Here is a 57,311-nt window from a genome sequence, read left to right on the forward strand (position 1 = left end):
GAGTTACTTAAAGTGATGTAGCATATGTTATTCTGTAATAACTTGCATACAAGGCTTTCCTACGCAGTAGGAAAGCCTTTTCTTATTTTTGAAATTTAATTTTATAAGGGGGATTTTATTATGTCACAACAAGTTACAATGTCATTTTCAGTAGTACCACAAGCGAAAACGAAAGATGTATATTCTGTTGTCGATAAAGCAATTGAAGTTGTGCAACAATCGGGAGTTCGTTATGAAGTAGGGGCAATGGAAACAACTTTGGAAGGAGAATTAGATGTACTTCTTGATGTCGTTAAACGTGCGCAACAAGCTTGCGTCGACGCTGGAGCAGAAGAAGTGATTACTTCTATTAAAATCCATTATCGTCCAAGCACTGGTGTAACGATAGATGAAAAGGTTTGGAAGTACCGTGATGAATATGCAAAACCAGAAGCAATCTAAACTTATTACAACTATTTGGCTTATCCTTCTCATTGCGATATGGGAAGGATCTGTTTCATTATTTAAAATCGAACCGTGGATTTTACCAAAGCCTTCTGCCATTGTTCAAGAATTAATTGGGATGAAAGATTTACTATTACCAAATACGATGCAAACACTGCAGGAAGTTATAATTGGACTATTCTTTGCAATTTTATTGGGGACGAGCATCGCAATTATTATGGACGTTATACCGTTATTTCGTATTTTAATAAATCCATTGCTCGTTATTTCGCAAACAATTCCAATTGTTGTACTTGCACCGCTATTTATTATTTGGTTTGGATATGGGATGTTACCGAAAGTAATGGTCGTAATACTCGTTTGTTTCTTCCCAATTGCGCTTAGTATTTTAGAAGGTTTTCAAACAGTAGATAAAAACATGCTGAAACTGTTACAAACAATGAAGGCGACAAAATGGCAAGTTTACCAGAAAGTAAAATTTCCAGCAGTGCTTCCATACTTTTTCTCAGGTTTAAAAATTGCAGTTACATATAGCGTAATGGGGGCAATTATCGGAGAATGGCTCGGTGCAAGTGAAGGATTAGGCGTTATGCTTACGAGGGCTACAAAATCCTTTTTGACTGCCCGAGTATTTGGTGTTGCAGCAATCATCGTTATAGTGACATTATTCCTGTATTTTATCGTAGAGTTTATGGCAAGAATAACAGCACCATGGATATATAGAAAGGACGGCAGAAAATGAAAAAAGGTTTGAAAGTTATGTTAGCTGCCTTAGTAGCGGTAGGTGTGGCTGGATGTAATCCGGCGAAGAAAGAAGAAAGTGCAAGTAAAGATCAAAAAGTAAAAGTAGTATTAGATTGGTTTCCAAATACGAATCATACTGGCTTGTATGTAGCGCAAACGAAAGATTATTACAAAAAGCAAGGATTAGATGTAGAAATTATTCAACCAGGTGACAATGTAACAGCAGAGCAAATGATAGCATCAGGAAAAGCAGACTTCGCAATAAGCGCACAAGAAAATGTAACGTTAGCTCGTGTAGAAGGAATTCCTGTTGTATCTGTAGGAGCGATTATTCAGCATAACACTTCAGCGTTTGCATCGCTTAAGAAAGACAATATGACGTCCCCGAAAGATTTTGAAGGTAAACGTTACGGCGGCTGGGGAGGACCAGCAGAAGAAGCGACATTAAAGACGATTATGGATAAACATCAAGCTGATTTTAATAAAGTTGAAAAAATCATCTTAGGACAAACCGATTTCTTTAAATCAATTGGCCGTGATGCAGACTTTGAATGGATTTATTACGGATGGGATGGTATTGAAGCGAAGCGTCAAGGAAAAGAGTTAAATACGATTATGGTGAAGGACTTAGATCCAGCGCTTGATTTCTATAGTCCTGTTATTATTACGAGTGAAAAACATACGAAGCAAGATAAAGACTTTGTGAAAAAGTTTATGAGTGCAACGACAGAAGGTTATAATTTTGCAATTAAGGAACCGAAAGAGGCTGCTGATATTTTAATTAAAGCTGTTCCAGATGTGAATAAAGATTTAGTTCAAGAAAGCCAAAAATGGTTAAGTACGAAGTATCAAGATGATGCTAAAGCATGGGGAGTACAGAAGGAAGAAATTTGGACGAATTACATGAATTTCTTATATGACAACAAAGTTATTAAAAAGAAAATCGATGTAAAAGATGCTTTTACAAATGAATTCCTTCCAAGTGAAAAATGAGCGGATTACAAATAAAAAATATAGTGAAATCTTTCGACGGAAAGAATGTATTAGAGAATATTAGTGCCTCTATACAAGAGGGAGAGTTTGTTTCCTTTGTAGGACCGAGTGGTTGCGGGAAAAGCACATTATTAAACATGATTGCAAATGTTGAAAAACCAACAAGCGGGAACGTAACGTATAAAGATAAGCAAGTACAAGAGCAAGATGTTGTTAGTTATATGCCACAACAAGATTTATTACTACCGTGGCGATCAGCTTTGCAAAATATCGTTCTTCCGTTAGAAATTGAAGGAAAGCCGAAAAAGCAAAGGCTGACAGAAGGAATGGAAGCATTAAAGCAGTTCGAACTAGATGAATATGCAGACCATTATCCAGATGAATTGTCTGGTGGTATGCGTCAAAGAATTAGTTTTCTGCGCACATATTTATGTGAAAAGCCAATTATGCTGCTTGATGAGCCTTTTGGAAAGTTAGATGCATTTACAAAAATGGAAGTACATAGCTGGCTTTTAAACTCTTGGCATCAAGAGAAGCAAACAATCATTATGGTTACACATGACTTAGATGAGGCAATCTTGCTTTCAGATCGCGTATTTATTTTATCTCAAAGACCAGCGTCAATAGTTGGTGAGGTACAAGTGAAATTACCTAGACCGAGAACGATGGATATGTTAACATCACTCGAATTAAAAAAGGATAAAGAAGAGATTTTAAGTGTGTTAGCTCCTTATATGAAAAAATAGAAAAAGCTGATGTTTTAATTTTAGACGAACGGACTAATCATTTGGATGTAGAAACTAAGATGGCTTTACAGGAAGCGTTACAACAATACAAAGGAACGGTTTTAATTGTCTCACATGAACCTTCTTTCTATGAATCGTGGATAACAAAAGTATGAAATATAGAAGAATGGAATACTCAACAATATGAATAAAGAAAAGGCATTAGCTTTTATGAGCTAATGCCTTTTCTTTGTGATTAACATGATTTTCGAGAACTCTTACATGAGAATTGTATGAAGAAGCACTCTTATGGTGCGCTTATAAGCGTGCTTTTTCTTTTGTTATATTTATAATAATACGAAAGCCTTTCCCTAACAGGTGACTATCTTTCTTTATATATATAGATAGTTCAAAGTGGAATGAAAATAATTCCTATATGTAAAGAATAATATGGATATTATAGGAAGACAATAGAAATTAAAGGAAATTCATGTAAAATTCAAATGAACTTCATATAAACTTCATATTATAAAATGAATGTATAAACTTAATATAATTATAATAAGTTATTATTATAATTTGATTTTCCGTAAAATTAAAAGTTTGAATTTAGGAGGTATTACTCAAACCTAAATTCAAACTTTAGTGAAGTAATTAATGGATATTACGTCTAGTTTTCGCTAATGACGGCATTTAAAAGTTCGGCAGGATTACCTGTTCCTGCACCGCCAATTGTAATAGACCCACCAGGAGGAATTTCACCATTCCATCCTGCGTTCGTAATTACATAATGATTATTTGTTTTACTACTAATTTTAGAATCCCAAACTTGTGTTAAATTGCCGCTATAATCAAATTCTAATTTCCAATTTTTAATAGGAGTCGTTCCATTATTTTTAATTATAATCGAGAAGTTATAACCACTGCCCCAATTCGAAGTGACTGAAAATGTAGCAGTACCATTTCCATCAGGAGGTGTTGTATTAGCTTCATCTGTTTTGACAGTAAAAGCGGTAGGTTGTGATTTATTTCCAGCAGCATCTTTGGCAATTACTGAAAATGTGTATTCCGTATTAGGTTTTAAGTTTTTAATTGTAATGCTATTTGTTGTTGTACTCCATTTCTCTTCTCCAGCAGTAATTTCATATTCCGTAACTCCTACGTTATCAGTAGATGCAGTCCAGTTTAATTGAACTGAGTTTGAATTTTTATTCGTAACTACAATGTTTTTAACATTCGTTGGTGGCTCAGTATCTTTTTGACTAATAGGTCCACCAAGTAATTCTTTTACTAGCGTATCAAGTAATTTTGGACCACTACAACTATATTTTGGACTTGTGCGGCAATCTCCGCTTAGTTCCCAAAACATTGCTCCACTTAAACCTTTCGTCTTTATATAGTCTGTTTTGTATTTCATAGATTCATTGTCATCGTAGCTAATAAATGTGCCTGTAGTTGCATTATATAAATAAGGTACTTTAGCTGTGTCATTCCAGTAGCGTACAAAACCATTTTTATTAACGTAATTGGCTGCTAAATCACCGTAATCATACACACCCGTGTCACCGGTAGAATAATCATCCCAAGTACCTTTAGAAGCAAGTTTCCCATCACTACCTGGTTTGCAAGGTTGATATTGTCCGTTATTTTCTTTGCCACAACTTTTCCAGCCACGTCCGTAAAAGGGTACGCCTAATACTAGTTTATCGACTGGAACACCTTCATTTGTATAAACATTTATAGCACCATCTACGTAAAAATTCGTATTTGCTGCTGGGTCATTTGGATCCTTATATAGAGCTGCATTATGATTAGAAGTAGCTTCCCATCCGCCGTGGAAATCATATGTCATAATATTAATCCAATCGAGTATTTGAGAAATTCTCTTTAGCTCTGTATGATCAGCGTAGCGTTGGCTTGCGCCTGAAGCGATTGTTAGTAAATATTGTTTGCCATCTTCAGCACCTGCTTTATTCAAAGCATTTCGGACGTCTTGAAGAAGGAGAGTGAAATTTTGCTTATCTTCAGGACGGTAACTACCACCAGGAATCGTTTCAACGCCCGGATATTCCCAGTCTAAATCTACGCCATCAAACCCATATGCGCGAAGAAAAGCTACTGTAGAGTCAGCAAATACTTTTCTTGTTTTTTCATCAGCGGCCATATCAGAAAAGCGGTTAGACCAAGTCCAGCCACCAACGGAAATAATTGTTTTTAAGTGAGGATATTTAGCTTTTAATCGTTTTAGTTCACCGAAATTTCCGCAACGGGCATATTTATCGCAATCTTCCCAAGTTGTCCCTGAGCCAGGATACGATTTGGTAACATCAGCCCATGGTTCCCCGAGTACGAGAGTACCATTAGGAACCTCTTTATTTTGCAATGGTACACCAGATTCTTTACAGTTCCACGTTTGTTTATTTGGATTATCAGGATGAGTAGAAGGGTTTCCATGTTTTCCATTCCAACAAATATCCGCGAAAGCATAGTTAAGGTGAGTAAGTTTTGATGCATCAATGTCAGCAACTTGATAATTACGTCCGTAAACGCCCCACGAAGGAAAGTACCCAACAATTTTTTGACTTTGCTTTGGTGAATCTGCTAATGCGAGATTTGGAGTAATAAAATTTGTGAGAAAAAGAGGTAAGAAAAGTAGTAGGGATAGTAATAGCAGTGTGAATTTTTGAGACCTCATAGCCATTTCTCCTTTCAAAATAAAAGATATATTTAAAGGCATACGCCAATAAATCAAAATGAATCTAGACGTGTGAAACGTCTAGATAAAATGATCAGACATCACGAAGTCTATACAAGGGAGCTGGGGGTGATTAAATCGTAACAAATGTAAGATTTAGTGTAAACGCTTTATTAAGTTGAAAAAGACTTTCTCAATACAAAAAGGCTTGAATACAAACTATATATGAAAACGAAAAATCGGTATGGGAGGAAAAAGCTCATTATAAATAAATTTGAGAAAAAATTGTATGGAGCCAATTATTAAAGACGTAGAAAGATAAGGAAATATCATGTAAAATAATAGTAAAAATATGTAAAGGAGGGAATAGTGTGGATGTGTTTTTGAACATTGCTGAAGAGAAAATTCGACAAGCAATACGGAATGGTGATCTTGATTATATTCCGGGAAAAGGAAAACCACTACAATTAGAAGATCTTTCAATGGTACCTCCAGAACTTAGAATGAGTTATAAAATTTTAAAAAATGCGGGAATGATTCCACCAGAAATGGAACTACAAAAAGATATATTAAAAATAGAAGATCTAATTGCTTGCTGTTATGATGAAGAAGAGAGAAAGAAATTACGAGAAGAGTTAACAGCAAAAACTCTGCGTTTTCAGCAGGTAATGGAAAAGAGAAAGATTAAAGATAGTTCAGCTTTTCGTATGTATCAAGACAAAGTATTTCGTAAATTACGTTAAGAGGGATAAGATGAATACATTTAAAACGATAGAAGAATTAGCGACCTATATCGAAGAACAACAATTGGTACTTCTGTTTATTAAAACGGAAAATTGTGGTGTTTGTGATGTTATGCTAAGAAAAGTAAATTGCGTATTAGAGAATTATGATTACGTAGAGAAAATAGAGATATTACTACAAGACATGCAAGAGATTGCGGGGCGATATGGAGTATTTACAGGGCCAACAATTTTATTATTTCATAATGGAAAAGAAATTCTTCGTGAATCACGCTTCATTTCACTTGAAAATCTAGAGAGAACCATTCAATTATTCGAGGAATAAGGGAGGCTTTTAAATGGAATTTATTATTGTCATACTATTATTTGTTGTAGTTGGAACAATCGTAACAGCAGTTCGATCGAACAAAAAGAAGGTAAATCTTACAAAACAAAATAACATTCATAATTCATCTAACAGCTCATCACCATTATTTTTCTTTGCTGGATCTGATAATGATAGCTCGCATGATGGCGGCTCACATGATTGTGGAGGATCTTTTGGGGGAGATAGCGGAGGAAGCTGCGGTGGCGGTGGTGATTGATAAAAATGCGCCTTATATTAGGCGTATTTCTTTTTAAACAAACGTTTGATTAGTCGGCTTACATATGCATAAACACAGTTAAACAAACGTTTGTTTAATATTTTTAACATACTAAGGGGAATGGAAATGAAAAGGGAACCGAAAGTGAAAAATAAGGGGAAAGTAGTGTTATTTTTATTAGCTGCGGGAGGCGTATTTCTTGTTAAATTAGCATTTAAATTTGGAACCATACATATGATTCGAACTTGGTTTGAAAGTACGTTTTCTTAAATAAGGAATATAGCCTCTTGCGATAGAGGTTTTTGATTTGTTATTATTAGACTGAACGGTCGGTTTAAAGAGGTGTGAATATGAGAAGAAGTGCAGAAGAGATAAAGAAAGAAATTGCATATAAAGCAGAAAGTCTATTTTCACAGAAGGGCTACGCAGCTACATCTATGGAAGAGATTTGTGAAATTACAGAGCGAAGTAAAGGAAGTATTTATTATCACTTTAAAAGTAAAGAAGAATTATTTTTATTTGTAGTGAAACAGCATACGTATGATTGGATTGAAAAATGGAATGAAAAAGAGAAGTTGTATAGCACTAGTACTGAAAAACTATATGGTCTCGCGGAATATCATGTAGAGGACATACAGCAACCAATTTCAAATGCAATAGAGGAATTCTCTATGAGCCAAGTTGTAAGTAAAGAGATTCTGGATGAACTGTTAGCTTTAACTAGAGAATCATATGTTATGTTTGAGAAATTAATTGAAGTAGGTATACAGTCTGGAGAGTTCCGTGAAGATAATACTCGTGATCTTATGTATATTGTAAACGGATTATTATCAGGACTTGGAGTGCTTTACTACGAATTAGATTATAAAGAGCTGAAACGTATTTATAAAAAGGCAATAGATGTATTGTTAAAAGGAATGGCAGCTGAATAATAGGTCAGTTGCTTTTCTTACAAAATAAATTAGACCGAACGGTCGGTTTGTGAAAGGGGAATGAAAATGAACGCTTTATTTAAAAACCGAGCATTTATGCTCGTTATGGCGTCTGATATTTTACAACAATTTGCAATTTGGATCAGAAATATGGCTCTTTTGTATTTTATAATGGAGCGAACGAATAATGATCCAGTTTCTGTTTCGTTGTTATCAGTTATGGAATATGCACCTATTTTTATTTTCTCGTTTATCGGTGGTGCGCTAGCTGATCGTTGGAATCCGAAAAGAACAATGGTCGCTGGAGATGTATTAAGTGTACTGTCTATTATAGGAATTGTTTTGTTGTTAAAGCTGGATTATTGGCAGGCTATATTTTTTGCAACACTCATTTCCGCGATTGTAGGTCAGTTTTCTCAGCCCTCATCTTCGCGTATATTTAAGCGCTATGTAAAAGAAGGAGAGGTAGCAAATGCGATTGCATTTAACCAAACATTACAGTCATTATTTCTGATTTTTGGACCAGTGGTAGGATCGCTTGTGTATACACAACTTGGTTTATTTACATCACTATATAGCTTAATCATTTTATTTTTGTTATCTGCTATCGCCCTTTCATTCTTACCAAAATGGGTTGAAAAAGAGCAGGTGGCGAGAGACTCATTAAAAAATGATATAAAAGAAGGTTGGAAGTATGTTCTTCATACGAAAAATTTACGTATGATTACGATCACTTTTACAATTATGGGTTTGGCTGTTGGATTAACGAATCCATTAGAAGTATTCCTTGTAATTGAACGTTTAGGTATGGAAAAAGAAGCTGTTCAATATTTAGCGGCAGCTGACGGAATAGGTATGTTACTCGGTGGTATTGTTGCTGCAGTTTTCGCTTCAAAAGTGAATCCGAAAAAGATGTTTGTATTCGGTATGGGTATATTAGCGATTTCATTTTTAGTAGAAGGGCTATCTACATCATTTTGGATTACTAGTTTCATGAGATTTGGAACAGGTATTTGTTTAGCTTGTGTTAATATTGTTGTCGGTACGCTTATGATTCAACTTGTACCAGAAAATATGGTTGGAAGAGTAAATGGAACGATTTTACCACTGTTTATGGGGGCAATGCTAATTGGAACTTCATTAGCTGGAGGATTAAAGGAACTAACTTCACTAGTTACTGTGTTTTGTATAGCAATGGCACTTATTTTATTAGCGATAGGGCCAGTTCTACGCATGCAAATAAAAAAAGACGATGTTGCTAATAAAGAGGCACTAACAAATTCGTTAGTTTCGAAATAACTATTGTAAGGGAGCAAAATTGCTCTCTTTTTCTTTGAGGAACTTTTGACAACTATATGAGCCAATTATATACTGATGTTGTAAAAATAATTTTACAGGTTAGGAGCAATGGTGTGAAAAATCAAATCTATGAATTACGCACTGAAAATAATATTTCACAAGGCGCATTAGCTGATAAATGTAAGGTTTCTAGACAAACGATAAATGCAATTGAGAATAATAAATATGATCCAAGCTTAGCGTTAGCGTTCCGTTTAGCTGAAGTATTAGGAACAACTGTTGATAAATTATTTTTGTACAAGCAGTAGAGTCGTTCATTATAAGGCGCACCTTTAAAAATAAAAAAGATCCTCTTCTTATGAGAAGAGGATCTTTTCTTATAGCGTTTTAGTCTTTGGACTAGGTGGTGTAACGGATGTATTATTTTCTGGAACTCTAGTTAGTAAGAATCCTCCGATAATAAATAGAACAATAATACTAAGAACACCAGCGTTTGTTTTTCCTGTTAATTGCGTTGTAACACCGACTAATACCGGACCCATAATTGCGGCAAACTTTCCAAATATATTATAAAATCCGAAGAATTCATTAGCAGATTCTTTTGGTACTAGTTTTGCAAAGTATGAACGACTTAGTGCTTGAATACCACCTTGAGATGTAGCAACTAACATTGCTAAAATCCAAAAATCAAGTGTTGTTTTTAAGAAATAAGCATATGTGCAAATAATGACATAAATAATGATACCGACATATAGCATTTTTTTACCAGTAAATGTTTCAGATAGTTTTCCGTATAGTAACGCAAATGGACAAGCGACAATTTGTGTTACAAATAATATGATTAATAGATTCGTTGCACTAATACCGAGATCGGTTCCGTAAGCGGTAGACATAGTAATAATTGTATCGACTCCGTCAATATAGAAAAAGTAAGCGATTAGAAACATAAATACAGTTTTATATTCTTTAATATTTTTAAAAGTATCAGCAAGACGTTTGAAGCTCATTCTAATAGGTCTTGGATGACGCTCAATATAGTGTGTTTGCTCTACGTTTTTTAGCATTGGAATTGTAAATAACCCCCACCAAAGAGCTGTTATTGCAAAGGAAATTTGACTAGCAATGCCGACCGATAAGGGAATAGTTCCTTTTTGAGAAAGAATAATAAGAGCGATACAACCGATAAAAGGAATTGTACTCCCGATATAACCTAATGCAAATCCTCTTGTAGAAATTCGGTCCATTCTATCTTCAGAAGTGACGTCTACTAAAAATGCATCATAGAAAATGTTTGCTCCAGCAAAGCCGATTAAGGCGAGCATATAGCACCCTAGCAATAAGTACCACTGAGAGGTTGGAACAATTGCTAACATACTTGTAAATACGATACCAAGTCCAAAGAAGAATGTGAAAAATCGTTTTTTAAATCCTTTATAATCAGCAACTGTGCCGAGAATAGGGGCAAGTATAGAAATTAAAAGTGTTGCGAATGAGTTTGCATATCCCCAATATGCTGTTGAAGTTGCCCCAGATAGTCCAGCTTCTTTTGCAGCTGCTTTAAAGTAAATTGGAAATAATGCAGTTGTAATGACGAGCGAGTATACAGAGTTCGCCCAATCGTATAATATCCAGCTTTTTTCTTGTCTGGACATTTTTTTCATATAATGTTCCCCCTTAAATTTGTTTTACTAACAGTGTACAAAAATAAAAATTATAAAAAGAGAAACAGTGATGAATTTTACATAACTTTTACATATATACACAGTTCTTTACAATTGGAGTAAATCCTCTACAATTGCTCCGTCTGTTTCACCTAAGTGTAAACCTAGTAGTCTAGCGATAGTTGGACCTTCATCAATAAGTCTCATATATGGGATTGTCACACCACTTTTTATGCCTTTTCCGGCAGCGATAAAAATTGTTTCATAGTTAGGTTTTGTTGGAGAGTATCCATGCGTACCAAATGTATATTTTTTACTAGGCGTAACATCTTTTTCGGTAATTTCTTTTATGAAATCTCCTGTATAGTTTTCAGTGAAATAATACCCTTCTCGTGCTTCTAACATGAATAAACAATTACCGTCTGCACCGCAGTCTTTCGCAGCTTCATCATGAAGTATAAATTCAATTCCGTTTTGTTTATTTTGAAGTAGGTCTTCAAGGAGTAGTTGTACCTCCCGAATTGTATCCGTATCATTTTTGTCCTTTACATATACATAGGCAGAGCCGTCGCAACTTTGGCAATAGGCTTTCCAGTCTACTAATTTTCCTTTTTTATTAAGAGATATAAGTCCTCTTTGATGGAATAGCACATTTAATTGGATGGATTTGTTTTCACTTAAAGCGCTATGATCACCAAGGGCAATAATTGTACTTTCTTCGTATAGGTCACTTTCTTTTAGTGCTTGAATAATTTTCCCTAGACGTTCGTCATGTCTCTGGATAGCAGCTATTGTTTCGTTAGATTCAAAGCCGTGATAGTGTCTTTGGGTGTCTAGATCGGTGAAATGTACAAACATGACATTAGGCTTTTTCGTCTGGATTGTATGCACAGCAGAGGCGAGGACGAAATCATCCAGCTCTGGTTGTGATAAACCATTTCTTATATGGCCGAAACGACGATTTAAATCTAATTGGTATAGTGGGCTACCGCTAAATAAGGAAACTAACACTTGATTTTGCCAAGGTCTATTGGGGAAAATTTCTGGTAAATTGTAATCGATGTTCGCTCTTCCAGTAACAGGCCATAGAAGGGCGGCTGTCGTTAAATTTGCTTTGCGCGCTTCATCATACAATGTTGTTCCTTTTATTGATTTTCGGTACCAATGCCAATCAGGTGATTCACGCCCTGGTTGAAGTAACGTATTGCTAACAACACCGTGCTTGTTAGGATAATTACCGGTTACGATTGTTGAGTGGCTTGGATATGTTACAGAAGGATAAATTGGTTCTACTTTTTCGACAACCGTGCCCTTTTTTATTAGAGATTGGAAATGAGGTAGTTTTTGTAGTATAGGAAAATCTAAAGCTGATAAACAGTCGAATGATAAAATAATGACATGGTTTGTTAATGCTTTATCCATAAAGTTCCCTCCTGATTATATAAAACCTATTCTTATATATTACTATTAATACCTAGTAATAAAAATATATTTTTAGGTGAAAATTTATTATTTATTTTCAGAAAAATTAAACATATAATTAAGTATAAGGGAATCTATGGAAGGAGGAAACACTATGGATTGGTTAGATGGATTTGGTATCTTTTACATCATTGGTGGAATCACGATTATCCTTGTATTTGCTATTTCATATTTACTAAAGAAACGGTTTCCAGACAAACAGTTCGATATTATATTTGCACTTAGTTTAATACTTCTTTGCTTAGCGTCCTTTCCCGTTACAATGATGGTTATTGGTGGGTGGGAAGGAATGGGATATGGATTTATTGGTTTCTTCGTCCTACTTGGTACACTTATCGGTATGATTGCACATCAACTTGTGAAAATTACGCGGAAAAGCTACGTATAAAACTGCAAAAAATGAAAAGAATATATAATAATAAGAAAATTAGCTATTGTTTTAAAAAAGAATTTGTATTATGATAATCAACAAATTTATTTCGTTATAACGATGAAAAAGGACTAGTACATGTTCAACCTTTTTAGCAGAGAGAGAATCCGCCAGGCTGAAAGATTCTTAAAAAGGCAATATGGAACCTGCCTTTGAGTTCTGCATATGCAGCGGGAATTTCCCGTTATCAAAAAGAGAGCATGCGCAATTTTTGTGCATGAATCAGGGTGGTAACGCCGGCAAAGCTCGGTCCCTATTTAGGGACGCGGGCTTTTTTGTATTTTCTAGAAGGAGGAAGACTGACTATGGCAAAAGAACAAGTGCAAGCCATTACGAAGATGGAAGAGGACTTTGCGCAGTGGTATACCGATATTGTAAAAAAAGCCGAACTTGTTGATTATTCAAGTGTAAAAGGGTGCATGATTTTACGTCCGTATGGTTATGCCTTATGGGAGAATATGCAGAAGGTGATGGATGAGAAGTTAAAAGAAACTGGCCATGAAAATGTATATATGCCAATGTTTATCCCAGAGAGTTTATTGCAAAAAGAGAAGGATCATGTTGAAGGATTTGCTCCTGAAGTAGCATGGGTCACGCATGGTGGAGATGAAAAGTTAGCGGAAAGACTTTGTGTACGTCCTACATCTGAAACTTTATTCTGTGAGCATTTTTCAAAAATTGTGCAATCCTATAATGATTTGCCAAAGTTATATAATCAGTGGTGTTCAGTAGTTCGTTGGGAGAAGACAACTAGGCCGTTCCTTCGTACGACTGAATTTTTATGGCAAGAGGGTCATACAATCCATGAAACGGCAGAAGAATCGCAGGCTGAAACATTAAATATTTTAAACTTATATGCTTCTTTCTGTGAGGATTATTTAGCAATACCAGTTATTAAAGGACAAAAAACAGAAAAAGAGAAGTTTGCTGGAGCAAAGGCAACTTATACAATTGAAAGTTTAATGCATGATGGAAAAGCACTTCAAACAGGAACCTCTCATAACTTTGGGACGAATTTCTCAGAAGCATTTGATATTAAGTTTTTAGATCGTAACGGTAAGTGGCAATATGTGCACCAAACATCTTGGGGTGTATCAACAAGAATGATAGGCGGGCTAATAATGGTTCATAGTGATAATAATGGACTTGTAATGCCACCAAAAGTCGCTCCAGTGCAAGTTGTTATTGTACCGATTGCTCAGCATAAAGAAGGAGTTTTAGCAAAAGCAATAGAGTTACAAGCACATATTCAAAAGGTTGCACGAGTAAAAATAGATGCTAGTAATAAAACACCAGGCTGGAAATTTAATGAGTATGAAATGAAGGGGATTCCAATTCGATTAGAAGTTGGCCCTAAAGATATTGAAAAGAATCAAGTTGTACTTGTAAGAAGAGATACGAAGGAAAAAGAGTTTGTACCAATGGATCAATTAGAAGAACGTATTCCAGCATTACTTGAAGAAATTCATATTGCTTTATTTAATAAAGCAAAAGCATTTCGCGATGAGAATACGTATGTTGCGACAAATTTCGAAGAGATGAAAAAAATAGCTGACGAAAAGCAAGGATTTATTAAAGCGATGTGGTGCGGGGAATTAGCTTGTGAAGAGAAACTAAAAGAAGAAGTTGGAGTATCTTCTCGCTGTATGCCTTTTGAGCAAGAGCATTTAGCTGAAGAATGTATTTGTTGTGGTAAAGAAGCTAAACAAATGGTGTATTGGGGAAAAGCGTATTAATACTTTTTCTGATAGGTGATAAAAAGGACTTTGGGCTGCATAATAAAGTGCAATCCAAAGTCCTTTTTAGTTTTATACAGTATTTCATGTATTCTTTAGATGGAAGTATGTTGCTCTTATTTTACGTTTTTACGACGAATAAACAGTAACATACCAATTAGGAATGTTGAAAGACCCATTAAAATAGATGCAGGATAATGTGTTGCTGTATTCGGTAATTTATCACCTTGTTTTTTCGTATTATCTTTTACGTTCCCCCCTTGAGAACTGCTATCACCTTTAACGCGATTGCTACCTTGAGAGCCATTCCCACCGTGTGAGCCACTGCCACCAGAACCGTTACCACCAGAGCCGTTGCTACCAGAACCGTTACCGCCAGAACCGCTGCCACCAGAACCGCTGCCACCAGAGCCGTTGCTACCAGAACCGTTACCGCCAGAACCACTGCCACCGGAACCGCTGCCACCAGAGTCATTGCCACCAGAACCGTTACCGCTAGAACCGTTACCGCCGGAACCATTGCCACCAGAGCCACTGCCACCAGAACCGTTACCGCCGGAACCATTGCCACCAGAGCCACTGCCACCAGAACCGTTACCGCCGGAACCATTGCCGTCAGAGCCACTGCCATCAGAACCGTTACCGCCGGAACCATTGTCACCAGAACCACTGCCGTCAGAGCTGCTACCACCAGAACCATTACCGCCGGAACCATTGCCGTCAGAGCTGCTACCACCAGAACCATTACCGCCGGAACCATTGCCGTCAGAGCCACTGTTACCAGAACCACTATCGTCCTGAGAACCGTTATTTCCTGGAGGTTTATTATTATCCTTTGAGTTTCCTTCTGCAAAATGATCGCTATTTTGTACAATAGCGTTTGTTAATGGTTGGAAGTTTTCAGTTGCAGCATTACCGATATTTAAACCGCTAAAAAAAGATAAAGAGAGTGTTGATGCTAAAATGAAGATTTTCGTCATGGTTTTCCTCCTAAGAAATTAATATTCCATCAATACATCCCTTTGTAATATTTCTTAGGAAAAAGAGTTTTATGCAAAAAAAACTATATATAGAAAAAGGTGGTGTATTTGTCAAAGCAGAAAAGAGTTAATGTAGATTTTCTACAAATAATAGAGGTGGAGAATTTACATTCATAACGGTAGAGGAAGTGGCAGTGGATGAAAGAGTATATAGCGTTTGATATTGGCGGTACGCAAATTAAGTATGGTATTGTTTCAGAAATAGGGAGAGTATTAAAGCGTAAAACAGTTGCAACAGAAATTCATTTAGGCGGAGAACAAATTATTCAAAAACTTATATATGTATCCCAAAAAATAATGAATGAACATACTATTGCAGGAATTGGTATTAGCACTACGGGAATTGTTGATATTAATAAAGGAATTGTGACGGGAGGTGCGGATCATATTCCGGGATATAGTACGATTCCTATTATTGATAGATTGCAAGAGATATTAAAAGTTCCAGTATCGATTGACAATGATGTGAATTGTGCAGCGTTTGGAGAAAAGTGGAATGGTAGTGGAAGAGAGAAAGATAACTTTATTATGCTCACCATTGGAACAGGGATTGGGGGAGCAATTTTTATAGATGGAGAATTGTACCGAGGACATTCATTTAGTGCTGGTGAATGGGGGAATATGCTAATAGAAGGAAAAACGTTTGAAGAGGTTGCTTCGATTTCAGGATTAATTCGGCTTGTAAGAAAATATAAAGGCAAAGGCGAGTGGAATGGGAAAAGAATTTTCGAGTTGTATGATAAAGGAGATAGAGAAGTTGCTCAAGCAGTTGGGATTTTTTTTAAACATTTGGCAATCGGAATTAGTAATCTTGCTTATATTTTTAATCCAGAAACGATTATTATTGGTGGAGGAATTACCGATAGAGGAAATGAGTTTTTAAAAGAAGTAAAAGAAGAGATCAGTAAATACTTAAATCAAGAGATTTATAATAATTGTGAGATTGAACTTGCGCAAAACGGTAATTGTGCAGGAATGATTGGTGCTATTTACCACTTCTTACATCATCATAAGTAAATTATATGAATGTTTTCATATAACTGAGAATTTATCCTTTTTATCGCTAGGTAAATAATGCTACAATATAAGAGAAGAATACAATATTTTCCGATTTGGAAAATGCTTTGTAGAAAGGGAGAAACTTCATGCCTATTATTTTAGAAAAAGGTCAAAAGATCGATTTAACGAAAGGACAACCAAAAGTAGCAAAACTACAGGTTGGCTTAGGCTGGGATCCAATTGGGCAATCAGGTGGATTTCTGTCTTCATTATTTGGAAGTAAACCAAATGTAGATTGTGATGCATCTGTTGTTATGTTAGAAGGAGATCGTTTTTTAAACAAAAATGATTTAGTTTACTTCGGAAATAAACTTTCTACTTGTGGTAGTATTATTCATTCAGGAGATAATTTAACAGGTGAAGGCGCTGGTGATGACGAAACAATTTTCGTAGAATTACATAAAGTTCCGAGCCGTATTAATCGTTTAGTATTCGTTGTAAATATTTATGACTGTGTAAATCGTCGTCAAGATTTCGGGATGATTCGTAATGCATATATTCGTATTCAAAACCCGCAAACTGGTGAAGAATTAGCACGCTATAATTTATCGGATAATTATGCTGGCAAAACAACTCTAATTGCAGGTGAAATGTATCGTCACGGAAGTGAATGGAAGTTTTCAGCAGTTGGAGAAGGCACGCAAGATAAAAACTTAAGTGAGATTGTATCACGTTATCAATAAAATAACCGAGGAGGAATTGTATATGGCGTCAATTTCATTGAAAAAGGGACAAAAGGTAGACTTAACAAAAACGAATCCAGGTCTTTCGAAAGTTCTTGTAGGACTTGGTTGGGACACGAATCGTTATGATGGACAAAACGATTTCGATTTAGATGTTAGTATTTTCTTAGTAGGTGCTAACGGTAAAGTTTCAGGTGCAGAGGATTTCGTCTTCTATAATAATCCAAAAGGTGCGAATGGTGCTGTAGAGCATTTAGGAGATAACCGCACTGGTGAAGGTGAAGGCGATGACGAAGCGATTAAAGTAGATTTGAAAAATGTTCCTGCTCACATCGAACGTATTTGTTTCACAATTACAATTTATGATGGAGAAGGCCGTAGCCAAAACTTCGGACAAGTTTCTAATTCTTTCGTACGTATTTTAGATGAAGAAAAGAATGCAGAATTAATTCGTTACGATTTAGGAGAAGATTTCTCTATTGAAACAGCCGTAGTAGTAGGTGAATTATATCGTCATGCAGGTGACTGGAAATTCAATGCAATCGGAAGTGGATTCCAAGGTGGATTAGCGTCTCTATGTAATAACTTTGGTTTAGATGTAGAGTAATAGATTTGATTTATATATCCATTGGTGAAATGTATGTTTACTGATGGATATATTTTTAAAGATAAACATATAGAGGTGAATATAGATGGTTATTCAATTACAAAAAGGCCAGAAAATCGATTTAGGTAAGACAAGCCCTGGTTTAACAAAAGCAGTAATTGGTCTTGGATGGGATATTAAATCTTATGACGGTGGAGCTGATTTCGATTTAGATGCATCTGCCTTTTTATTAGATGCAAACGGAAAATGTACGAAGGAAACTGATTTTATCTTCTATAATAATTTACAGTCTCCTTGTGGATCTGTTTTACATACAGGAGATAACCGTACAGGTGAAGGTGAAGGTGACGATGAGCAACTTGTTGTGGACTTGAAGAAAGTTCCAGCAGATGTGCACAGAATTGCTATTACAGTTACGATTTATGATGCAGAAGGCCGTAGTCAAAACTTTGGGCAAGTAGGAAATGCGTTTGTTCGTTTAGCGAATGAAGAAACGAGTGAAGAAGTTCTTCGTTTTGACTTAGGGGAAGATTTCTCCATCGAAACAGCAGTTGTCTTTTGTGAATTATACCGTCATAATGGACAGTGGAAGTTTAATGCAGTAGGAAGTGGATTCCAAGGTGGTTTAGGTGCGCTTGTAAGAGCGTATGGCTTGGATGCATAGAAAGGAAACGATATTCGTTTCCTTTTTTTGACCTTTCTATAAATCTAGCAAAGAATAGGGGATAAAGGTAAGATGAGTATTTTGCAAGGAATCCTTGATACGTATGCTCAGTTTTTTGACTTGGACATGTGGATTAAAGTGTTGCAAGATCCAGTATCTTGGGGATTAATTGGTACACTTGTTGTACTTGAAGGGTTGTTATCTGCTGATAACGCACTTGTGTTAGCAGTAATGGTAAAACACCTTCCTGAAGAGAAACGTAAAAAAGCATTATTCTATGGACTTATTGGAGCTTATATATTCCGCTTTATTGCAATTGGAATTGGAATGTTCTTAATTAAATTATGGTGGGTAAAACTTCTTGGTGCACTTTACCTTGCTTGGTTATCAGTAAAATACTTTATTGATAAGCGTAAAGGTGCAGGTGAAGAAGAGGAAGCTCATGGTATGAACCAAAACAGTATTTTCTTCAGAATGTTCGGTGTCTTCTGGGGAACAGTTGCAATGGTCGAATTAATGGATATCGCATTCTCTGTAGATAGTGTACTTGCTGCATTTGGTGTATCTAATGAAGTTTGGATTTTATTATTAGGCGGAATGCTAGGTATTTTAATGATGCGTGGTATTGCCGGTGTATTCTTGAAATTGTTAGAGCGTATTCCAGAGCTTGAAACGACAGCATACATTTTAATCTTAATTATTGCATCGAAAATGTTACTGTCTTTAATCGAGATTGAGATTAGTCATACACTATTCTTTATTATTTTAGTTGTAGCATTTGGAGCAACATTTATAATTCACTACATGAAGAATTCTGGACAAGCTAAAGAAGAAGTTGCAGCTACTAAAGAAGACAATAAATAATTGAAATGGGTTTGCTCGTTTTGTGAGCGCCCATTTTTTATAACCAAAAATAGTTTATAATAGAAGAAGGACTTAGAAAAAACGTAAATGTTTTTGGAGGTGAACTGTTGTGTTTTCACGTTTTACACTTCAACCATATGCATTAAAAGATGAATCAGATTTAAAGCAATTTGAAACGCTTTTAGAAAAACGTCCACAATATGAACTGACAGAGAATGAGATGAAATTTAGTTATATAGCATGTCGAATCCTTGGCGTTCCTAATGATGTAGATGAATATTTTAATGAACTGTTTGATTATAGTGAAGCGAAAGGAATCGAAGTTTTACACGAACAAAATTTAAACAAAGTGATTGATTCGGAAAAGCTTCGTCATATTCAAGAAGTGTTCGGATTACATCAAGAAGCACCAAATGGTCTGACAGTAAATAGGTTAGTTGCACACTTATCTGGGAAACAACTTTTACCGAAAGTAGACAATCCTGATTTACAGCATTACATACATACGACGTTTATTTCACTATTGAAATTATATGAGAAACAACATAATCAGTCGTTAAAGACAGAAGGCTTCCGTCGTTTCTTAATCGACATAATTAAACTAAGCGAAAATTATGTAGCGAAGTGGTTCTCTACGATTAATTATAAGAAACAAATGCCGCGTATCGTTTGGTATGGTGATGCACAGGAAAGCCGTATATATTTCTTATACTTTCTTATTATGCTCGGTTGTGATGTGCTTTATTATCATCCAGAAGGAAAAGATGGATTTGAGAATGTCGATGAAGAGGGAAGGACCTTTATTGTGTCTCATCCAGGCCGTATTTCTCTTGAACCATTTCCAGATCGCCGCCGCGAGCGTGTGGCAACAGTAGCGTATCAAGCTTCAAAAGAAATTGAGCAAGTACTTCACCATGATAATTCACTGCTGTACAAGCCGTGGCAATTCCGTTCCTATACGCCTGTAGCTCGTACACTAAAAACAACATATGATGAACTCTTTTTAATTACGAAAGAAAAGGCGTTTGTACGCCCGACATTCTTTGTTGAAAATAAACACATTTATATCCCTTCTTTATTTGCGAAAATATCAGGTGTTTCAAAGAATGATAAAGAGTATTTTCAACGATTAAAGGCTGTTACATCATTTGATAACAGTTTACTAATTAATACATTCCCATTTACGAAAGAGCAAAAAGCAAACTTCCAATATCATTATCGAGATGCATTGGACCGAGCTGGGAAATTACATCCGGATCTAATTATGAATAGCCATTGGTGGCCGCATAAGCGTTTACCGGAAGGTTTACAACATGGGATTGCAGAAGCGATTATCCATACGTGTGAAAGTGAAATGTGCAAACCAATTGCGAAAGAGACGAAACAAGATGTAGCGCTATATGTTTTCGCGCAACTTTCTCAAATACCACCGAATATTTTAGAACAGCTTGAGAAATTTGATTATTCACAAGATGTACCGAAAATTGTTATATTTAATAATGAGAAGAGTGGAGAGTTAACTCGTTCTGATGCTGTTTTATTACTATTTTTAAATCAAATTGGAGTAGATGTATTCCATTTCAATCCAACGGGAAGAAACGATATTGAACCGTATATTGAAGCGGGGGCATTTGATTCCCATTGGCTTGAAGAGGTTAATTTCGATCTTGAGTTTCATGGTTCATCAGCTTATAAAAATTTATCACAAACAATAAAAGGACTATTTCGTCCATTTTTATAAGGAAAGGGAGAATACTATATGAATAACCCAGTCGTACTAGATCCGAAAACAGAATTAAATGAGCAAACAGCACAAGATGTTCGCTTACAACTTAGACAAGATGCGGATGTACAACGTATTTATAATGCGGTAGATATTAAAGATCAATTAGAATTAATTGAACTTGGAAAAGAACCTTCTATGGAAATTTCACGTTTTGCTGATCAAATTTTACATACAATGTCATTATCAAAGATAGAAGATTCTGGTGAATTATTAAAACAGCTTGGTAAAATTATGGACAGATTTGATAGCAAAGACTTTGCGGAAGAGAAAAGTGGTTTCTTCTCACGTATGTTCAAAAAAGCGGATAAAATGATAGAACAAATTTTTAGCAAGTATCAAACGATGGGCCGTGAAATTGATAAAGTATATGTGGAAATTACGAAGTACCAAGATGAGATGAAAAAATCAATTGGTACGTTAGATGGCTTGTATGAGCAAAACTTAAAATATTATTTAGACTTAGAGAAGTACGTAGTAGCAGGAGAAATGCTATTAGAGCGTTTAAATACAGAATTAGTTCCGATGTATGAAGAGCGTGTGCGTAATAATGATCAATTAGCAGGTATTGAATTAGAGTCGCTTAAAAACTCTGTTGAAATTTTAGAGCAACGTATTGATGATTTAGAAAAAGCGCGTATGGTTGCGCTACTTACAGCACCACAAATTCGTATGATTCAACGTGGTAATAATAAATTAATTGGTAAAATCAATACAGCATTTATTACAACGATTCCTATCTTTAAAAATGGTATCATTCAAGCGGTAAATGCGAAGCGTCAAAAGCTTGTTGCAGATTCTATGGCTGAACTGGATCGCCGTACAAATGAATTACTTAAGAAAAATGCACAAAATATCGCAACGCAAAGTGTAGAAGTAGCGAGATTATCAGGTTCTTCTAGTATTAAGATGGAAACACTTGAGGAAACTTGGAACATTATTTCAAGAGGTATGCAAGAAACACAACAAATTGAAGAGCAAAACAAACGTGAGCGTGAAGAAAGCCGCAAACGTATGGCTACATTAACTGAGAACATTAAAAAAGAATTACAAGGGTAAATGAAAAGGCAATGAGGAAGAGTCCTCATTGCCTTTTAGTTTCTCTTCACTAATTTAACAATCTCATTCACAACAAGTGGAATGATACTTAATAAGAGAACAAATCCCCAATCTCGCATCGTTAATGCATGTACACCGAATATACTTGCAAGGGGCGGGATGGAGATGATACAAACTTGCATAAGAACACCGATAAGAAGGGAGAAGACTAAATATTTATTTGTAAAGATCCCAATTGAAAAAATTGATTTCGTTCTTGAACGCAAGTTAAATGAATGAACGAGCTGAGAAAAACTAAGAACGACAAATGCCATCGTTTGAGCGTGTAATAGAGCATCGTCATCAATTCGCTCTGGGAAAAGAGGGAATAAATTTGTATCTCCAGTATAGAATTTTGCTCCGGCGATAAAAGCTATTAGCGTTAAAAGTCCAATGATAACTCCATTGAAAATCAGGAAAGGAACGCTGCCACTAAATAAGCTTTCTTTCGCATGTCGTGGTTTTTCCTTCATCACATCTGGATCTTCAGGATCAACCCCAAGTGATAATGCAGGCAGTGTATCTGTAATTAAATTCACCCACAAAATATGAATAGGTCGTAGTGGTGTTGCCCAGCCGAGTAAAATCGCTAAAAATAAAGCGATAATTTCTCCGAAGTTACAAGAGAGTAGGAAGAGAATTGATTTTTTTATGTTACGATAAATATTTCTACCTTCTTCAACGGCTTTCACAATAGATGAGAAATTATCATCTGTTAACACGACATCTGCTGCCCCTTTTGCAACGTCTGTTCCTGTAATGCCCATCGCTACGCCAACATCAGCTTGCTTTAAAGATGGTGCATCATTGACACCATCACCAGTCATAGAAACGATATTTCCTTTCGCGCGTAATGCCTTTACAATTTTCACTTTATGCTCTGGAGAGACTCTAGCGAATACATTTAAATGATTAATTTTGCTAGCTAGTTCTGTATCAGAAATGTTATCTAATTCAGTTCCAATCATAATTTCCGATATTTCTTCAGCAATGCCAAGTTCTTTGGCAATTGCAAAGGCGGTATCTTTATGGTCACCAGTAATCATAACTGTGCGAATACCGGCTTTTTTACATTCTTTAATTGAATCTTTCACTTCAGTTCGTGGTGGATCAATCATACCGACAAGACCAATAAAGATAAGATTTTCTTCAAGATGATTTATATCCATATCGTTTGAATTGTATTGTTTAAATGCGAATGAAAGTACTCTTAAAGCTTCTTGAGACATTGCTCCGGCAGCTTCTAATATTTGATTTTTATCAGAATCAGTTAAAATCTCGATTTTGCCGTTTTTAAAAATATGGGTACATCGAGGTAAGAGCTTATCGATAGCGCCTTTCGTCATGCTATAGTAGCTTTCATCGTATGTATGTACGGTTGACATCATTTTACGATCTGAATCGAAAGGTACTTCGTTAACACGTTCATGTATTTTTTCTAAATAATCTTTTTGCATGTTAAAAGTGGTTCCAGCAACGAGAAGTGCAATTTCAGTCGGGTCTCCCGTTTGTGATTCGTTATTATAAGACGCATCATTACATAGCACCATATTTTCTAACAATAGACGTTGCGCATCATTATTTACATTTAAACTTTCTAAGCGATCGTATGTGTTATCACTATAAAAGTGAGTAACGGTCATTTTATTTTGCGTTAACGTACCTGTTTTATCTGAACAAATAATTGTGACAGAACCGAGGGCTTCAACAGCTGGTAGTTTGCGAATGATAACGTTTTGTTTAATCATACGTTGCACACCAATTGCAAGAACGATGGAAACGATAGCTGGCAAGCCTTCTGGAATAGCTGCAACGGCTAAACTAATAGCAGTCATAAACATTTCTAACGTATCCCGGCCTTGTAAAAAACCGATGAGGAACATAATGATACAAATAGCTACAGCGACAAAGCCTAAATATTTTCCGACTTGTGCTAAGCTTTTTTGAAGTGGTGTCATATCATCGTCTGCTTCATGTAAAAGGGTAGCAATCTTACCAATTTGTGAGTTCATTCCAGTTTCAACAGCAACACCGACGCCTCTTCCGTATGTTACAAGAGTAGACATAAAGGCCATGTTTTTTTGATCGCCGAGTGGTACTTGTTCATCACTTTGCATGGAAGGGTGGTAGATTGCATCTTTATCAACAGGGACAGATTCACCAGTTAGAGCAGATTCTTCAACTTTTAAATTTGCGGTTTCAATAAGGCGTAAATCGCAGGGGATATATCGTCCGGCATCGAGCATAACGATATCCCCTGGAACGACGTGTTCAGATGGAATTTCTTTTAGTTCACCATGTCTCTTGACGATAGCTTTAGGTGTTGCCATCTTTTTTAGTGCCTCTAAAGCTTGTTCTGCTTTAGATTCTTGGACAACACCGATAACAGCATTTAAAACTACAACAAGCGCGATAATACTGGCATCCGCCCATTCACCTACAAAGGCAGAAATAAGGGCAGCAATAATAAGGACATATACGAGGACGTCATTAATTTGGGCGAAAATACGCTGCCATAAAGTGCGTTTTTGTTTTGTAGCTAATTCATTAGAACCGTATTGCTTTAAACGTTCACTTACAATTTCATCTGTTAAACCGTGTTGTTCGTTTGTTTCTAGGTCAATTAATGTTTGATCTTTCGTCTTACTGTACCAATTGCTCATAAGTAAGCACCTCCAGTAAAAACAGTTAGCAATGGTAGTGTTGCTATTATTTGTGAGTAGTATGTATGGAGAAAAAATCTAAGATGAGGTTCTACTTCTATTGTACAATATTTTACAGTTGGTTGAGGGAAAGAGATGAGTTGTCATGAATTTGTTGGAAATAAAAAAGAGCCTCATATAAGAGAGGCTTTTTTACTTTTTAATTAATGTACCTAATTCTTCTGTAATAGCTTGCATTTCACTAATGCTGAATGTTTCACGTTTCATAACATGATCATAAATGTCACGTAAATCTTCGTACATTTCTTCGTTAAAACTAGCAGCTCTCATCGCTCCAGCATTAACCATACGTAATTTTTCTTTAATAGCTTCGACCATATATTCAACGTTTTCTTCTGACTTTACGGATAAATCCACCGAAGTGTCCCCCTTTAAAATAACATAAGGCTATCTTAACATTTTTTATCATTTTCGTTAATGAATCTTTTCAATCCCATTAAATTAGTAGGGATTTCCTTTATATTTAATAATTGGTTGTTTATACTATAAGTATATATTAAGAAATGCACCAAGAAGGGAAGAAACAAAAGTATGGTTCAAGTATTGTTTGTTTGTCTTGGGAACATTTGCCGTTCTCCGATGGCAGAAGCGATTTTTCGAAATCTTGTCGTAAAAGAGGGACTTGAAGAGAAAATTGTCATTGATTCTGCAGGAACTGGAGATTGGCATGTTGGCCATCCGCCACATAAAGGAACACAAAAAATTTTAAAAGAAAATGCAGTCACTTTTGAAGGAATTAAAGCAAGGCAAGTAGAAAAAGAAGACTTAACAAAGTTTGATTATATTATTGCCATGGACAACAAGAATATAGCAGATTTAAAAAGTTTAGGTAAAACTGGAGGCTATATTGGTAGGCTGTCCGACTTTGTTCCAGACGGTGGCTGGACAGACGTTCCTGACCCTTACTATACAGGGAATTTCCAAGAAGTATATGACCTTGTAACAGAAGGGTGTGCAAAGCTATTAGCTTTCATTCGAAATGAACAAGGAATATGAGGAAGCTTAGAAAGAAATACTTTCTAACATAAGAAATGAAAGGGTGAAGGAATATGGCAAAGAAAAATAATATTGCTCGAAACATTGCGATTGGTGTAGCGGCAGGTGTAGCTGTATCCATGTTAAAGAAAGAAAACCGTGAAAAAGTAAAAAATACAGCAGAAAAAGCAAAAACAAAGATGATTGAAATTGGTGAAAATGCAAAGATCAAAGAAAAAGTGCAAACTGTTACAGATAAAGGACGCGAACTTGCTGATTTCAATGTGGTAAAAGCGAAAGTAGCAGAAATTAAAAAATTAACACCATCTGTTGTAGAGACGTTAAAAGAAACGAAAGAAATTTTTAGTAAGAAAAAAGTTGAGCCAGAAGAAAAGCCAGAAACGATTGAAATTCAAGCTGTATCTCCAAAGGTAGATGAGCTGAAAGCAGAAGAAGAGCCAGTAGTTGCTGAAGATGGTGGTATGAAAGAAGCGCGTGAATTATTTATGAAAGACTCAAATGCAGTGGAAAAAAAAACTGAAGCGTACATTGAGTTAAAGCAAGATAAAGAAGAGAAGAAAAGCGTTTAAACATATATGAGAAAAATTTTAGAAAAGGTGAGAAGAAATCGTACTTATTCGTTTGGTAAAGATTTATATGACCGGACGATGCGCGATGATGTAGCGGGCTTGGCAGCACAGCTCGCTTATTTCTTCTTGCTTGCAATTTTTCCTGGGCTCGTTTTCTTAATTACGCTTCTTGGATTTATTCCCATTCAAACAGAGGATGTGCTTAGTTTATTAGAGGTTTATGTACCAGATGATGCAATGAACTTAATTGAGGTAAATGTAGATAAAGTTGTAAACCAGCAAAATGGTGGTTTATTATCATTTGGTTTATTATCCATGTTATGGTTTGCCTCAAATGGTGTTAATGCGGTTATGAATGCTTTTAACCGCGCTTATGACGTGAAGGAAACACGTTCTTTTATTACAACAAGAGCGTTATCAATTGTGTTTACATTAGCTATTATTTTTATGATTGTCTTTGCGTTAATTGTTCCGGTATTCGGACAAGTTATTGGAGCAGCGGTGTTTAAAGCACTCGGTTTATCAGATAGTTTTTCTTTCGTGTGGAGCATTACACGATTAGTAGCGAGTTTCTTCGTGCTATTTGCTTTGTTTAGCTTCTTATATACATTTGCCCCAGATCGAAAGTTAAAAAGAAGAGAAGTTATTTCAGGGGCGTTATTTGCTACTGTAGGATGGATTGTGGTATCGTACTCATTTGCTTATTATGTAGATAAGTTTGCGAATTACGCCAATACATATGGTGGTCTCGGTGGTATCATTATTTTAATGTTATGGTTTTACTTAACTGGATGGGTAATTTTACTTGGCGGTGAAATTAATGGTTTACTCCACCATTATAGAACCGGTGACAATAATTCCCGTAATGAATAATGAGCTCTTGTTCCATAATAAAAAGGAACAGGGGGGATATTTCATGAGTAATAATAAAAAGAACCATAACAATAAAAGTAATAATAAACAAAAGAGCAGTTCGCATCCAAAGCATAAAACGAGTAGCAGTGCGAACGGTCATAATAGCTATCATTAAAAAAAACGGGTCCTCTATGAGGGACCCGTTTTATTTGCTGCCTTTTAATAATCGTAAGCCATTCAAAATGACAAGAATCGTACTTCCTTCATGGCCAATAACACCGAATGGAAGAGCTAAAAATTGCAAGAAGTTTGAACAAATTAGCATGGCAATAACGGCTAGCGAAAAGATTACGTTTTGCTTCACAATACGGTTCATTCGTTTTGATAAACGAATTGCTTGGGAAAGACGAGATAGTTCGTTCTTCATCAGTACAACATCCGCAGTTTCTAAAGCTACATCTGTTCCTTCTCCCATTGCGACACCAATGCTAGCAGTAGCTAGTGCAGGTGCATCATTTATACCGTCTCCGACCATTGCTACTGTACCGTATTTTTCTTTTAACTTTTTAATCGTTTCAACTTTTGTTTCTGGTAAACATGATGCGTAATATTCCTTTATATTACTTTCAGAGGCAATTGCTTTTGCCGTTTCTTCATTATCTCCAGTAATCATAATTGCTTCGACACCAATGCTTTGTAATTCACGAATAGCAGCTATTGTTTCTTGGCGAAGCGTATCTTTTAAAGCGATAAGTCCAAGAATGCCTCCCTCATCACTAATATAAACGACAGTTTTACCTTCCTTTTCAAGTGAGGCAGAAATACCATTATGAAATGTTTTTGTTTCTTCACCGATAAAATCAGCTTTACCTATTTTATAAGCAGTGTTTTCCAATATTCCTTTTAGCCCAAAACCAGTTACATCTTCAACCTTTTCAGGTTTTTTTAATGTAATGTCGTACGCATGTTGTGCATATTTAACAATAGATTCAGCCAAAGGATGTGTAGAGTGACTTTCAATGGATGCTGTAATAGAAAGTACTTCTTTTTCTGTCATATTTTCTCGAACATATACATCTGTTACGGTAGGTTTTCCTTCTGTTAATGTTCCTGTTTTATCAAAGGCGATTGCTTTTACTGAAGCGAGGCGTTCTAAATGTATGCCACCTTTAAAGAGAATTCCATTTCTTGCTCCGTTAGAAATTGCAGATAACGTTGCTGGTGTAATGGCAGCAACGAGTGCACAAGGAGATGCGACTACAAGTAAGATCATAGCGCGATAAAACGTTTCATTCCAGCTCCAGTCAAGTAAGAAATGAGGAACGAACATCATAAGCGCAACAACGAGTAGTACACCTTTTACGTATGTTCCTTCAAACTTTTCGATGAATAGTTGTGATGGTGATTTTTCACTTTGTGCACTTTGGACGAGACGGATAATCTTTTGGAATAATGTTTGATCGCTTGGCTTCGTAATTTTAACTTCGATAGCACCACGTAAATTTACAGTACCTGCAAATACTTCATCGCCATGTCTTTTCTCATTTGGAATAGGTTCTCCCGTGATTGCTGCTTCATCGATATTTGTTTCACCGTTATGAATCGTACCGTCAGCAGGAACACGTTCACCTGGTTTAATTAAAATAATGTCGTTAATTTGTAACCCTCCAACAGGAACACGTTCCTCAGTTCCGTTAGAAATACGTAATGCTTCTTCGGGTTGTAAGTCAAGAAGAGCGGAAATTTCTTTTTGGCTTTTACTTAGCGTATAAGATTCCATAGCACCGCTGAGCGCAAAGATAAAGATTAAGATAGCTCCTTCTGCCCAGTAGCCAATAATTGCAGCACCAATAGCTGCAAAGAGCATTAGCATTTCAACATTTAGCTCTTTTTCTTCAATCGTATCTTCAATGCCTTCTTTCGCTTTTGCATATCCACCAACTATATAAGCAAGGATATAGCAAGTAATACCTACATTCATTGCATCGTTCTTTGTGAATAACCAGCCAACTAAAATAAAAATACCAGATGCTACTGCAAATACAAGTTCATAATGTTTTTTTAATGTGTCCCATAAAGAGGGATGGGAAATTGTTTCTTTTGCCTGTAACGTTTTTACTTCTGAGTTCATTACTACCCGCTCCTTCCGAATTCTTATTGAGAAAAATAATCAAAATCGAAACCCCTATAAAACGACGAAAGCTGCCATCCATAATGGATAGCAGCATTTCTGTTGAATCTGTTTTTAATAGTTATTATGTTATAATTATTCTATATTATATCATATGTTTTTATGAGATGGTATGGTTTTGTTTCAAGTATAAACGGAAAACTTGTGTTTTCGCAACTCCTCTGGTATATATGAATATTGTTCATAAAAAGGTCGGAAAGGAAGACAACAAGTGAAGACAGAGAAATTTTTTACCCATCCGATTGGCGTATTTATTGCTGCAATAGTAGCAACTTTTTTATGGGGAAGCGCATTTCCTTTTATTAAGTTAAGTTATGTTGAACTTGGAATTCAACCACAAGAAGTTGGAGAGCAAATATTATTTGCCGGTTATCGTTTCTTTTTATCTGGAGTCATGCTCTTATTATTCTTTAAAGTGTTAGGAAAAGATATGAGCTTCAAAAAAGGAACAGGGAAACAGTTAATACAAATTGGTTTATTCCAAACGTTTCTTCAATATATCTGTTTTTACATTGGAATGAGTTATAGTTCAGGAATTGAAGGAGCTATCATTTCAGGGACATCATCATTCTTTCAAATTTTACTCGCCCATTTTTTATATAAAGATGATGCTCTCAATATGAGAAAAATAATTGGGGTATCGATTGGTTTTTGTGGCGTCATTTTAGTAAATGTGCCGAGTGATGGTAGCTTATCATTTCATTTTGGGATCGGAAGCTTATTACTTCTTAGTGCAGCAATGCTGTATTCATATGGAAACATATTAGCAAAAGAAGGTAGTAAAACATTAGATGTTGGCTATATGACAGCATACCAAATGGTTTTTGGTTCTATAGGATTATTATGTATAGGGGCTTTACAAGTTGGAGTCATGCCATTTACATTTAGTCTACATGTAATACTTATGCTAATTTATTTATCTTTCTTATCTGCAGCTGGTTTTTGCATTTGGAATACAATTATGAAGTACAACAAGGTTGGAAAAGTATCTATGTACATGTTCTTTATACCCGTATTTGGTGTGTTATTATCGAGCATGATTTTAGGTGAAGCAATTCATTCATTTGTACTACTCGGTTTAGCATGTGTAGCCGCGGGAATCATTGTGGTAAATAGGACACCAGCTAAGCAAAAAATGGAGCAAGAAAAACAAGTAGCATAGAGAGCAGAAAAGCGATTACAATGGAAGAACAGTACTGTTCTTCTTTTTTCATAGAAAAAGGATAATAGACTAAGTGTAACGAAAAAAGATACAAAAAGCATTTATTGAGGAGAAAATATTATGAATCTACTTTACGTGGTGTTAATTGGGCAAATATTTCTTTTTTTTATTGGTGCAATTTATGCAATGGGGCAGACAAAAAGAACGAAAGATAATATGCCGTTACCTTTAGCAATTCGTCTTATTCTTAGTTTTTCTTTAACAGGTAGTGCAATTTGCATATGGTTACAAGATCCATCTGTAGAGTATAGTACGTGGGTTGCACTTGGTATGACTTTATCGACTGTGGGAGATTTGTTTATGGCTGGGCTGATTCCAATTGGTCATCGATTAATTGGAGGGATGGTTACTTTCGCTCTTGCTCATTGCTTTTATGTAAAAGCATTTTTGCAAACAGGAATTTCATGGAATGGTTTTTGGATTGGCTTACTCGTATATGGGCTCTTTCTAATTGTAGGATGGTTCTTCTTTATCCGAAATGATAAACAGGATAAGTTGTTTACGATAGGAGCTCTAATTTACGGATTGTGGGTTGGAGGAATGGCTTGCTTTGCATTCGCCTTATATTATGAAAATACAGGGATATGGTGGATACCAGCGTTTGGTGGCTTACTGTTTGTAATTTCTGATTTCATTATTGGCGTGACAGATATCGGAGGGCGTAAATTGAAGTATGAGCCACTTTGGATTTGGTTTACATATGTAGCTGCTCAAATGTGTATTATATATGTGGGATTATAAAAAGATACTCTCAAAAATAGTGGATAGACTATTTTGAGAGTATCTTTCTTGCTTGTTAATTTGATCAGTATTTTTATTTTAAAATTTCTAATATTATAATTTTAAAATTCAGAATTTTGTAGAAAATCATCGGTCGTATTATTTATAATAAAAGTAAAAAGATGATGAGTTGGTGAAATGATGCAAAAGAAAAAACGTTGGTGTGAATTCTTTGGAACTATTGCAATTGCATGTTTATTGGTGTTTTTGGCGAAAATTTTTGTGTTTTTTCCGACGACTGTAAAAGGAGCATCTATGAGGCCAACGTTGCAAGATGGAGATAAGGTGATTGTTAATAAGTTAGCAAAACAATTTGAAAGCTATGGGAGAGAAGATATTATTGTTGTGAAAACAGATAATTTTTATGTCAAAAGAGTGATTGGATTGCCTGGAGATATAATTGAGATGAGAAATGATCAATTATATGTAAATTCTGAAGTGAAAGATGAAGAGTATTTGGATAGTAATAAAAAACAAGCAGAAAAAAAACTTATGAATTTAACAGAGGACTTTGGACCGATTACAGTTCCTAAAAATAAGATTTTTGTTATGGGAGATAATCGCTTAATAAGTAAAGATAGTAGAAATGGTTTAGGTTTTATTGATAGAGAAGATGTGTTAGGAAAGTTAGCAGGCATTTATTATCCGTTTGAACATATGAAAATAATAAAGTAAAAAAAACCAAGCAAATTTTAGTTTGCTTGGTTTTTTTGTTAAACAGTAGGAGATTCGTTTGATACAAAGATATCTTCATGTTTCTTTGTAGTACTTAAAACAAATTTATGTTGTAGTAATTGTAGCTTAAATAACGCCAAAGGATCATGATATGTTTCTGGATTACTTCTTAGCGTCGCTAATGTTTGCTCGTCTTCCTGTATCTCAAGTTGAGCTGCATCTACATTTTGTTTCAATATATTAAGTGGATCTTTGAAGAACATCATGATATCACGTTCTAATGCACCTTCAAATACTTCAAATTGAAGGAAGAATTGTTTGGAAATTGTGTGAGCAATTTCTGTATAGTCTTCTGTTTCAATATATTGTTTATATTTGTTGGCGAGCATAGATTGGTTTTTTTGCATATTACCAAATAATTTTCCGGCACTTTTTAAGAAAAACTGTGTCGGTGTAAAGCGTAATAAAATATTGATGTTCGTTACTGTAATTCGATTTGTCATTCGTGCAACATCTCGATTCCAGTCATCTAATAATTTGAAATCGCAAGGAAGTTTCATACGTTCTTCTTTATATAATTTATTAAACGTTTCACTCATTTCATCTAAATAAGCTTGAGCTTGAATAAATTCATTATGTGCGGTTTCAATCCATTCTTGAATAGACCCAGTAAATTTAGGAAGAAGTACCTGTTGTACATGCTTTTGAACACGTTCATTCATTGCAGCATTTAATTCTTCATGAACTAGTTTGAAATCACTATCTTCTTGAACAAGATCAGAGCAACTCTGTAATAATTCAGGAATTTGAGAATGTATATCTCGTGTAATTTCTTCTTTCGTTAAAAGATAAGATTCGGTAATAGAGCGAATTTTATCTTTTTCAAGAGCAGTAAGGTTATTAATAAATCCAGTAAGTTTCACTGAGATGTGTTTATTCCAGCGTACGGATTTTACTAATGTATTTTCTAATTCCACACGTTCATTTATGAGATAAGCAATTGTCTTTTGCGTAAACCATATTAGCTTTTCTATACGTTCTTTTTCTATATCGCGCTTTGCAAGATTAGAGAGAATAGATTCTGTTACATCTCCAAGTTGCTGGCTACTCTCTTGCGAAGGAGAGTATGGGAAGAATTGTGCATCTGGAAAATGTATTTTAAGTTTACTAATTAGTTTTTCATTAGTAGTCGTATTATTTGTGTGTGATACGAAGTGAATTTGTAAGTTTGGTACTTGTTCACGTAAATAAATTAATGTATCAATTTCTTTACTATGCAATGGTGAAGAAGAATTTAATACGTAAACAAGACTATCTGCTGCTTGTAAGTATTCAAAGTATGCATTGCTTTTATCCAATTGCTCTTGAATGGATGGTGTAAGAAGAAATGTAAACTTATTTTTTCTTAAAAACCTACTTGGTAGCTTAATTTCTATACATTTTTTCTCAAGTTCTGACTGAGCAGATGTAGCCGTTATTTGATGGAATTCATCAAGGTTAGGGATATTTCGTATATCTAACTCGGTAAATTCTGTTATTTCAGTTTGACTAGCGTCTTTAAATAGAATAGGAGTTGTTAAAGTTTCAGTTAAGATGTTCTCTCCTAATATTGAATTAACAAATGATGTTTTATCATGGTCACTAGTTCCAGCTATTAGTAGTGGTGTGATATTTAAATCACATAGTTCATGGACTAGTAGCGTAAATTGATGACTTAAATCTACATCATTTTTCTCAGCCCATACAGCGATTGTTTCGAATAAATGAGAAACTGTTTCCATATTTACATCTGCTTCAGCTGATGTATTAGAAAGTAAGGATCCAGCACTTTTTACGAGTAATGATTCTAAAGTTGTAGGTGAGACTTCATTCCATGCTAACACTGCTGCAGAGACAACTAGAGAATCTTTTGCTTTCGTTAAACTGAACCAATTTGTTAATAAATTTGGTACAAGTCCGTTTAATTCATGCATAAAGTGATTTCCGGTAATTAATGCAAAGTATGTTTCTTGATAGCGAGTAGAAATTTCATTCCAATCGTCATTATTGTCTGTTTCAATATGCAAGAATAAATGATTGATACTTTGAATCCAAGGAAGGTATAAGGATTCATGTTGATAGCTATTCCAAAGAGCAATAACAAGTTCTTTAAATTGAGCTTGATCAACAGCATATAGAGCTTTTAAAGACTCATAGAAATATTCAGGCTTAATATTTTTTGTAAATCCTTTGTTTATGTAATTTATTAACGTATCAAACCAGTGTAAAGATTGTGTTCGAATACCTTCTTGAACAGCTAGTTCGATAGCGTTGTTCCAATCTTCTTGTTTTTCATAGAAAGAACGTGCAATTGCAGTAATATTTGGATAATCCGGTTGGAATGCAACAGCTTCACTAATCGTCTTAAAAGCGAGTCCTAAACGATCTTGTTCGATATAAAGAGAAAGAAGTTGTAAGGAAACCTCCATCGTAAGAGTTGTATCTTCCGTTTGAATAGATTGATAAAGTTCTTCTGCCTTTGGTAAGAATCCTAGTTCAAAATAAGCATCTGCAATATTTTTTGTCGCCCAAAGTGCAAGAGCATTATTTACTTTTTCCCATTTAAATATAGCTGCTTCAAAATCTTTATTTTGATAATAAAATTCACCTTGAGCAAATCGAATATTAGAAATGTTGGAGAATTCATTTTTAGATTCATTTATATATGCTTCACCGAGTACTTCCGATGCAGGAGTAGAAGTTTCTTCTGTTAAAAATGTTTTATAGTAAACTTTTTGAATAAATTGATTTTCAATGGTCATGTTCGTTCCCCCCTGTATAATTTAGAAAAATGATGTCGTATGTAAAAGGGTGTATGTTCTTTTAATAGGTAGAAGTTGCATTATATAGACCAAACTATGTTTTTGCTAGATATATCATTTTTCTTGAGAGTTAAACCGTTGCGAAAAGTAACTTTCCTTTATTGTAACAAAAAAACACGCATATGAATTTTTATTTTTTATTGGGTTATTTGCGGGCAGTAAGAATCTAATCTCAAAATTGGTGAATATAAGTAAGTCATGTGGGAGTCGGGATGTCTGTAGAAGCAAGATTGGCTTAGGTTAATAATTGGTAGAGGATGAAGAAAACTCCCACTGATTAAAGTTTCACTTTATCTCTGTTAAAGGAAAGAATAGAAGTAGAGTTCATTATAAAAACAATGTATAGTGAATATGTATACCATGTTTGCCTTAAAGATAGAAAGGGTACAATGTGGAATAACGATCGTGCATAGGATGTGTCTTCCGAATGGAACAACATATTGGCGAGTTAATCGCGCATTATGGCTATTTTGGAATTGTTATAGCTTTGGCTGGTGGGATTGTCGGATTACCGATACCAGACGAGTTTTTATTGACCTTTGTTGGTTATAATGTTTCAAAAGGAGTTATGTCAGGAACTGCTGCTTTTTTAAGTGGGATGGCTGGTGCGATGTTAGGGATCACGTTAAGCTACATATTAGGTTTAAAACTTGGGCTCCCTGTTTTAAAGAAATATGGGCCGAAAATTAGAATTAAAGAACATCACATTGAAAAAACACATATTTTATTTGAAAAATATGGGCCATTTCTTTTAATGATTGGTTATTTTATACCGGGAGTACGTCATTTAACGGCATATTTTGCTGGGGTATCAAATTTGACACTTTGGCGTTTTTGTTTGTACGCTTACGGTGGTGCGTTCATTTGGATAAGTGTTTTTATTGGGCTTGGCTGGAAGTTAGGCGAGAAGTGGCGCTTCGTTGAGTATAGTTTACATCATTATGGAATATGGATTTTATTAATTTCAGCAGTTGTTACATGTGTTGTATGGTTGTACATAAAGAAAAAGAAAAACCGCTAATAGCGGTTTTTTTAGCTGAAAGCAATAAATAATACACCAGCTGTAATAAAGACTACACCAACACCGGTCATAAAGTTTAACTTTTCACCGAGGATAATCATAGCGAGAATGATAGAAAATACGACGCTTAATTTATCGACAGGAGCTACTTGTGAAACCTTTCCTGTTTTGAGGGCAAGAAAATAAAATAGCCATGACGAAGCACCTGCAACCCCACTTAATGTGATAAATAGCAGTGCTTTTTTATTTAGCAGTACGTCGCCGATATTTTGAAATTTACCTTGTATGATAATAACGCCTATCATAAATAATGCCATAATAATAGATCGAATTGTTGTTGCAACGTTTGCATCGATGCCGTCTAAACCAAACTTTCCAAAAATCGATACAAGGGCAGCAGCAATTGCTGATAATAGTGCAAATAAGAGCCACGAACTCATAGTAAAATTCCTCCAATCTTACAGTATTATACATGAAAATCATTCTCATGTATAAAGTTGAAGCAATTGAGCTTTATAGAAAGCGCGACTTCAACTTAACTTCTTGCTCCACCTGAATTTTAAGGTGGGAGTTTTACTGCCTGCAAATAGTGGGCTAAATAACGAAATAATCCCCACCTTATATTTTTAATAAGGTGGGGATTATTATACTACTCTGCAATTTCCTCATATAAAAAGTACGTTACATTATAAATATGTTCTACTTCATCGTCTGTCATAAACAGTAATTCGTCACGCTCAATCCCTTTTTTCTTTTCAATAAACTCAATCATGTTTTTGCGTTCTTCTCTCTTCATCAATTTTATTTCTCCTCTCAATCTGTTTTAATACAGTTTATTTAAGTTACTGCTATTATATAACAGAATCTTTAGAAAGTTCCACCTATTTTATTATTTTTTTAAAAGAACTTTTCGACAAAACAAGCCCACCTAAGGGGGGCTTGTTTTATTTTATAGTCGTAAAAACTCAGGCTCCGTCGTACCGGCACCATCAATGTAATAAATTGTGTCGGGATTGATTTTTATCAATACGTAATTAGGGTCTTCAGGACCGAGTAACCAACGTTTTAAGCTATTATTCCAAAACTTGTTTTTTAATGTTGAGTCTTCCTCGATTGAAGCTAACCCTTCAACTTCAATATAATCTTCATCTAATTTTTTTCCTTCTCGTCCGAGTAGTACATGGACATTAGGATTTTGTTCAATATCTGTTATCTTTTTTGATTGTCGATCTGTTGCAACATATAGTACAAAATCTTCATGGAAAAACATCATAAAGGCACTATGCGGTTTTTCGTTACGTACTGTAGATAATACACCGGTACGTTGTCCTTGGATAATAGTTGCAATTTTCTCTTTTAAGTGCATATTCTTTACCTCTTTTCCTAATTTATATTTTCTCTGTTTAAACAAGATAATTTAAATATCTTTCATACTGTTTTCTTCAAGTCCATTTTTTAAACGTAATTGTGATGAAATCGGACAAGTTAGGAGAAGAATAATAATAATATTGAGGAGAAATACATACGATGGAAGGATGAAAAGCATGTTTAATAAAATATTTCTTATAGTAGCACTTATAGGTGTACCACTATCTGTACTTGGAAAAACACTTCATTGGCCAGAAACACTTATGTTCGCTGTGTATTGTATTACGATTATCGCATTAGCTGGTTTTATGGGGAGAGCAACAGAGAGTTTAGCAATTGTTTCTGGTCCTAGAATAGGCGGGTTATTAAATGCTACTTTCGGTAATGCTGTTGAACTTATCATTTCAATTTTTGCACTTCAAGCAGGGTTAATTGAAGTGGTGTTAGCTTCTTTAACCGGTTCTGTACTTGGAAATTTATTATTGGTAGGGGGGTTATCTTTCTTTGTTGGAGGTCTTAAATACAAAAGACAAAGTTTTAATGTATATGATGCAAGGCATAATTCAGCTTTATTAATATTTGCTGTTGTTGTGGCCTTTGTTATTCCAGAGATCTTTTCAATGAAGATGGACGCTGGCAAGACGTATCAATTAAGTATAGGTGTTTCTATTATTATGATTATCATGTACCTTGCTGCATTACTATTTAAGTTAGTTACGCACCGTGGTGTATATCAACATAAAAGTGACGAAGTAGCGCATGAAGAAGAGCCAGAGTGGTCGAAAGGGAAGGCGCTCCTTATTTTAGCGATAGCAACACTGGCAGTAGCTTATGTGTCAGAGGCACTCGTACATACTTTTGAAACTGTCGCAAAGTCATTTGGCTGGTCAGAGTTATTTATAGGGGTTATTATCGTTGCAATTGTTGGGAATGCAGCGGAACATGCGTCTGCAATTATTATGGCCTATAAAAATAAAGTAAATATTGCAGTCGAAATTGCAATAGGCTCTACATTACAAATCGCCATGTTTGTTGCTCCTGTATTAGTATTGCTATCTATGTTCTTCGCGCAAAGGATGCCTTTAGTATTTACCATACCAGAACTTGTGTCTATGATTACAGCCGTTTTCTTAACGATTGCGATTTCCAATGATGGAGATACAAACTGGTTTGAAGGTGGCACTTTACTAGCGGCGTATGTCATTATGGGAATTGGTTTTTATTTATTATGAAAAATAGGCATAACAATTGCGCTCAGAGAAAACAATAAACGAAGTAGTATATATACCTACATAGGAAGGAGCCAGACAGGTGAAACGAGTATACAGCATATGTCTTTCAACTATGGTCTCGTTTATTTTATTATTTCCTAACATGAGTTTTGCAAAGACAACAGTAGGAACAAAAATGCCTTCATCTGTTTTAAATATTTCAAAAGACAATACATTTCCAAATGATGCGCAAGATTTGCCACGTTTGCAACCAAGTAAATTTGCTCAAGAGCTATTGAAAACGGCTAATATTAAAATTGAAAATCCAGACTTAATTCGGATGTTTAATGAAACGACAATTTCAAATGCGCCGCTTGCAGTAGGGTATCGGGCAAAAATTTATTTGGGTCAATGGGCTTTACATTATGAATCAGTAGACACATCGATTAATTGGGAATATAAACAAGTGAATCGAAATGTGTATGATAATCGCGGAGGAGACCGTTTATATCCACTTCGCTATAAGCAAGAAACACAAAAGACGGTTGAAGGCGATTTAACAGCAGATATGAAAGATGCTGCAGATGTGAAAAAAATGATGCTTCTCAAAGCACTTGAAAAAGTACAATTACCCCTTTCGTTTAAAACGACCATTGGTTATGGTACTGGACATGAGCGTGTGTATAATATTAGTCCGAGTCAACTCGGATATTTATACGCTTATACACCAGCAGTAAATGAAAAAGGAAAAGTAACATTTGGAGAAGTGTATCTTGTATTAAAGGGAAATCAAAAAAGACTTGTTGTGAAAAATATTACTTCTCAAGGAATTGGAGCTGCTATTCCAATTCATGATCATTTGTATTTTAAATTCATTTCTTCTTCCCACTCGCAATAACATGAAAAAACGTCAGCTTATAAGCTGACGTTTTTTTATAATGTAATGTTTGCTGTTTTTGATAAGAAATCTTCTGTCGGATAGTAGCTGTTTTTTACAAGAACATTTGGTCCAAGACATTTTACTGCAGGACAGTGACAGCTTAATGATTTTGCAGTTTTTGAAGCGCTCCATTTTTCATACGCTTCTTGTAATGTGTTTGTTTGTATGTTTCCTAGAAGTGGAACATCACCAAAATCAGTAACGATAATATTGCCATCAAAAATATTTACATTTAAGCGTGAACGACCATCTGGATCGTTACGAACAGTTACATTTTTGCTCTCTTGTAACTTTTTAAATGTGGCAATGTCTCGCTCGTCATCGCTACAAGCATAGAAAGGTAAAGTTCCAAATAACATCCATACATTTTCATCGCGAATTTCTAGTAAATGCTCAATCGCATCACGAATTTCAGCTTTTGTTAAAATCTCTAGATTACTCGCGAAGTCACTTGGATACATTGGATGAACTTCATGACGTTTACAGCCCATCTCTTCGACGATTTGGCGGTGAATATGTTCAATATGTGGTAGAGTTCTTTTGTTTAACATTGTTTCGGCAGATACAAGTACACCTGCATCTGATAGAGCCTTACTATTTGTAATCATTCTTTCGAATAATTTTGCACGTTGTTCGTAAGTAGGTTTACGCTCCATCATTGCAAATCCGCCTTCAACGAAGTCATCGATTGTTCCCCAGTTATGAGAGATATGCAATACGTCTAAATAAGGAATAATTTGTTCGTAACGTGCTAAATCTATAGTTAAGTTAGAGTTGATTTGAGTGCGAACGCCTCGTTCATGGGCGTATTTTAAGAGTGGTGTTACATAGTTGTCGACGGATTTTTTTGAAAGCATAGGTTCTCCGCCAGTAATACTTAAAGAACGTAAATGAGGAATCTCATCTAATCGTTTTAATAAAAGATCCATCGGAAGCGGATTTGGGTCTTTCGGCTGTAACGTGTAACCAACAGCGCAATGCTCACAGCGCATATTGCATAACGTCGTCGTTGTAAATTCAACATTTGTTAATAGTAGTTTGCCGTACTCTTCAAGGTCCATATACGCTTCCCATGGATCGTAAGAAGGAGTAATCGGCTTCATTTTTTGTGATATCGTCATATGAAATACTCCTTTGACTATTGAAATAACAATTTGTCCATTCTCTATAATAGAAGAATATGTGCTTTTTATAAAGTGAAACTTTTTATCATGAAAAGAGAGAGGGCTTACATTATAGTGGATGACTATGACAAAATTGATGAAATTTCATGCCCATAGCAATCGTTTTTGCGGTATAATAAAAGCAACTCGAATTAAAAGGAGAGTGCCTTCATGGGAAAAGCAATTCAAGATAAAGATACACAATTAGTATATTTAAAAGAACGTTTAAATATGTTCATTGAAGTAATTGATACAATTGAACCCGAAGAAGTAGAATTAGAAGATGTAGATCGTCTTCTTGCAATGTTAGATGAATTAGAATTAAAATGTGAGCAATTTAAAAAAGACGAATAATATATTAAAAAGGCTACCAATTCCAATTTGGTAGCCTTTTTCTGTTCGGGTAATAGAAGGACGATAGAAAAAGAGGTATAATCAAGTTGTGAAAAATTTCATTTATGCTCTAATAGCGTGAAATAAATAGCTAAAGAGCATAACAATTGAATTTTCAGCTCATAACGTTTTGGTAGCGTTCACAATTGAGGGGGAAGTAACAATGGAAAAGCTTCAAGAAAGCATGTATCAACTAATTGTTGAAACGTCAACGAACTTACCGAAAGATGTTCGTCGTGCGATTCAACAAGCGAAAGAGCGAGAAAATGCAGGGACTCGTTCTGCGATGGCACTTGGCACAATTACAAATAATATTAAAATGGCCGATGATAACATCTCGCCGATTTGCCAAGATACAGGGATGCCAACGTTTAAAATTTATACACCAGTTGGTGTGAATCAATTAAAGTTGAAGGAAGCTATCTATAATGCGCTTGAGCGGGCGACAAAAGATGGTAAACTTCGTCCCAATTCTGTTGATTCTCTTTTTGGAGATAATAGTGGAAATAATTTAGGACCAGGTACACCGGTGATTAAGTTTGAACAATGGGAAAAAGATTATATTGATGCACGTTTAATCCTAAAAGGTGGTGGCTGTGAGAATAAAAATATTCAATATAGCTTACCGTGTGAACTAGAAGGACTTGGACGAGCTGGCCGTGATTTAGAAGGGATTCGTAAATGCCTTCTTCATGCAGTATATCAAGCACAAGGGCAAGGATGTAGCGCTGGTGTAATTGGTGTTGGTATCGGGGGAGACCGCACATCAGGTTATGAATTAGCAAAAAATCAATTATTCCGTACATTAGATGATGTCAATCCAGTACCAGAGTTACAACAACTTGAAGAGTACGTATTAGAAAATGCGAATAAGCTTGGCATTGGTACAATGGGATTTGGTGGAGAAACAACTTTACTGGGCTGTAAAATTGGCGTGTATAACCGCCTGCCGGCTAGCTTCTACGTATCTGTGGCGTATAATTGTTGGGCATATCGCCGCCTAGGTGTAACAATCCATCCTGAAACAGGTGAAATTATGGATTGGTTATATCAAGAAGGTGAAGATACACTTCAGCATGAAGCACAAGAAAAAACAGAGCAACGTGAGATTGTATTACAAGCACCAATTACAGAAGAGCAAATTCGTGAACTTCGCGTTGGTGATGTTGTAACAATTAATGGCATGATGTATACAGGTCGTGACGCAATCCATAAGCATTTAATGGATAATGATTGTCCAGTAGATTTAAATGGACAAATTATTTACCACTGTGGTCCAGTTGTTGTGAAAGATGAAAATGACAATTGGCAAATTAAAGCGGCAGGTCCAACGACAAGTATTCGTGAAGAACCGTACCAAGGCGATATTATGAAGAAATTCGGTATTCGCGCTGTCATTGGAAAAGGCGGTATGGGTGCGAAAACATTAGCGGCTTTAGAAGAACATGGCGGTGTATATTTAAACGCAATCGGTGGTGCAGCGCAATATTATGCTGAATGTATTAAAGAAGTGAAAGATGTTGATTTCTTACAATTTGGTATTCCAGAAGCAATGTGGCATTTACGTATCGACGGGTTTAAAGCAGTTGTAACGATGGACTCTCATGGTAATAGCTTACATGCAGATGTTGATAAAACATCACTTGAAAAATTAGCTAGCTTTAAAGAGCCAGTATTTAAGTAAATAAAAAATGCATCTCGAATGATTCGAGATGCATTTTTTTGGTATATATAGAAAAACATGTTCAGCATGAAAGAATGCGTTGCAACAGAAACTACAAGTACGATTATATATGGAAAGGAGACTATTTATGAAATATAAATGGTTATATATCGGTCTCATTTTTTCAATTATGATGGCACTTGTTCCAGTTTCAGCACTGGCTTATACAAATACTCCACATAACTGGGGAATCCCGCGTCCTAAAAATGAAACAGTACCAGATGCAGGAAAGTTATATACAGATTTACTACAAAAAAATGGCGGGTTTTATTTAGGAGATACGAAGAAAAAAGATATTTATTTAACATTTGATAATGGATATGAGAATGGATACACAGGGAAAATATTAGATGTACTAAAAGAGAAAAAAGTACCAGCAACTTTCTTTGTAACGGGACATTACATTAAAACACAAAAAGATTTATTGTTAAGAATGAAGGATGAAGGACACATTATTGGAAACCATTCTTGGAGTCATCCTGATTTTACAGCGGTAAATGATGAGAAACTTCGTGAAGAATTAACGAGTGTAACAGAAGAAATTAAAAAAGTAACTGGGCAAAAAGAAGTGAAATATGTACGTCCTCCGCGCGGTGTATTTAGTGAAAGAACGTTAGCTCTTACGAAAGAAATGGGCTATTATAATGTATTTTGGTCACTTGCATTTTTGGATTGGAAAGTGGATCAGCAAAGAGGATGGCAATATGCGCATAATAATGTTATGACGATGATTCATCCAGGATCTATTTTATTACTTCATGCAATATCAAAAGATAATGCAGAAGCACTTGCAAAAATCATTGATGATTTGCGCGAGAAAGGGTATCATTTTAAAAGTCTAGATGACTTAGTAAAAGGCAATCAACCGTAAGCATGTATGCTTACGGTTTTCTCATGCTATAATGATGTGTAAAAAGGATGGGGAAACGTATGTGGAGCGAGCATGTTACGTTAGAGTATCCGTATCATTTTGAAGAAGTATTAAAACGTTTATCTTTTGATCCTCTTAACGTCATTCAATTAGATGAGAAAGTTATTTATATCCCGCTTTGTATCGACGAGGAACAGATTGTTGTTCGCTTACAAGGGATTGGTACTGTTCAAAATCCACAGTTTTGGATTTCTAGTCAGACAGGAGATCCAGAGAAAGTCATGAAACGAATGAGAGCCATTTTTCATTGGAATGAACCGTTTCAAGATATACAAAATCATTTTTTAAACACATCATTACGTCCACTATTTGAAACATATGCTTATACTCCAATTATTTTAGAATTTGATTATTTTGCTTGTCTGCTTCGCTGTATCATTCACCAACAAATAAATTTGAAATTTGCTACTGTGTTAACAGAACAATTTGTGAAACGGTATGGAACAGAGAAGAACGGTGTATTCTTTTTCCCCACTCCGGAAATAGTAGCAAATATTTCAATAGAAGAATTGAGAGAGCAGAAGTTTAGTCAGCGAAAGGCTGAATATATAGTAGGATTAGGTCGAAGTATTGTCAGTGGTACATTAAATTTAGCGAGTATAGAAAATGGGACGGAAGAAGACATTTCAGCACAATTGTTGCCAATTAGGGGAATTGGTGCATGGACAGTGCAAAACTTTTTAATGTTTGGGCTTGGACGGAAAAATATGTTCCCGAAAGCGGACATTGGGATTCAGCGTGCAGTGCAAGGTATATTTCAATTAGATGATAAACCTGATGATGCATTTTTAGAAAAATTGAAACAAGAGTGTGAACCATACTGCAGTTATGCAGCGTTATATTTATGGAAAAGTATAGAGTAGAGGTGTAATAATGATACAAAAGCAACATGAGAGTAAGTTGGAAGTTGGTCAAACGTTTCCTGTGACAATTAAACGTCTTGGGATTAACGGAGAAGGCGTTGGTTATTTTAAGAGACAAGTTGTTTTCATTCCAGGGGCATTACCAGGAGAAGAAGTTGTTGCAGAAACAACGAAAATTCAGCGTGGCTTCGCTGAAGCGAAAGTGAAAAAAGTTCGTAAAGCTTCACCGCATCGTGTGAAAGCACCGTGTCCAGTATATGAGGAGTGTGGCGGTTGTCAGCTGCAACATTTAGATTATAAAGAACAATTGAATCAAAAGCGTGATATCGTTGTACAAGCATTTGAGAAGTACATGAAAAATAGTATGGAAGAGAAAATTCGTCCAACGCTTGGTATGGAAAATCCATGGCATTATCGTAATAAGAGTCAATTACAAGTGGGGCGTAAAGACGAAAAGGTTATTACAGGGCTATATAAACAAAACTCACATCAGTTAATTGATATCGCTCACTGTATGATTCAACATAAAGCAACGAATGAAGCGACAAAAGTTGTAAGACGTATTTTAGAAAAATTAAATGTTTCTATTTACAATGAGAAAAAACAAAAAGGTTTAGTACGCACAATTGTAACACGTACTGCAGTTCAAACAGGTGAAGTACAAGTTACACTTATTACAACAAAAGAAGAATTACCAAATAAAGAACAATTTATTGCAGAAGTACAAAAACAGATGCCAGCGGTTAAATCAATTATGCAAAATGTAAACTGGCGTAAAACATCTGTTATTTTTGGCGACAAAACATTTAAATTAGCTGGAAAAGAAGTAATTCAAGAAACACTTGGTGATTTATCATTTGAATTATCAGCACGTGCGTTCTTCCAGTTGAATCCAGAGCAAACCGTTGTTTTATATAATGAAGCAAAAAAAGCCGCTGCGTTAACAGGCGATGAGAAAATTGTAGATGCGTATTGTGGCGTTGGTACAATCGGTCTTTGGCTTGCAAATGATGCAGCGGAAGTACGTGGTATGGATGTAATTCCAGAAGCGATTGCAGATGCAAGAAAAAATGCGAAGCGTCACGGATTTACAAATACGAAATATGAAGCAGGTAAAGCTGAACAATGGTTACCGAAATGGGTAAAAGAAGGATGGCGTCCAGATGTAATTGTTGTCGATCCACCACGTACAGGTTGCGATGATAAATTACTGGAAACAATTTTAAAGGTGAAGCCGAAACAAGTTGTGTATGTGTCTTGTAATCCTTCTTCATTAGCACGTGATGTACAAGCATTAATGAAGAGCTATGAAGTGGAGTATGTGCAACCAGTTGATATGTTCCCGCATACTGCGCATGTAGAAAATGTAGTGAAGCTTGTTAGAAAGTAAAGTTTATTAATATTCCCTCATGGTATGAGGGAATATTTTCTATGAAGGAGAATATTATGCATAATTATAAATTAACGATTCAGTACGATGGTGCACGTTTTAAAGGATGGCAACGTCTTGGTAATAACGATAATACAATTCAAGGAAAAATCGAAAGTGTCATATCTGAAATGATCGGAAAAGAAATTGAAATTATCGGTTGTAGTAGAACAGACGCTGGTGTACATGCTTTGAATCAAGTTGCTAACTTTCAAAGTGATGAGAAGTTAGTGGAACATAAAGTGAAAAAATATTTAAATCAATATTTACCTAATGATATTAGCATTACGAATGTGGAAGAAGTACATGATCGTTTCCATGCTCGTTACAATTCTAAAGCAAAAACATATCTGTATAAAATTTGGAATGAAGAGCATACAAATCCATTTATGCGTAAATACAGCATGCATGTGAATAAAAAATTAAATGTGAAAAGCATGAAAGCAGCTGCAAAACATTTAGTTGGTTCACATGACTTTACTGCTTTTTCAAATGCGAAATCAAAGAAAAAATCTATGGTTCGAGAAGTATATACACTTGATGTGATGGAAGAGGCAGGGTTTGTACAAATTAGAGTAAGTGGTAACGGCTTCCTTCATAATATGGTAAGAAAAATTGTTGGGGCATTAATTGAAGTTGGATTAGGACAATTAGATGCTGAAGCAATTCCAAACATTTTAGAAGAAAAGCAGCGCAATCAAATTAATTGTCTTGCTGAGGCAAGTGGGTTGTATTTAGAGAATGTTGAGTTTTAATGGCAAATAAAAAAATCGGGCTAAGTAGCTCGATTTTTTTAGTATTACGAAGATTTTTCATTTTTTATACGTAGCTTTAAATTCCAAAAAGCAGCAAGCATAATAGCTGCAAAGGAGCCAAAAATTGTTCCTAATAGCTTTGCATAAGGAGAGCTGCTTACATCGGCATTAATGAATAACATCATACAGAGCATGGCAGGGAAAAAGTATAAGTATTGTAATAACTTTAATTTTTTATCATTACTCATATATATAGCCCCTTTCTAGCATGTTATATGTTTATTGTAACATATTTTACCAAGTTGTTTTTGCACTTGGAGACATGTTCATTTCATATGTGTAAATGCAGTTTTTTAATTCGATATTGTAAGTTTTGCCTACTTAATCCTAAAAATTTTGCAGCTTGTGAAATGTTGCCATGATTCTCTTTAAGAATTTGATTAATGTAGTTCTTTTCCATTTTTTCTATTGTGTGTTTTAAAGTTTTAGGTGCATCAGTATTGTGATTAGTTAGTGCATGCTGCATATTGAATTCTGTTTTTATTCGTTCACGAAAGCGAGTAGGCATATGAAACGCTGTAATGATGGTTTCATCTTCTATCAAGTTCATGGAACCTTCAATTATATGTTCCAACTCCCGTACGTTTCCAGGCCAATCGTATGCATAGAAAAATTCTCTTACATTTACATCTACATCGGTTACGTTGAGCCCAAATTGAGTATTATATTTTTCAATAAAGTGCTGAACAAGAGCTAGAATATCTTCTTTTCTTTCACGTAAAGGCGGAAGACATAAAGTAACGACGCTTAATCGGTAATATAAGTCTTCTCTTAATCGATTATGTGCGATGGCTTCGAAAGGATCTTCATTGATAGTTGCTATAATACGAACATCAATTTCTTTTTCATGTGTGCCTCCGATTCTTCGTATTGTTTTTTCTTGTATAGCTCGTAGTAACTTCGCTTGAAGTGCTGGACTTAATGAGTTGATTTCATCTAATAACAAAGTTCCTCCGTTCGCTTCTTCAAATAAACCAGCTTTATCGATAGCTCCTGTAAATGCACCTCGGTTTGTACCGAATAATAAGCTTTCCATGAGTGTATCAGGTATAGCGGCACAGTTTTGTGAAATAAAGGGTTTTGTTGAACGCTGACTTTCATTATGGATGCTTTGTGCAAATAGTTCTTTCCCAGTGCCTGTTTCCCCTACGAGAAGTATGGAGGAAGATGTACGAATTACTCTTTTTCCTTCAGTAATGATTGATTGAATAGCTTCAGAATCACCAATTATGTGATCAAAGGTAAATTTAGTACTTTGTTTTCGAGAAGGGCCCATTCTTATTGTTTGCTTTAAGTTACTAATTTCTTTTGATATTTCAATAGCGCCTTTAATTTTTCCATTTTCTATTATAGGAAAAGTATCGTTAATCGTTGTAATTTCTTGTCCTTTATTGTTAAAATACGTTTGTTTTATATTTTTCTTTGTTTTTCCAAATTTTAATGCCTCTATAAGAGTACTATTTTTATTTTCTTCAAATGCAAATACCTCTAAAGGACTTTTATATAGCACATCTAAGCGATCCATTGATTCAATTTCCATCATTTTGCGGTTATAGACAATCGTTTTACTTTCCTCATTAATAATATGAATCCCGATATCGAGTTCATTGAGTAAAGTTTCATATAGCATATTCATTTCAATAATTTGTTTGAAATTAATTTCTTCTGTATGCATGTAACATCTTCTCCTCATTTCACCCTATGAAGACCGACTTTTTATAATTTTATTAAAATTCTTATAAAATCGCAAAAAATTTTTGCTATTTTTCGTTTAAAACTTTTTAAATGATCGAAAAATTTTGCGGTTGTGCACATTTTTTTGTATGAAACTCTCATTTAATACATGAATTAGAGACTTGGTACGTATTTTGCATAAATAATATTTGAAATCTCTAGAGGGGAGAATATGAATTTTTACAGGATATACAACGTTTCGGTGTCAATTAATAAGAGGGAGGGATTTATAAAGTGAAGACAGTTATAGAAGGTGTGTATAGTCCTTGTTATGGAAAAGTAGAGAAGTTATTTGTTACGGAAAGTTCTTACGTATACGAGTGGGAGAAATTAGCGTTAATTGAAACGATAGATAAACAGAAAGTAGAAATTAAGATAGGAATCAGTGGTTATATTGAATCATTAGAAGTAGTAGAAGGACAAGCTATTGCTGATCAAAAGTTATTAATAACAGTAAGGGATGACCTTTTAGTAACAGGCAGTGATTAATGTAAGTGATGTGTATTTTTGCTCTTTTAAATCATTATTTTTACGGTGAAGAATTTTAAAAACGCTTACATTAAATGGATTGGCAAAGTGAAAAGGGGGGATTTATATGATGGATCAAAACCAAGGATTAAAAAGAGAATTGAAAAGCAGGCACATATTTATGATTGCACTCGGTGGAGTTATTGGTACAGGACTTTTTTTAGGGTCAGGTTATACGATTCATGAGGCTGGACCTGGAGGAGCAATTGTAGCGTATCTTGTCGGTGGATTTGTAATGTATTTAACGATGCTCTGTCTTGGAGAATTAGCTGTTGCGATGCCTGACGCAGGGTCTTATCAAACGTATGCGACAAAGCATATTTCTCCTGCAGCAGGTTATGTAGTGGGATGGATGTCGTGGTTAAACTGGTCTGCTACGATAGGTATTGAATTAATTGCAGTTAGTATTTTGATGAAACGTTGGTTTCCTGATGTACCGTCATGGATTTGGTGTGTAGTGTTCGCGGTACTGCTCTTTGCTATTAATGCGTTATCTTCAAGAAGTTTTGCGGAAGTGGAATTTTGGTTTGCAAGTATTAAAGTAATTACAATTATTGCATTTATTATTTTAGGCGGGGCGGCAATGTTTGGTTTTCTAGATATGAAAGGAAATGAACCAGCACCGATGTTCTCTAGCTTTACTGATTACGGGGGACTGTTTCCGAATGGATTATCAGCCATTTTAATTACGATGATTGCAGTTAATTTTTCTTTCCAAGGAACAGAACTAGTTGGTATTGCAGCAGGTGAGAGTGAAAATCCAGAGAAAACGATCCCGAAGGCAATTAACAATACAGTTTGGCGTATACTTGTTTTCTTTGTACTATCTATTTTTATTCTTGCTGGACTATTCCCTTGGCAGCAAGCAGGAGTAATAGAAAGTCCATTCGTAGTTGTATTTGATAAAATTGGTATTCCTTATGCAGCAGATATTATAAATTTCGTTATTATTACAGCAGTACTATCCGTTGCGAATTCAGGATTATATGCAACTTCGCGTATGCTATGGTCTATGTCTAATCAAGGAATGATTAGTCCGATTTTTGGTAAGTTATCTAAAAACGGTGTTCCTATTTATGCATTGATTGTAAGCACAATTGTAGGTTGTCTCTCATTATTATCAGGTATTTATGCGGAAGATACAGTTTATTTATGGCTGCTTTCTATCGCTGGATTTGGAGCGATACTAGTTTGGGCATCTATTGCTCTATCTAACTTATTAGCTAGAAGGTCATACATAAAGCAGGGCGGGGATGTCAAAGACCTGAAATTTAAAACACCGCTGTATCCATTCGTACCACTGCTTGCGCTATTATTAAATGTAACAGTAATCGTTGGCATGGCCTTTATTCCAGAACAAAGAATGGCATTGTATTGTGGTATTCCATTTATGATTGTTTGTTTACTGTTTTATCGTGCTACAAGAAATAAGGGAAGTAATGTAGAGCATATTGAAAAGACAAATACAACGGAAGTAGAGAGTTTATAATAGTGATTAATTAGGAGACTGTAAAATTGTAAACAGTCTCTTTTTTTGTGAAAATAAAGCTGGAAACATACTATGTATGCAAAGGGGAATTAGCGATGAATCGAGAAATTTCGCAGTTGTTAAAACAAATAGATTCAAGGAAAGAGGAATTGTTAGAACTTACAAAAACATTAATTCGTTTTGAAACACCAGCACCGCCAGCGAGAAATACAAATGAAGCGCAAGAATTTGTTGCAGAGTTTTTAAGAAAACGAAATTTTAGTATTAATAAATGGGATGTATATCCGAATGATTCGAACGTTGTTGGGGTAAAAAAAGGAATAAAAAGTGACTCATATAAAAGTCTTATTATTAATGGTCATATGGATGTAGCTGAAGTGTCAGCAGATGAGGCGTGGGAAACTGATCCATTTGATCCATTTATAAAAGATGGCTGGTTAGTTGGACGTGGCGCAGCAGATATGAAAGGTGGGCTGGCTGGAGCGCTATTTGCCATTCAACTTTTACAAGAAGCTGGTATTGAATTACCTGGAGATTTAATCTTTCAATCAGTAATAGGGGAAGAAGTTGGAGAGGCAGGAACACTTCAATGCTGCAGGCGAGGTTACGATGCTGATTTTGCAGTCGTAGTGGATACGAGTGATTTACATATGCAAGGGCAAGGTGGTGTCATTACTGGATGGATTACAGTGAAAAGTCCGCAAACGTTTCATGATGCAACGCGCAGACAAATGATCCATGCTGGAGGACGTTTATTTGGAGCGAGTGCGATTGAAAAAATGATGAAAATTGTGCAGAGCTTACAAGAATTAGAGCGTCACTGGGCAGTCATGAAAACATATGAAGGCTATCCATCTGGAACAACAACAATTAATCCAGCTGTTATTGAGGGGGGAAGGCATGCGGCGTTTATTGCGGATGAGTGCCAGTTATGGATAACAGTGCACTTCTATCCGAACGAAACACATGAACAAATAATAAAAGAAATTGAAGAATATATTGGAAAGGTAGCAGCTGCCGATCCATGGTTAAGTGAAAATCCGCCACAATTTAAGTGGGGCGGAGAATCAATGATTGTAGATCGTGGTGAAATTTTCCCTTCATTAGAAGTAGATAGGGAACATGCAGCTGTAAAAAAACTTAGCTCAGTACACGAGTCTATTTTATCAAAAAATGCAATTTTAGATATGTCTGCAACGGTAACTGATGGCGGTTGGTTTAGTGAGTTTCATATTCCAGCGATTATATATGGACCAGGTACATTAGAAGAAGCACATTCTGTAAATGAGAAAGTTGAAATTGAACAGTTAATTGAATTTACAAAAGTAATAACAGCATTTATATATGAATGGTGCCACACGAAAAAATAGATTTGTATAGTAAAATCGTACGAGTATGTATACTTGTACGATTTTTTAGTGAACTATTTCAGAGGTGAAAATAAACAACTGAAATAGTTCTTTATTTTGCTATGTCTTTCGTTTTATTTCAAGTAATTTCTCTTTTGCTAATTCAACGGCGATCGCATCATCTAAATAGCCAATTGGAAAGAGATAGTCGGGAATAATATCTGTCGATAAAATGAAATACAGTAATGCGCTCCCAAGAACTGCACGTTCTTCTTTTGAAATGGTTTCATTGCAAAATTGTTGATACATATCTGTTAATTGTTCAATAAAAGGACCAGCACTATCAATTTGCTCTAATTTGCTTGCGAAACTGTCATGAATACGTTTTTCGCCTTCTGTTGTCTGGGCATAGCGTTCGTAATTTTCGAGTTCTTGTTTTACGCGAGTTGTAGTGTAATCGAAATCGAATAAGTTAGAGGATTGCAGCGTTTGCTGAATGGTATCAAGAGATGTGTACATATCTGTTTTTTCTTTATTTATGTGAGGAGAATCAGGGTACATTTCATCAAATAACAATTGGGGTGGAACTTGAAGACATTCTGCAAATTTTTGTAGATGTTTTTGTTTTGGCGGTTGTTTTCCATTAATAATTCTTGAGACTGTTGCAGGATCAATATTTGTAAGTATTCCTAGTTGGCGCATAGATAAGGCGCGTTCTTTTAAAAGTTTTTTTATTAATTTGCCAAGCCGATCATTCGGGTTTTCATTAGCCATAGTGTAGGCACTCCTTTTTTAGTATTGAAAAAATATTGAGCATTTATTACAAGTATATGAAACAGACAGGCACAGTTGCTCAACATTTTCATAATATGCATTGAAAAGTGAGAAAAAGGGGTGACTATTTATGAGTACAGTAGGCTTATTTTCAATTTTTTTAATCGGGATCGCTTCTAATTTAGATAATGCAGGTGTTGGAATTGCATATGGCATTCGTAAAATTCGTATTTCGTGGTTTAACAATTTTATCATCGCATTCTTTGGATTTTTATTTACTTTACTAGCTGGATTTTTTGGAAACTGGATTGCGTTATTTATTTCAGAGTTTACAGCAAATCTGATTGGAGCAATCGTTTTAGGGATAATCGGTGTGTTTATTTTGTGCCAGCCTTTCTTGGGTCAAAAAAATACTGCAGGTTCTAAAGATGATAATGTACTTATGGGCATTTTACGTAATCCGGAAAAAGCAGATTTTGATGGTTCTAAAACAATTAGTTTCTCAGAAGCAATTGTTTTAGGAGTTGCGTTGTCTATTAATAATATTGCAGGTGGATTTGATGCAGGGGTAACAAATTTAAATCTTTGGCTTACAGCGACTATTTCTGGGGTGTTTAGTTTTATTTGTATTAGTGGTTTTGCGTATGTAGGAAAACGATTTTTAGCAGAATACTTAGGGAAATGGGCGACAGTTATCGCAGGACTATTATTAATTCTTATTGGGATCGATCAGTTGTTGTAAGGAGAGTAGAAAACAAGGTTCGAGTATTTCCTTGGAAATACAGCAAGAGATTGCATATATCGACGTACTTTTCTCCATACTAATACGGATTTCTTTTAAGAAAGGGGGATTTGTATGGGACGCGGGAAAGCATTTGATCATAAGAAAAAAGGGCATGATCATCAACCACCTAAAGGTGCGTTCATTCATAAAGATGTAAATGAACATACTTTGGAAGAGGAAGAGCTACCAGTAAATATTGAGGCGTATAAAAATAGTTTGAAAAAACATTAAAAGCACCTACATAGGTGCTTTTTTACCGTATATCTTCAATTAATTGTTCGGATTCTTCATGCATACTGTATTCACTTAATACTTGAATGCAAAGCCACTTTAATTCCTCAATCGTATGCTCAAGTTCTTCAGGAAGCACATGATAAATGTCTTCAAGTCCCATCCCGAAATGAATAAGTTCAAGTACTTGATCATCGATGTTCCGATCCATTAATAATTCAAGTACTTCTAAATTGAATATGTATCGGTGAGCTTCGTCGAGTGAAACAACTTTTAACTTCAAGCTTTCTACAATACTCAATATAAAAAGAAGGATTGTTTTTTCAAGAACAGGTTGTTTTCCCATTTGAAATATTAGTTTCATCTTTCACACCTCCACATATAGCGCTAGGTTGTACTATATTATTCAGGAGGGGGGAACAAATATGCATGATATAGAGAAACTTTCAGCACTGTTTTTGTAAGAGGATTGATAACTGACAAAAGTGAGGTTTTGGCGAAATAAAAAATCCTGCTAGTATAGCAGGATAACTCGCGATTAAAAAATGCTCCAACCTTCTTGAGCAGAAAGAAGTTCAAGAATTTTAAAACCGGCAATACTATTTCCGTTTGCATCTAAAGCTGGTCCGAAAATACCGATTCCCATGTCTCCTTTTACGCAGCCAAAAATACCACCGGCTACACCACTTTTTGCAGGAATACCAACACGAATTGCAAATTCACCAGATTCGTTATACATACCACATGTGACCATAAATGTTTTGCAAATTTTTGTAATATGCTTAGGGATAATTTGTTTTTTCTTATATGGATCATATCCATCCATTGCAAAAATTAAGCCGATACGTGCTAAATCGATGCAGTTTACTTCAACTGCGCATTGACGAGTATATAAATCCATAAGTTCTTCAATATCACAATCGATAATTCCGTTTTGTTTCATATAATAACAAAGTGAACGGTTTAGGTAAGCTGTCTCTAGTTCTGAATCGGCAACTTTAGAGGAATAATTAATAGTAGGATTATCTGTTATTTCACGTACAAAATGAAGAATACGTTCCATTTTTTCCTCGTTATCTTTTCCTGCTAGCATGCTTGTAATAGCTAAAGCCCCTGCATTTATCATTGGATTAAGGGGTTTGGATGGACTTGTCGTTTCTAACTTAATAATAGAATTAAATGGGTCACCCGTTGGTTCCATTCCAACTTTAGAAAATACATATTCTTCACCACGGTCTAAAAGGGCAAGGGCAAGTGTAATTACTTTGGAAATACTTTGAAGAGTAAATAGTGTTTGTGAGTTGCCTGCATGGATATATTCTGTTTCTTTATGGAAAATGGCAATCCCTAAATCGTCTGGATTTGCATTTCCTAGTTCGGGGATATAAGTAGCAAGTTTTCCTTTTTTCGTATATGGTTTTACTTGTTCTAACAACTGTTGTAAGTTGTTTGTTTCAATGCACTGCATAGTACCAACGCTCCTATTTTGAATTAACTAAGTTTACTTTTCCCGATATGCTCGGAAATAAATAATAACATGAAAAAGTGGAATGATAAAACGAAAGTTCAATGTGCTATAATAGGTCTTTCGTTTCGAGTATTCTGTATTTTAAAAAGGAGAATTTTCCTTTTATATAACAGTTTGGAAATAGGAGATTTATCCATAAAAAGTTCAGAAATAAAAACTACACATCTATACAACTATATGTTATTATGGTTATGTAATAGAAAGCGTTTTCTAAAGCGTACTTATAATGATAACGATTTCATAAATTTGATTAGGGGGAATTAAAATGTTGCAGTTTTTACAACGTATTGGTAAAGCTTTAATGCTTCCGATCGCAGTACTACCAGCAGCAGGATTATTGCTTCGTTTAGGGCAACCAGATGTATTTGATATTCCTGTTATGGCACAGGCCGGCGCAGCAGTTTTTGATAACTTAGCACTTATTTTTGCAATTGGTATTGCAATCGGTCTTTCAGTGGATGGTAGTGGTGCAGCAGGTCTTGCAGGTGCAATTGGTTATCTTGTTATGAAAAATAGTATTGATGCACTTAGCAAAGGGTATTCAACTGCTGAATTACAAGATAAATTAGGTAAAGTCCAAGATTTAATAGGTAATAGCGCAAATGTAGATCCATCTAAGCTTGCGGATACAATGACACAAGTATCTAAGGCTGCTGAATTATCGACTAAAGTAGATATGAAAGTCTTAGGTGGTATTATTGTTGGTGTTATAGCAGGACTTCTTTATAATAAATTCCATAAGATTAAACTTCCAGAATGGTTAGGTTTCTTTGCTGGAAAACGTTTCGTTCCAATTGTTACATCAGTCGTGATGCTGATATTAGGAATTCTATTTGCACAAATTTGGCCAACAATTCAAAATGGTATTGATGCATTAGCTCATGGAATTGTTAATTTAGGTGCAATTGGTTCAGGATTATTTGGTTTATTAAACCGTTTATTAATCCCAATTGGTTTACACCACGTAATGAACACATACTTCTGGTTTGTATTTGGGGACTTTACAAATGCAGCAGGTAATGTTGTTAATGGTGATATTGCTCGTTTCCTTGCAGGTGACAAAACAGCAGGTATGTTTATGACTGGTTTCTTCCCAGTTATGATGTTCGGTTTACCAGCAGCATGTTTCGCAATGATTGCAGCTGCTAAACCAGAAAAGCGTAAAGCAGTTACTGGTATGTTAGCTGGTCTAGCATTAACTTCATTCTTAACTGGTATTACAGAGCCTATTGAATTCTCATTCATGTTCTTATCACCAGTATTATATGGTATTCATGCTGTACTAACAGGTCTTTCTTTATTCATTACAACATCGCTTGGCATTCATGATGGTTTCTCATTTAGTGCCGGTGCAATCGATTACGCTTTAAACTTCGGTATTGCAACAAAACCAGTCTTACTAGCAGGTATCGGTTTAATTTACGCAGCAATTTATTTCATAGTATTCTACTTCTTAATTAAGAAGTTCGATTTAAAAACTCCTGGTCGTGAAGATGACGATGAGTTAGTTGAAGATGGTGAGGCACCAGTTGCAGGTTCAATTGGTGAAACTTACGTAGCAGCTTTAGGCGGAAAAGAAAACTTAACAGTTATTGATAACTGTGCAACACGTCTACGCTTACAAGTAAAAGATGCTGGTCAAGTAAATGAAGCAGCATTAAAACGTGCTGGTGCAAAAGGTGTTATGAAATTAAGTAATACAAGTGTCCAAGTTATCGTAGGTACAAATGTTGAATCTGTTGCCGATGATATGAAAAAACACGTATAAATAATGAGATAAGAGGATGTCCAAAAAGATTGATAACATCAATTTTTTAGAGGATATCCTCTTTTTTTGTTAATAATTTAACGGGAATCTTACTTTTGTAAATTTTCTTTTTCTTTTTTGTACATATAGGT

58 protein-coding genes, 2 pseudogenes, 1 riboswitch and 1 other annotated feature (1 of these 62 cut by a window edge) are annotated in these 57,311 nt (G+C 35.3%); of the genes and pseudogenes, 43 read left to right on the forward strand and 17 right to left on the reverse strand.

Annotated features, from left to right (window positions below):
* Nucleotides 1–19: riboswitch (TPP riboswitch) on the forward strand (it extends 83 nt beyond the left edge of the window).
* Between the two features lie 101 nt (nt 20–120).
* The 5 genes and pseudogenes from EBQ15_RS22735 to EBQ15_RS31275 form a co-directional block, all read left to right on the forward strand.
* A complete protein-coding gene (locus EBQ15_RS22735; RefSeq protein WP_000082906.1) occupies nt 121–441 on the forward strand; it encodes an MTH1187 family thiamine-binding protein in 321 nt (106 codons plus the stop codon).
* A complete protein-coding gene (locus EBQ15_RS22740; RefSeq protein WP_001057165.1) occupies nt 413–1,186 on the forward strand; it encodes an ABC transporter permease in 774 nt (257 codons plus the stop codon). The genes EBQ15_RS22735 and EBQ15_RS22740 overlap by 29 nt, the downstream gene beginning before the upstream one ends.
* Complete coding sequence (locus EBQ15_RS22745) at nt 1,183–2,181, forward strand: ABC transporter substrate-binding protein (RefSeq protein ID WP_000715573.1); 999 nt, start codon at nt 1,183–1,185, stop codon at nt 2,179–2,181. Before EBQ15_RS22740 ends, EBQ15_RS22745 begins: the two co-directional genes overlap by 4 nt.
* Nucleotides 2,178–2,927, forward strand: a complete 750-nt coding sequence (locus EBQ15_RS22750; protein WP_000016081.1) for an ABC transporter ATP-binding protein — start codon at nt 2,178–2,180, stop codon at nt 2,925–2,927. The genes EBQ15_RS22745 and EBQ15_RS22750 overlap by 4 nt, the downstream gene beginning before the upstream one ends.
* Nucleotides 2,924–3,082 (forward strand): annotated as a pseudogene (locus tag EBQ15_RS31275) (P-loop NTPase family protein); the annotation flags it as partial. The gene EBQ15_RS22750 and the pseudogene EBQ15_RS31275, both read left to right, overlap by 4 nt.
* Before the next feature lie 494 nt (nt 3,083–3,576).
* Here EBQ15_RS31275 and EBQ15_RS22755 read toward each other — a convergent pair.
* Nucleotides 3,577–5,601 (reverse strand): glycosyl hydrolase family 18 protein, encoded by a 2,025-nt coding sequence (locus EBQ15_RS22755; RefSeq protein WP_001257479.1) that lies wholly within the window; start codon nt 5,599–5,601, stop codon nt 3,577–3,579.
* Between the two features lie 371 nt (nt 5,602–5,972).
* Between EBQ15_RS22755 and EBQ15_RS22765 the strand changes: the two genes are divergently transcribed.
* From EBQ15_RS22765 to EBQ15_RS22795, 7 genes are all read left to right on the forward strand, one after another.
* The gene (locus EBQ15_RS22765) at nt 5,973–6,344 is read left to right on the forward strand and encodes a DnaJ family domain-containing protein (RefSeq protein WP_000382367.1); all 372 of its coding nucleotides are present in this window, start codon (nt 5,973–5,975) and stop codon (nt 6,342–6,344) included.
* A 10-nt stretch (nt 6,345–6,354) separates the two neighbouring features.
* Nucleotides 6,355–6,669 carry a thioredoxin family protein gene (locus EBQ15_RS22770; protein WP_001091336.1) on the forward strand — a complete coding sequence of 105 codons (315 nt, stop codon included), beginning with the start codon at nt 6,355–6,357 and terminating at the stop codon, nt 6,667–6,669.
* Between the two features lie 13 nt (nt 6,670–6,682).
* A complete protein-coding gene (locus EBQ15_RS22775) occupies nt 6,683–6,928 on the forward strand; it encodes a hypothetical protein (RefSeq protein ID WP_000394369.1) in 246 nt (81 codons plus the stop codon).
* A 126-nt stretch (nt 6,929–7,054) separates the two neighbouring features.
* The gene (locus tag EBQ15_RS22780) at nt 7,055–7,198 is read left to right on the forward strand and encodes a hypothetical protein (RefSeq protein WP_000817981.1); all 144 of its coding nucleotides are present in this window, start codon (nt 7,055–7,057) and stop codon (nt 7,196–7,198) included.
* An 80-nt stretch (nt 7,199–7,278) separates the two neighbouring features.
* On the forward strand, nt 7,279–7,860 hold the full coding sequence (locus EBQ15_RS22785) for a TetR/AcrR family transcriptional regulator (RefSeq protein ID WP_001254434.1): 582 nt from the start codon (nt 7,279–7,281) through the stop codon (nt 7,858–7,860).
* A gap of 66 nt (nt 7,861–7,926) precedes the next feature.
* Nucleotides 7,927–9,159, forward strand: a complete 1,233-nt coding sequence (locus tag EBQ15_RS22790) for an MFS transporter (RefSeq protein WP_000992566.1) — start codon at nt 7,927–7,929, stop codon at nt 9,157–9,159.
* Nucleotides 9,160–9,215: 56 nt separating this feature from the next.
* Nucleotides 9,216–9,467, forward strand: a complete 252-nt coding sequence (locus tag EBQ15_RS22795; RefSeq protein ID WP_065845593.1) for a helix-turn-helix transcriptional regulator — start codon at nt 9,216–9,218, stop codon at nt 9,465–9,467.
* A gap of 69 nt (nt 9,468–9,536) precedes the next feature.
* On the opposite strand, the gene EBQ15_RS22800 is transcribed toward EBQ15_RS22795, so the two are convergent.
* Entirely contained in the window at nt 9,537–10,820 is a 1,284-nt protein-coding gene (locus EBQ15_RS22800) for an MFS transporter (RefSeq protein ID WP_000738805.1), read from the reverse strand.
* 108 nt (nt 10,821–10,928) lie between these two features.
* Nucleotides 10,929–12,242, reverse strand: a complete 1,314-nt coding sequence (locus tag EBQ15_RS22805; protein ID WP_000356413.1) for an alkaline phosphatase family protein — start codon at nt 12,240–12,242, stop codon at nt 10,929–10,931.
* Nucleotides 12,243–12,396: 154 nt separating this feature from the next.
* Between EBQ15_RS22805 and EBQ15_RS22810 the strand changes: the two genes are divergently transcribed.
* Entirely contained in the window at nt 12,397–12,690 is a 294-nt protein-coding gene (locus EBQ15_RS22810; RefSeq protein WP_000383853.1) for a YesK-like family protein, read from the forward strand.
* A 93-nt stretch (nt 12,691–12,783) separates the two neighbouring features.
* Nucleotides 12,784–12,990, forward strand: a binding site (T-box leader).
* A gap of 47 nt (nt 12,991–13,037) precedes the next feature.
* Entirely contained in the window at nt 13,038–14,468 is a 1,431-nt protein-coding gene (proS, locus tag EBQ15_RS22815; protein WP_001040974.1) for a proline--tRNA ligase, read from the forward strand.
* Nucleotides 14,469–14,584: 116 nt separating this feature from the next.
* Here proS and EBQ15_RS31700 read toward each other — a convergent pair whose 3' ends face one another.
* Nucleotides 14,585–15,448, reverse strand: a complete 864-nt coding sequence (locus EBQ15_RS31700) for an LPXTG cell wall anchor domain-containing protein (protein WP_000161149.1) — start codon at nt 15,446–15,448, stop codon at nt 14,585–14,587.
* A gap of 198 nt (nt 15,449–15,646) precedes the next feature.
* On the opposite strand from EBQ15_RS31700, the gene EBQ15_RS22825 reads away from it, so the two are divergent.
* The 7 genes from EBQ15_RS22825 to EBQ15_RS22855 all read left to right on the forward strand — a co-directional run bounded on the left by EBQ15_RS22825 (nt 15,647) and on the right by EBQ15_RS22855 (nt 22,227).
* The gene (locus EBQ15_RS22825) at nt 15,647–16,525 is read left to right on the forward strand and encodes an ROK family protein (RefSeq protein ID WP_000666112.1); all 879 of its coding nucleotides are present in this window, start codon (nt 15,647–15,649) and stop codon (nt 16,523–16,525) included.
* 128 nt (nt 16,526–16,653) lie between these two features.
* Entirely contained in the window at nt 16,654–17,250 is a 597-nt protein-coding gene (locus tag EBQ15_RS22830; protein ID WP_001121586.1) for a TerD family protein, read from the forward strand.
* 22 nt (nt 17,251–17,272) lie between these two features.
* On the forward strand, nt 17,273–17,857 hold the full coding sequence (locus tag EBQ15_RS22835) for a TerD family protein (protein WP_000146726.1): 585 nt from the start codon (nt 17,273–17,275) through the stop codon (nt 17,855–17,857).
* Between the two features lie 85 nt (nt 17,858–17,942).
* Nucleotides 17,943–18,521 (forward strand): TerD family protein, encoded by a 579-nt coding sequence (locus EBQ15_RS22840; protein WP_000236643.1) that lies wholly within the window; start codon nt 17,943–17,945, stop codon nt 18,519–18,521.
* Nucleotides 18,522–18,593: 72 nt separating this feature from the next.
* Nucleotides 18,594–19,385 (forward strand): TerC family protein, encoded by a 792-nt coding sequence (locus EBQ15_RS22845; RefSeq protein ID WP_000025688.1) that lies wholly within the window; start codon nt 18,594–18,596, stop codon nt 19,383–19,385.
* 109 nt (nt 19,386–19,494) lie between these two features.
* A complete protein-coding gene (locus EBQ15_RS22850) occupies nt 19,495–21,126 on the forward strand; it encodes a YceG family protein (protein WP_000492866.1) in 1,632 nt (543 codons plus the stop codon).
* Between the two features lie 18 nt (nt 21,127–21,144).
* Nucleotides 21,145–22,227, forward strand: coding sequence for a toxic anion resistance protein (locus tag EBQ15_RS22855; RefSeq protein WP_001064409.1), 1,083 nt, complete (start codon nt 21,145–21,147; stop codon nt 22,225–22,227).
* A gap of 35 nt (nt 22,228–22,262) precedes the next feature.
* Here EBQ15_RS22855 and EBQ15_RS22860 read toward each other — a convergent pair whose 3' ends face one another.
* Both EBQ15_RS22860 and EBQ15_RS22865 read right to left on the reverse strand, forming a co-directional pair.
* Complete coding sequence (locus tag EBQ15_RS22860) at nt 22,263–24,929, reverse strand: cation-translocating P-type ATPase (protein WP_000073689.1); 2,667 nt, start codon at nt 24,927–24,929, stop codon at nt 22,263–22,265.
* Nucleotides 24,930–25,121: 192 nt separating this feature from the next.
* The gene (locus EBQ15_RS22865) at nt 25,122–25,346 is read right to left on the reverse strand and encodes a DUF1128 domain-containing protein (RefSeq protein ID WP_000366196.1); all 225 of its coding nucleotides are present in this window, start codon (nt 25,344–25,346) and stop codon (nt 25,122–25,124) included.
* 174 nt (nt 25,347–25,520) lie between these two features.
* Between EBQ15_RS22865 and EBQ15_RS22870 the strand changes: the two genes are divergently transcribed.
* The 3 genes from EBQ15_RS22870 to EBQ15_RS22880 are packed head-to-tail and all read left to right on the forward strand — an operon-like array spanning nt 25,521 to nt 27,427.
* A complete protein-coding gene (locus tag EBQ15_RS22870; RefSeq protein WP_000250916.1) occupies nt 25,521–25,985 on the forward strand; it encodes a low molecular weight protein-tyrosine-phosphatase in 465 nt (154 codons plus the stop codon).
* A 53-nt stretch (nt 25,986–26,038) separates the two neighbouring features.
* Nucleotides 26,039–26,554, forward strand: coding sequence for a DUF4075 domain-containing protein (locus tag EBQ15_RS22875; protein ID WP_001085388.1), 516 nt, complete (start codon nt 26,039–26,041; stop codon nt 26,552–26,554).
* 6 nt (nt 26,555–26,560) lie between these two features.
* Nucleotides 26,561–27,427, forward strand: a complete 867-nt coding sequence (locus tag EBQ15_RS22880; protein WP_001226536.1) for a YihY/virulence factor BrkB family protein — start codon at nt 26,561–26,563, stop codon at nt 27,425–27,427.
* Nucleotides 27,428–27,614: 187 nt separating this feature from the next.
* Here EBQ15_RS22880 and EBQ15_RS22885 read toward each other — a convergent pair whose 3' ends face one another.
* Entirely contained in the window at nt 27,615–29,540 is a 1,926-nt protein-coding gene (locus EBQ15_RS22885; RefSeq protein ID WP_001083770.1) for a heavy metal translocating P-type ATPase, read from the reverse strand.
* 271 nt (nt 29,541–29,811) lie between these two features.
* On the opposite strand from EBQ15_RS22885, the gene EBQ15_RS22890 reads away from it, so the two are divergent.
* The 3 genes from EBQ15_RS22890 to lepB all read left to right on the forward strand — a co-directional run bounded on the left by EBQ15_RS22890 (nt 29,812) and on the right by lepB (nt 32,277).
* The gene (locus EBQ15_RS22890; RefSeq protein WP_000845706.1) at nt 29,812–30,762 is read left to right on the forward strand and encodes a DMT family transporter; all 951 of its coding nucleotides are present in this window, start codon (nt 29,812–29,814) and stop codon (nt 30,760–30,762) included.
* A 120-nt stretch (nt 30,763–30,882) separates the two neighbouring features.
* The gene (locus EBQ15_RS22895; protein ID WP_001051070.1) at nt 30,883–31,563 is read left to right on the forward strand and encodes a lysoplasmalogenase; all 681 of its coding nucleotides are present in this window, start codon (nt 30,883–30,885) and stop codon (nt 31,561–31,563) included.
* A gap of 177 nt (nt 31,564–31,740) precedes the next feature.
* Entirely contained in the window at nt 31,741–32,277 is a 537-nt protein-coding gene (gene lepB / locus EBQ15_RS22900) for a signal peptidase I (protein ID WP_000983301.1), read from the forward strand.
* A 38-nt stretch (nt 32,278–32,315) separates the two neighbouring features.
* Here the strand turns inward: lepB and EBQ15_RS22905 are convergent, their stop codons facing one another.
* Nucleotides 32,316–35,078 (reverse strand): tetratricopeptide repeat protein, encoded by a 2,763-nt coding sequence (locus EBQ15_RS22905; RefSeq protein ID WP_000151420.1) that lies wholly within the window; start codon nt 35,076–35,078, stop codon nt 32,316–32,318.
* 487 nt (nt 35,079–35,565) lie between these two features.
* Between EBQ15_RS22905 and EBQ15_RS22910 the strand changes: the two genes are divergently transcribed.
* Nucleotides 35,566–36,159, forward strand: coding sequence for a DedA family protein (locus EBQ15_RS22910; RefSeq protein ID WP_000434874.1), 594 nt, complete (start codon nt 35,566–35,568; stop codon nt 36,157–36,159).
* A gap of 11 nt (nt 36,160–36,170) precedes the next feature.
* On the opposite strand, the gene EBQ15_RS22915 is transcribed toward EBQ15_RS22910, so the two are convergent.
* The 3 genes from EBQ15_RS22915 to EBQ15_RS22925 all read right to left on the reverse strand — a co-directional run bounded on the left by EBQ15_RS22915 (nt 36,171) and on the right by EBQ15_RS22925 (nt 37,525).
* Nucleotides 36,171–36,599, reverse strand: a complete 429-nt coding sequence (locus EBQ15_RS22915) for an EamA family transporter (RefSeq protein ID WP_000100296.1) — start codon at nt 36,597–36,599, stop codon at nt 36,171–36,173.
* Nucleotides 36,600–36,808: 209 nt separating this feature from the next.
* Nucleotides 36,809–36,955 carry a BH0509 family protein gene (locus EBQ15_RS22920; RefSeq protein ID WP_000817786.1) on the reverse strand — a complete coding sequence of 49 codons (147 nt, stop codon included), beginning with the start codon at nt 36,953–36,955 and terminating at the stop codon, nt 36,809–36,811.
* A 153-nt stretch (nt 36,956–37,108) separates the two neighbouring features.
* Nucleotides 37,109–37,525, reverse strand: coding sequence for a pyridoxamine 5'-phosphate oxidase family protein (locus EBQ15_RS22925; RefSeq protein ID WP_000550220.1), 417 nt, complete (start codon nt 37,523–37,525; stop codon nt 37,109–37,111).
* A 178-nt stretch (nt 37,526–37,703) separates the two neighbouring features.
* Here EBQ15_RS22925 and cax point away from each other — a divergent pair, with 178 nt between their 5' ends.
* Both cax and EBQ15_RS22935 read left to right on the forward strand, forming a co-directional pair.
* The gene (gene cax / locus EBQ15_RS22930; protein WP_000482139.1) at nt 37,704–38,759 is read left to right on the forward strand and encodes a calcium/proton exchanger; all 1,056 of its coding nucleotides are present in this window, start codon (nt 37,704–37,706) and stop codon (nt 38,757–38,759) included.
* Between the two features lie 79 nt (nt 38,760–38,838).
* On the forward strand, nt 38,839–39,636 hold the full coding sequence (locus EBQ15_RS22935; protein ID WP_002102695.1) for a YfkD famly protein: 798 nt from the start codon (nt 38,839–38,841) through the stop codon (nt 39,634–39,636).
* Nucleotides 39,637–39,671: 35 nt separating this feature from the next.
* On the opposite strand, the gene yfkAB is transcribed toward EBQ15_RS22935, so the two are convergent.
* Nucleotides 39,672–40,799, reverse strand: coding sequence for a radical SAM/CxCxxxxC motif protein YfkAB (gene yfkAB, locus EBQ15_RS22940; protein WP_000156023.1), 1,128 nt, complete (start codon nt 40,797–40,799; stop codon nt 39,672–39,674).
* Between the two features lie 213 nt (nt 40,800–41,012).
* Here yfkAB and EBQ15_RS22945 point away from each other — a divergent pair, with 213 nt between their 5' ends.
* The 6 genes from EBQ15_RS22945 (at nt 41,013) to truA (ending at nt 46,935) form a co-directional block, all read left to right on the forward strand.
* On the forward strand, nt 41,013–41,195 hold the full coding sequence (locus EBQ15_RS22945; protein WP_000513558.1) for an SE1561 family protein: 183 nt from the start codon (nt 41,013–41,015) through the stop codon (nt 41,193–41,195).
* Nucleotides 41,196–41,397: 202 nt separating this feature from the next.
* The gene (gene fumA / locus EBQ15_RS22950) at nt 41,398–42,918 is read left to right on the forward strand and encodes a class I fumarate hydratase (RefSeq protein WP_000413527.1); all 1,521 of its coding nucleotides are present in this window, start codon (nt 41,398–41,400) and stop codon (nt 42,916–42,918) included.
* A 127-nt stretch (nt 42,919–43,045) separates the two neighbouring features.
* A complete protein-coding gene (pdaA, locus tag EBQ15_RS22955) occupies nt 43,046–43,828 on the forward strand; it encodes a delta-lactam-biosynthetic de-N-acetylase (RefSeq protein ID WP_000875956.1) in 783 nt (260 codons plus the stop codon).
* Nucleotides 43,829–43,887: 59 nt separating this feature from the next.
* Nucleotides 43,888–44,751, forward strand: a complete 864-nt coding sequence (locus tag EBQ15_RS22960; RefSeq protein WP_000269414.1) for a DNA-3-methyladenine glycosylase family protein — start codon at nt 43,888–43,890, stop codon at nt 44,749–44,751.
* Nucleotides 44,752–44,761: 10 nt separating this feature from the next.
* The gene (gene rlmD, locus EBQ15_RS22965) at nt 44,762–46,141 is read left to right on the forward strand and encodes a 23S rRNA (uracil(1939)-C(5))-methyltransferase RlmD (protein ID WP_000615200.1); all 1,380 of its coding nucleotides are present in this window, start codon (nt 44,762–44,764) and stop codon (nt 46,139–46,141) included.
* A gap of 56 nt (nt 46,142–46,197) precedes the next feature.
* A complete protein-coding gene (gene truA / locus EBQ15_RS22970) occupies nt 46,198–46,935 on the forward strand; it encodes a tRNA pseudouridine(38-40) synthase TruA (RefSeq protein ID WP_000553114.1) in 738 nt (245 codons plus the stop codon).
* Nucleotides 46,936–46,979: 44 nt separating this feature from the next.
* On the opposite strand, the gene EBQ15_RS22975 is transcribed toward truA, so the two are convergent.
* Together EBQ15_RS22975 and EBQ15_RS22980 are read right to left on the reverse strand one after the other, a co-directional pair.
* Nucleotides 46,980–47,183: a hypothetical protein gene (locus EBQ15_RS22975; protein ID WP_000063861.1), complete on the reverse strand. Its 204-nt coding sequence runs from the start codon at nt 47,181–47,183 to the stop codon at nt 46,980–46,982.
* A gap of 83 nt (nt 47,184–47,266) precedes the next feature.
* Nucleotides 47,267–48,670 (reverse strand): sigma-54 interaction domain-containing protein, encoded by a 1,404-nt coding sequence (locus EBQ15_RS22980; RefSeq protein WP_000556690.1) that lies wholly within the window; start codon nt 48,668–48,670, stop codon nt 47,267–47,269.
* Nucleotides 48,671–48,963: 293 nt separating this feature from the next.
* On the opposite strand from EBQ15_RS22980, the gene EBQ15_RS22985 reads away from it, so the two are divergent.
* From EBQ15_RS22985 to EBQ15_RS22995, 3 genes are all read left to right on the forward strand, one after another.
* Nucleotides 48,964–49,218: a biotin/lipoyl attachment domain-containing protein gene (locus EBQ15_RS22985; RefSeq protein WP_000859489.1), complete on the forward strand. Its 255-nt coding sequence runs from the start codon at nt 48,964–48,966 to the stop codon at nt 49,216–49,218.
* A gap of 106 nt (nt 49,219–49,324) precedes the next feature.
* The gene (locus EBQ15_RS22990) at nt 49,325–50,746 is read left to right on the forward strand and encodes an amino acid permease (RefSeq protein ID WP_000969247.1); all 1,422 of its coding nucleotides are present in this window, start codon (nt 49,325–49,327) and stop codon (nt 50,744–50,746) included.
* Between the two features lie 95 nt (nt 50,747–50,841).
* Entirely contained in the window at nt 50,842–52,116 is a 1,275-nt protein-coding gene (locus EBQ15_RS22995) for an acetylornithine deacetylase (protein WP_001078358.1), read from the forward strand.
* 99 nt (nt 52,117–52,215) lie between these two features.
* Here EBQ15_RS22995 and EBQ15_RS23000 read toward each other — a convergent pair whose 3' ends face one another.
* Nucleotides 52,216–52,869, reverse strand: a complete 654-nt coding sequence (locus EBQ15_RS23000) for a DUF1232 domain-containing protein (RefSeq protein ID WP_001262772.1) — start codon at nt 52,867–52,869, stop codon at nt 52,216–52,218.
* A gap of 130 nt (nt 52,870–52,999) precedes the next feature.
* Between EBQ15_RS23000 and ytaF the strand changes: the two genes are divergently transcribed.
* On the forward strand, nt 53,000–53,611 hold the full coding sequence (gene ytaF, locus EBQ15_RS23005) for a sporulation membrane protein YtaF (RefSeq protein WP_000108729.1): 612 nt from the start codon (nt 53,000–53,002) through the stop codon (nt 53,609–53,611).
* Between the two features lie 114 nt (nt 53,612–53,725).
* Nucleotides 53,726–53,884: a hypothetical protein gene (locus EBQ15_RS31285; RefSeq protein WP_000532409.1), complete on the forward strand. Its 159-nt coding sequence runs from the start codon at nt 53,726–53,728 to the stop codon at nt 53,882–53,884.
* Nucleotides 53,885–53,906: 22 nt separating this feature from the next.
* On the opposite strand, the gene EBQ15_RS23010 is transcribed toward EBQ15_RS31285, so the two are convergent.
* On the reverse strand, nt 53,907–54,248 hold the full coding sequence (locus EBQ15_RS23010) for a DUF3969 family protein (protein WP_000766604.1): 342 nt from the start codon (nt 54,246–54,248) through the stop codon (nt 53,907–53,909).
* A gap of 174 nt (nt 54,249–54,422) precedes the next feature.
* On the reverse strand, nt 54,423–55,352 hold the full coding sequence (gene glsA / locus EBQ15_RS23015; RefSeq protein ID WP_001149850.1) for a glutaminase A: 930 nt from the start codon (nt 55,350–55,352) through the stop codon (nt 54,423–54,425).
* 69 nt (nt 55,353–55,421) lie between these two features.
* Between glsA and EBQ15_RS31915 the strand changes: the two are divergent.
* Nucleotides 55,422–55,536: pseudogene (locus EBQ15_RS31915) on the forward strand (transcriptional regulator).
* A gap of 141 nt (nt 55,537–55,677) precedes the next feature.
* Entirely contained in the window at nt 55,678–57,180 is a 1,503-nt protein-coding gene (nagE, locus tag EBQ15_RS23025; protein WP_000938893.1) for an N-acetylglucosamine-specific PTS transporter subunit IIBC, read from the forward strand.
* Nucleotides 57,181–57,311: the final 131 nt, after the last annotated feature.

Origin of the sequence: Bacillus sp. 2D03, assembly GCF_003946765.1 — a bacterium.
Lineage (GTDB): Bacteria > Bacillota > Bacilli > Bacillales > Bacillaceae_G > Bacillus_A > Bacillus_A cereus.

What these genes read in the sequence shown, in the direction of transcription:
- EBQ15_RS22735 (WP_000082906.1), top strand. Translation starts at nt 121, where the DNA reads ATGTCACAACAAGTTACAATGTCATTTTCAGTAGTACCACAAGCGAAA.
- EBQ15_RS22740 (WP_001057165.1), top strand. Translation starts at nt 413, where the DNA reads ATGAATATGCAAAACCAGAAGCAATCTAAACTTATTACAACTATTTGG.
- EBQ15_RS22745 (WP_000715573.1), top strand. Translation starts at nt 1,183, where the DNA reads ATGAAAAAAGGTTTGAAAGTTATGTTAGCTGCCTTAGTAGCGGTAGGT.
- EBQ15_RS22750 (WP_000016081.1), top strand. Translation starts at nt 2,178, where the DNA reads ATGAGCGGATTACAAATAAAAAATATAGTGAAATCTTTCGACGGAAAG.
- EBQ15_RS22755 (WP_001257479.1), bottom strand. Translation starts at nt 5,601, where the DNA reads ATGAGGTCTCAAAAATTCACACTGCTATTACTATCCCTACTACTTTTC.
- EBQ15_RS22770 (WP_001091336.1), top strand. Translation starts at nt 6,355, where the DNA reads ATGAATACATTTAAAACGATAGAAGAATTAGCGACCTATATCGAAGAA.
- EBQ15_RS22775 (WP_000394369.1), top strand. Translation starts at nt 6,683, where the DNA reads ATGGAATTTATTATTGTCATACTATTATTTGTTGTAGTTGGAACAATC.
- EBQ15_RS22780 (WP_000817981.1), top strand. Translation starts at nt 7,055, where the DNA reads ATGAAAAGGGAACCGAAAGTGAAAAATAAGGGGAAAGTAGTGTTATTT.
- EBQ15_RS22785 (WP_001254434.1), top strand. Translation starts at nt 7,279, where the DNA reads ATGAGAAGAAGTGCAGAAGAGATAAAGAAAGAAATTGCATATAAAGCA.
- EBQ15_RS22790 (WP_000992566.1), top strand. Translation starts at nt 7,927, where the DNA reads ATGAACGCTTTATTTAAAAACCGAGCATTTATGCTCGTTATGGCGTCT.
- EBQ15_RS22795 (WP_065845593.1), top strand. Translation starts at nt 9,216, where the DNA reads ATGAGCCAATTATATACTGATGTTGTAAAAATAATTTTACAGGTTAGG.
- EBQ15_RS22800 (WP_000738805.1), bottom strand. Translation starts at nt 10,820, where the DNA reads ATGAAAAAAATGTCCAGACAAGAAAAAAGCTGGATATTATACGATTGG.
- EBQ15_RS22805 (WP_000356413.1), bottom strand. Translation starts at nt 12,242, where the DNA reads ATGGATAAAGCATTAACAAACCATGTCATTATTTTATCATTCGACTGT.
- EBQ15_RS22810 (WP_000383853.1), top strand. Translation starts at nt 12,397, where the DNA reads ATGGATTGGTTAGATGGATTTGGTATCTTTTACATCATTGGTGGAATC.
- proS (WP_001040974.1), top strand. Translation starts at nt 13,038, where the DNA reads ATGGCAAAAGAACAAGTGCAAGCCATTACGAAGATGGAAGAGGACTTT.
- EBQ15_RS31700 (WP_000161149.1), bottom strand. Translation starts at nt 15,448, where the DNA reads ATGACGAAAATCTTCATTTTAGCATCAACACTCTCTTTATCTTTTTTT.
- EBQ15_RS22825 (WP_000666112.1), top strand. Translation starts at nt 15,647, where the DNA reads ATGAAAGAGTATATAGCGTTTGATATTGGCGGTACGCAAATTAAGTAT.
- EBQ15_RS22830 (WP_001121586.1), top strand. Translation starts at nt 16,654, where the DNA reads ATGCCTATTATTTTAGAAAAAGGTCAAAAGATCGATTTAACGAAAGGA.
- EBQ15_RS22835 (WP_000146726.1), top strand. Translation starts at nt 17,273, where the DNA reads ATGGCGTCAATTTCATTGAAAAAGGGACAAAAGGTAGACTTAACAAAA.
- EBQ15_RS22840 (WP_000236643.1), top strand. Translation starts at nt 17,943, where the DNA reads ATGGTTATTCAATTACAAAAAGGCCAGAAAATCGATTTAGGTAAGACA.
- EBQ15_RS22845 (WP_000025688.1), top strand. Translation starts at nt 18,594, where the DNA reads ATGAGTATTTTGCAAGGAATCCTTGATACGTATGCTCAGTTTTTTGAC.
- EBQ15_RS22855 (WP_001064409.1), top strand. Translation starts at nt 21,145, where the DNA reads ATGAATAACCCAGTCGTACTAGATCCGAAAACAGAATTAAATGAGCAA.
- EBQ15_RS22860 (WP_000073689.1), bottom strand. Translation starts at nt 24,929, where the DNA reads ATGAGCAATTGGTACAGTAAGACGAAAGATCAAACATTAATTGACCTA.
- EBQ15_RS22870 (WP_000250916.1), top strand. Translation starts at nt 25,521, where the DNA reads ATGGTTCAAGTATTGTTTGTTTGTCTTGGGAACATTTGCCGTTCTCCG.
- EBQ15_RS22875 (WP_001085388.1), top strand. Translation starts at nt 26,039, where the DNA reads ATGGCAAAGAAAAATAATATTGCTCGAAACATTGCGATTGGTGTAGCG.
- EBQ15_RS22880 (WP_001226536.1), top strand. Translation starts at nt 26,561, where the DNA reads ATGAGAAAAATTTTAGAAAAGGTGAGAAGAAATCGTACTTATTCGTTT.
- EBQ15_RS22885 (WP_001083770.1), bottom strand. Translation starts at nt 29,540, where the DNA reads ATGAACTCAGAAGTAAAAACGTTACAGGCAAAAGAAACAATTTCCCAT.
- EBQ15_RS22895 (WP_001051070.1), top strand. Translation starts at nt 30,883, where the DNA reads ATGAATCTACTTTACGTGGTGTTAATTGGGCAAATATTTCTTTTTTTT.
- lepB (WP_000983301.1), top strand. Translation starts at nt 31,741, where the DNA reads ATGATGCAAAAGAAAAAACGTTGGTGTGAATTCTTTGGAACTATTGCA.
- EBQ15_RS22905 (WP_000151420.1), bottom strand. Translation starts at nt 35,078, where the DNA reads ATGACCATTGAAAATCAATTTATTCAAAAAGTTTACTATAAAACATTT.
- EBQ15_RS22910 (WP_000434874.1), top strand. Translation starts at nt 35,566, where the DNA reads ATGGAACAACATATTGGCGAGTTAATCGCGCATTATGGCTATTTTGGA.
- EBQ15_RS22915 (WP_000100296.1), bottom strand. Translation starts at nt 36,599, where the DNA reads ATGAGTTCGTGGCTCTTATTTGCACTATTATCAGCAATTGCTGCTGCC.
- EBQ15_RS22920 (WP_000817786.1), bottom strand. Translation starts at nt 36,955, where the DNA reads ATGAAGAGAGAAGAACGCAAAAACATGATTGAGTTTATTGAAAAGAAA.
- EBQ15_RS22925 (WP_000550220.1), bottom strand. Translation starts at nt 37,525, where the DNA reads ATGCACTTAAAAGAGAAAATTGCAACTATTATCCAAGGACAACGTACC.
- cax (WP_000482139.1), top strand. Translation starts at nt 37,704, where the DNA reads ATGTTTAATAAAATATTTCTTATAGTAGCACTTATAGGTGTACCACTA.
- yfkAB (WP_000156023.1), bottom strand. Translation starts at nt 40,799, where the DNA reads ATGACGATATCACAAAAAATGAAGCCGATTACTCCTTCTTACGATCCA.
- EBQ15_RS22945 (WP_000513558.1), top strand. Translation starts at nt 41,013, where the DNA reads ATGGGAAAAGCAATTCAAGATAAAGATACACAATTAGTATATTTAAAA.
- fumA (WP_000413527.1), top strand. Translation starts at nt 41,398, where the DNA reads ATGGAAAAGCTTCAAGAAAGCATGTATCAACTAATTGTTGAAACGTCA.
- pdaA (WP_000875956.1), top strand. Translation starts at nt 43,046, where the DNA reads ATGAAATATAAATGGTTATATATCGGTCTCATTTTTTCAATTATGATG.
- EBQ15_RS22960 (WP_000269414.1), top strand. Translation starts at nt 43,888, where the DNA reads ATGTGGAGCGAGCATGTTACGTTAGAGTATCCGTATCATTTTGAAGAA.
- rlmD (WP_000615200.1), top strand. Translation starts at nt 44,762, where the DNA reads ATGATACAAAAGCAACATGAGAGTAAGTTGGAAGTTGGTCAAACGTTT.
- truA (WP_000553114.1), top strand. Translation starts at nt 46,198, where the DNA reads ATGCATAATTATAAATTAACGATTCAGTACGATGGTGCACGTTTTAAA.
- EBQ15_RS22975 (WP_000063861.1), bottom strand. Translation starts at nt 47,183, where the DNA reads ATGAGTAATGATAAAAAATTAAAGTTATTACAATACTTATACTTTTTC.
- EBQ15_RS22980 (WP_000556690.1), bottom strand. Translation starts at nt 48,670, where the DNA reads ATGCATACAGAAGAAATTAATTTCAAACAAATTATTGAAATGAATATG.
- EBQ15_RS22990 (WP_000969247.1), top strand. Translation starts at nt 49,325, where the DNA reads ATGATGGATCAAAACCAAGGATTAAAAAGAGAATTGAAAAGCAGGCAC.
- EBQ15_RS22995 (WP_001078358.1), top strand. Translation starts at nt 50,842, where the DNA reads ATGAATCGAGAAATTTCGCAGTTGTTAAAACAAATAGATTCAAGGAAA.
- EBQ15_RS23000 (WP_001262772.1), bottom strand. Translation starts at nt 52,869, where the DNA reads ATGGCTAATGAAAACCCGAATGATCGGCTTGGCAAATTAATAAAAAAA.
- ytaF (WP_000108729.1), top strand. Translation starts at nt 53,000, where the DNA reads ATGAGTACAGTAGGCTTATTTTCAATTTTTTTAATCGGGATCGCTTCT.
- EBQ15_RS31285 (WP_000532409.1), top strand. Translation starts at nt 53,726, where the DNA reads ATGGGACGCGGGAAAGCATTTGATCATAAGAAAAAAGGGCATGATCAT.
- EBQ15_RS23010 (WP_000766604.1), bottom strand. Translation starts at nt 54,248, where the DNA reads ATGAAACTAATATTTCAAATGGGAAAACAACCTGTTCTTGAAAAAACA.
- glsA (WP_001149850.1), bottom strand. Translation starts at nt 55,352, where the DNA reads ATGCAGTGCATTGAAACAAACAACTTACAACAGTTGTTAGAACAAGTA.
- nagE (WP_000938893.1), top strand. Translation starts at nt 55,678, where the DNA reads ATGTTGCAGTTTTTACAACGTATTGGTAAAGCTTTAATGCTTCCGATC.